At 32.4% G+C, this 57,671-nt stretch carries 51 protein-coding genes and 1 pseudogene (2 of these 52 cut by a window edge); 24 read left to right on the top strand and 28 right to left on the bottom strand.

All coding sequences use genetic code 11. From position 1 onward, the window contains the following. Positions 1 to 767, bottom strand: the 5' portion of a protein-coding gene (locus CLU81_RS15000; RefSeq protein WP_099710545.1) for a hypothetical protein. It extends 196 nt beyond the left edge of the window; 767 of the gene's 963 nt are visible here — the first part of the coding sequence; it begins with the start codon at positions 765 to 767; its stop codon lies off the left edge, out of view. Positions 768 to 871: 104 nt separating this feature from the next. Between CLU81_RS15000 and CLU81_RS15005 the strand changes: the two genes are divergently transcribed. From CLU81_RS15005 to CLU81_RS15015, 3 genes are read left to right on the top strand one after another with little or no spacing between them, the layout of a single operon-like run. After that, positions 872 to 1,615, top strand: coding sequence for an LA_2272 family surface repeat-containing protein (locus CLU81_RS15005; protein ID WP_099710546.1), 744 nt, complete (start codon positions 872 to 874; stop codon positions 1,613 to 1,615). Between the two features lie 3 nt (positions 1,616 to 1,618). After that, on the top strand, positions 1,619 to 2,236 hold the full coding sequence (locus CLU81_RS15010; RefSeq protein ID WP_099710547.1) for a hypothetical protein: 618 nt from the start codon (positions 1,619 to 1,621) through the stop codon (positions 2,234 to 2,236). 15 nt (positions 2,237 to 2,251) lie between these two features. Further along, the gene (locus tag CLU81_RS15015) at positions 2,252 to 2,854 is read left to right on the top strand and encodes a CDP-alcohol phosphatidyltransferase family protein (RefSeq protein WP_199174571.1); all 603 of its coding nucleotides are present in this window, start codon (positions 2,252 to 2,254) and stop codon (positions 2,852 to 2,854) included. A gap of 101 nt (positions 2,855 to 2,955) precedes the next feature. Here CLU81_RS15015 and CLU81_RS15020 read toward each other — a convergent pair whose 3' ends face one another. The 3 genes from CLU81_RS15020 to CLU81_RS15030 form a co-directional block, all read right to left on the bottom strand. Next, complete coding sequence (locus tag CLU81_RS15020; RefSeq protein WP_099710549.1) at positions 2,956 to 5,091, bottom strand: polyribonucleotide nucleotidyltransferase; 2,136 nt, start codon at positions 5,089 to 5,091, stop codon at positions 2,956 to 2,958. A gap of 163 nt (positions 5,092 to 5,254) precedes the next feature. Continuing rightward, on the bottom strand, positions 5,255 to 5,521 hold the full coding sequence (gene rpsO, locus CLU81_RS15025; protein WP_099710550.1) for a 30S ribosomal protein S15: 267 nt from the start codon (positions 5,519 to 5,521) through the stop codon (positions 5,255 to 5,257). Between the two features lie 165 nt (positions 5,522 to 5,686). Next, positions 5,687 to 6,142 carry a GAF domain-containing protein gene (locus CLU81_RS15030; RefSeq protein ID WP_099710551.1) on the bottom strand — a complete coding sequence of 152 codons (456 nt, stop codon included), beginning with the start codon at positions 6,140 to 6,142 and terminating at the stop codon, positions 5,687 to 5,689. A 72-nt stretch (positions 6,143 to 6,214) separates the two neighbouring features. On the opposite strand from CLU81_RS15030, the gene xrtF reads away from it, so the two are divergent. The 6 genes from xrtF to CLU81_RS15060 all read left to right on the top strand — a co-directional run bounded on the left by xrtF (position 6,215) and on the right by CLU81_RS15060 (position 10,938). Beyond that, positions 6,215 to 6,751 (top strand): exosortase family protein XrtF, encoded by a 537-nt coding sequence (xrtF, locus tag CLU81_RS15035; RefSeq protein WP_099710552.1) that lies wholly within the window; start codon positions 6,215 to 6,217, stop codon positions 6,749 to 6,751. After that, positions 6,741 to 7,187, top strand: coding sequence for an exosortase F system-associated protein (locus tag CLU81_RS15040; protein WP_099710553.1), 447 nt, complete (start codon positions 6,741 to 6,743; stop codon positions 7,185 to 7,187). Before xrtF ends, CLU81_RS15040 begins: the two co-directional genes overlap by 11 nt. 46 nt (positions 7,188 to 7,233) lie before the next feature. Further along, positions 7,234 to 7,632, top strand: coding sequence for a hypothetical protein (locus CLU81_RS15045; protein ID WP_099710554.1), 399 nt, complete (start codon positions 7,234 to 7,236; stop codon positions 7,630 to 7,632). A gap of 115 nt (positions 7,633 to 7,747) precedes the next feature. Continuing rightward, positions 7,748 to 9,754 (top strand): TonB-dependent siderophore receptor, encoded by a 2,007-nt coding sequence (locus CLU81_RS15050; protein ID WP_099710555.1) that lies wholly within the window; start codon positions 7,748 to 7,750, stop codon positions 9,752 to 9,754. 29 nt (positions 9,755 to 9,783) lie between these two features. Then, positions 9,784 to 10,128: a heavy-metal-associated domain-containing protein gene (locus tag CLU81_RS15055; RefSeq protein WP_099710556.1), complete on the top strand. Its 345-nt coding sequence runs from the start codon at positions 9,784 to 9,786 to the stop codon at positions 10,126 to 10,128. Positions 10,129 to 10,257: 129 nt separating this feature from the next. After that, complete coding sequence (locus CLU81_RS15060; protein ID WP_099710557.1) at positions 10,258 to 10,938, top strand: DedA family protein; 681 nt, start codon at positions 10,258 to 10,260, stop codon at positions 10,936 to 10,938. Positions 10,939 to 11,233: 295 nt separating this feature from the next. Here the strand turns inward: CLU81_RS15060 and rodA are convergent, their stop codons facing one another. From rodA to purH, 6 genes are all read right to left on the bottom strand, one after another. Continuing rightward, the gene (rodA, locus tag CLU81_RS15065) at positions 11,234 to 12,469 is read right to left on the bottom strand and encodes a rod shape-determining protein RodA (RefSeq protein ID WP_099710558.1); all 1,236 of its coding nucleotides are present in this window, start codon (positions 12,467 to 12,469) and stop codon (positions 11,234 to 11,236) included. Between the two features lie 14 nt (positions 12,470 to 12,483). Continuing rightward, positions 12,484 to 14,433 (bottom strand): penicillin-binding protein 2, encoded by a 1,950-nt coding sequence (mrdA, locus tag CLU81_RS15070; protein WP_099710559.1) that lies wholly within the window; start codon positions 14,431 to 14,433, stop codon positions 12,484 to 12,486. After that, positions 14,430 to 14,936, bottom strand: coding sequence for a rod shape-determining protein MreD (locus CLU81_RS27115; RefSeq protein WP_099710560.1), 507 nt, complete (start codon positions 14,934 to 14,936; stop codon positions 14,430 to 14,432). Before CLU81_RS27115 ends, mrdA begins: the two co-directional genes overlap by 4 nt. Continuing rightward, entirely contained in the window at positions 14,929 to 15,753 is an 825-nt protein-coding gene (gene mreC / locus CLU81_RS15080) for a rod shape-determining protein MreC (RefSeq protein ID WP_099710561.1), read from the bottom strand. The genes CLU81_RS27115 and mreC overlap by 8 nt, the downstream gene beginning before the upstream one ends. A 110-nt stretch (positions 15,754 to 15,863) precedes the next feature. Then, positions 15,864 to 16,892 carry a rod shape-determining protein gene (locus CLU81_RS15085; protein WP_007804822.1) on the bottom strand — a complete coding sequence of 343 codons (1,029 nt, stop codon included), beginning with the start codon at positions 16,890 to 16,892 and terminating at the stop codon, positions 15,864 to 15,866. Positions 16,893 to 16,946: 54 nt separating this feature from the next. Next, on the bottom strand, positions 16,947 to 18,473 hold the full coding sequence (gene purH, locus CLU81_RS15090) for a bifunctional phosphoribosylaminoimidazolecarboxamide formyltransferase/IMP cyclohydrolase (protein ID WP_099710562.1): 1,527 nt from the start codon (positions 18,471 to 18,473) through the stop codon (positions 16,947 to 16,949). A gap of 165 nt (positions 18,474 to 18,638) precedes the next feature. Here purH and CLU81_RS15095 point away from each other — a divergent pair, with 165 nt between their 5' ends. From CLU81_RS15095 to CLU81_RS15110, 4 genes are all read left to right on the top strand, one after another. After that, on the top strand, positions 18,639 to 19,886 hold the full coding sequence (locus CLU81_RS15095; protein ID WP_099710563.1) for an ABC transporter permease: 1,248 nt from the start codon (positions 18,639 to 18,641) through the stop codon (positions 19,884 to 19,886). A 13-nt stretch (positions 19,887 to 19,899) separates the two neighbouring features. Further along, a complete protein-coding gene (locus tag CLU81_RS15100; RefSeq protein WP_099710564.1) occupies positions 19,900 to 20,640 on the top strand; it encodes a hypothetical protein in 741 nt (246 codons plus the stop codon). 129 nt (positions 20,641 to 20,769) lie between these two features. After that, positions 20,770 to 21,816, top strand: coding sequence for an NAD(P)-dependent alcohol dehydrogenase (locus CLU81_RS15105; protein WP_099710565.1), 1,047 nt, complete (start codon positions 20,770 to 20,772; stop codon positions 21,814 to 21,816). A gap of 287 nt (positions 21,817 to 22,103) precedes the next feature. Further along, positions 22,104 to 22,991: a cupin-like domain-containing protein gene (locus CLU81_RS15110; protein ID WP_099710566.1), complete on the top strand. Its 888-nt coding sequence runs from the start codon at positions 22,104 to 22,106 to the stop codon at positions 22,989 to 22,991. 286 nt (positions 22,992 to 23,277) lie between these two features. Here CLU81_RS15110 and CLU81_RS15115 read toward each other — a convergent pair whose 3' ends face one another. From CLU81_RS15115 to CLU81_RS15135, 5 genes are all read right to left on the bottom strand, one after another. Then, positions 23,278 to 23,670 (bottom strand): helix-turn-helix domain-containing protein, encoded by a 393-nt coding sequence (locus CLU81_RS15115; protein WP_099710567.1) that lies wholly within the window; start codon positions 23,668 to 23,670, stop codon positions 23,278 to 23,280. A gap of 369 nt (positions 23,671 to 24,039) precedes the next feature. Beyond that, positions 24,040 to 24,630: a hypothetical protein gene (locus tag CLU81_RS15120; protein WP_144444508.1), complete on the bottom strand. Its 591-nt coding sequence runs from the start codon at positions 24,628 to 24,630 to the stop codon at positions 24,040 to 24,042. A gap of 82 nt (positions 24,631 to 24,712) precedes the next feature. After that, the gene (gene accD, locus CLU81_RS15125) at positions 24,713 to 25,567 is read right to left on the bottom strand and encodes an acetyl-CoA carboxylase, carboxyltransferase subunit beta (protein ID WP_099710569.1); all 855 of its coding nucleotides are present in this window, start codon (positions 25,565 to 25,567) and stop codon (positions 24,713 to 24,715) included. Positions 25,568 to 25,676: 109 nt separating this feature from the next. Next, on the bottom strand, positions 25,677 to 26,744 hold the full coding sequence (fbaA, locus tag CLU81_RS15130) for a class II fructose-bisphosphate aldolase (protein WP_099710570.1): 1,068 nt from the start codon (positions 26,742 to 26,744) through the stop codon (positions 25,677 to 25,679). A 60-nt stretch (positions 26,745 to 26,804) separates the two neighbouring features. Further along, entirely contained in the window at positions 26,805 to 29,378 is a 2,574-nt protein-coding gene (locus CLU81_RS15135) for a BamA/TamA family outer membrane protein (RefSeq protein ID WP_099710571.1), read from the bottom strand. Positions 29,379 to 29,415: 37 nt separating this feature from the next. On the opposite strand from CLU81_RS15135, the gene CLU81_RS15140 reads away from it, so the two are divergent. Further along, on the top strand, positions 29,416 to 30,144 hold the full coding sequence (locus CLU81_RS15140; RefSeq protein ID WP_099710572.1) for an RNA methyltransferase: 729 nt from the start codon (positions 29,416 to 29,418) through the stop codon (positions 30,142 to 30,144). Between the two features lie 9 nt (positions 30,145 to 30,153). Here CLU81_RS15140 and CLU81_RS15145 read toward each other — a convergent pair whose 3' ends face one another. From CLU81_RS15145 to CLU81_RS15160, 4 genes are all read right to left on the bottom strand, one after another. Beyond that, positions 30,154 to 30,876 carry a porin family protein gene (locus tag CLU81_RS15145; protein ID WP_099710573.1) on the bottom strand — a complete coding sequence of 241 codons (723 nt, stop codon included), beginning with the start codon at positions 30,874 to 30,876 and terminating at the stop codon, positions 30,154 to 30,156. A gap of 1 nt (position 30,877) precedes the next feature. Further along, the gene (ubiE, locus tag CLU81_RS15150; protein WP_099710574.1) at positions 30,878 to 31,609 is read right to left on the bottom strand and encodes a bifunctional demethylmenaquinone methyltransferase/2-methoxy-6-polyprenyl-1,4-benzoquinol methylase UbiE; all 732 of its coding nucleotides are present in this window, start codon (positions 31,607 to 31,609) and stop codon (positions 30,878 to 30,880) included. Between the two features lie 577 nt (positions 31,610 to 32,186). After that, positions 32,187 to 32,669, bottom strand: coding sequence for a dihydrofolate reductase (locus CLU81_RS15155; protein WP_099710575.1), 483 nt, complete (start codon positions 32,667 to 32,669; stop codon positions 32,187 to 32,189). 19 nt (positions 32,670 to 32,688) lie between these two features. After that, on the bottom strand, positions 32,689 to 33,027 hold the full coding sequence (locus CLU81_RS15160; RefSeq protein ID WP_099710576.1) for a 2TM domain-containing protein: 339 nt from the start codon (positions 33,025 to 33,027) through the stop codon (positions 32,689 to 32,691). A 236-nt stretch (positions 33,028 to 33,263) separates the two neighbouring features. Here CLU81_RS15160 and CLU81_RS15165 point away from each other — a divergent pair, with 236 nt between their 5' ends. After that, complete coding sequence (locus CLU81_RS15165) at positions 33,264 to 33,560, top strand: isoamylase early set domain-containing protein (RefSeq protein WP_099710577.1); 297 nt, start codon at positions 33,264 to 33,266, stop codon at positions 33,558 to 33,560. Between the two features lie 37 nt (positions 33,561 to 33,597). Here the strand turns inward: CLU81_RS15165 and CLU81_RS15170 are convergent, their stop codons facing one another. The 4 genes from CLU81_RS15170 to CLU81_RS15185 all read right to left on the bottom strand — a co-directional run bounded on the left by CLU81_RS15170 (position 33,598) and on the right by CLU81_RS15185 (position 37,175). Beyond that, complete coding sequence (locus tag CLU81_RS15170; RefSeq protein WP_099710578.1) at positions 33,598 to 34,449, bottom strand: thymidylate synthase; 852 nt, start codon at positions 34,447 to 34,449, stop codon at positions 33,598 to 33,600. A gap of 76 nt (positions 34,450 to 34,525) precedes the next feature. After that, complete coding sequence (locus CLU81_RS15175) at positions 34,526 to 35,149, bottom strand: bifunctional nuclease family protein (RefSeq protein WP_099710579.1); 624 nt, start codon at positions 35,147 to 35,149, stop codon at positions 34,526 to 34,528. A 164-nt stretch (positions 35,150 to 35,313) separates the two neighbouring features. After that, positions 35,314 to 36,282 carry an electron transfer flavoprotein subunit alpha/FixB family protein gene (locus CLU81_RS15180; protein WP_099710580.1) on the bottom strand — a complete coding sequence of 323 codons (969 nt, stop codon included), beginning with the start codon at positions 36,280 to 36,282 and terminating at the stop codon, positions 35,314 to 35,316. Positions 36,283 to 36,428: 146 nt separating this feature from the next. Then, positions 36,429 to 37,175, bottom strand: coding sequence for an electron transfer flavoprotein subunit beta/FixA family protein (locus CLU81_RS15185; RefSeq protein ID WP_041516527.1), 747 nt, complete (start codon positions 37,173 to 37,175; stop codon positions 36,429 to 36,431). A gap of 493 nt (positions 37,176 to 37,668) precedes the next feature. On the opposite strand from CLU81_RS15185, the gene CLU81_RS15190 reads away from it, so the two are divergent. The 5 genes from CLU81_RS15190 to CLU81_RS15210 all read left to right on the top strand — a co-directional run bounded on the left by CLU81_RS15190 (position 37,669) and on the right by CLU81_RS15210 (position 45,486). After that, positions 37,669 to 38,646, top strand: a complete 978-nt coding sequence (locus CLU81_RS15190) for a pyruvate dehydrogenase complex E1 component subunit beta (protein ID WP_099710581.1) — start codon at positions 37,669 to 37,671, stop codon at positions 38,644 to 38,646. Positions 38,647 to 38,713: 67 nt separating this feature from the next. Beyond that, positions 38,714 to 41,215 carry a DUF5686 and carboxypeptidase-like regulatory domain-containing protein gene (locus CLU81_RS15195; protein WP_099712777.1) on the top strand — a complete coding sequence of 834 codons (2,502 nt, stop codon included), beginning with the start codon at positions 38,714 to 38,716 and terminating at the stop codon, positions 41,213 to 41,215. A 338-nt stretch (positions 41,216 to 41,553) separates the two neighbouring features. Continuing rightward, the gene (locus tag CLU81_RS15200; protein ID WP_099710582.1) at positions 41,554 to 42,153 is read left to right on the top strand and encodes a DNA-3-methyladenine glycosylase; all 600 of its coding nucleotides are present in this window, start codon (positions 41,554 to 41,556) and stop codon (positions 42,151 to 42,153) included. A gap of 132 nt (positions 42,154 to 42,285) precedes the next feature. Further along, entirely contained in the window at positions 42,286 to 42,816 is a 531-nt protein-coding gene (locus tag CLU81_RS15205) for an inorganic diphosphatase (protein WP_065449271.1), read from the top strand. Between the two features lie 114 nt (positions 42,817 to 42,930). Next, the gene (locus CLU81_RS15210; RefSeq protein WP_099710583.1) at positions 42,931 to 45,486 is read left to right on the top strand and encodes a sodium-translocating pyrophosphatase; all 2,556 of its coding nucleotides are present in this window, start codon (positions 42,931 to 42,933) and stop codon (positions 45,484 to 45,486) included. Between the two features lie 90 nt (positions 45,487 to 45,576). Here the strand turns inward: CLU81_RS15210 and CLU81_RS15215 are convergent, their stop codons facing one another. From CLU81_RS15215 to CLU81_RS15225, 3 genes are all read right to left on the bottom strand, one after another. Next, complete coding sequence (locus tag CLU81_RS15215) at positions 45,577 to 45,762, bottom strand: type II toxin-antitoxin system HigA family antitoxin (RefSeq protein WP_099710584.1); 186 nt, start codon at positions 45,760 to 45,762, stop codon at positions 45,577 to 45,579. A gap of 156 nt (positions 45,763 to 45,918) precedes the next feature. Continuing rightward, positions 45,919 to 46,533 (bottom strand): deoxynucleoside kinase, encoded by a 615-nt coding sequence (locus CLU81_RS15220; RefSeq protein ID WP_041516522.1) that lies wholly within the window; start codon positions 46,531 to 46,533, stop codon positions 45,919 to 45,921. Beyond that, positions 46,533 to 47,348, bottom strand: a complete 816-nt coding sequence (locus CLU81_RS15225) for a hypothetical protein (protein WP_099710585.1) — start codon at positions 47,346 to 47,348, stop codon at positions 46,533 to 46,535. The genes CLU81_RS15220 and CLU81_RS15225 overlap by 1 nt, the downstream gene beginning before the upstream one ends. Positions 47,349 to 47,573: 225 nt before the next feature. On the opposite strand from CLU81_RS15225, the gene CLU81_RS15230 reads away from it, so the two are divergent. The 3 genes from CLU81_RS15230 (at position 47,574) to CLU81_RS15240 (ending at position 53,514) form a co-directional block, all read left to right on the top strand. Further along, entirely contained in the window at positions 47,574 to 48,482 is a 909-nt protein-coding gene (locus CLU81_RS15230; protein WP_099710586.1) for a GLPGLI family protein, read from the top strand. 36 nt (positions 48,483 to 48,518) lie between these two features. Continuing rightward, positions 48,519 to 51,206, top strand: a complete 2,688-nt coding sequence (locus CLU81_RS15235; protein WP_099710587.1) for a carboxypeptidase-like regulatory domain-containing protein — start codon at positions 48,519 to 48,521, stop codon at positions 51,204 to 51,206. Between the two features lie 88 nt (positions 51,207 to 51,294). Next, positions 51,295 to 53,514, top strand: a complete 2,220-nt coding sequence (locus tag CLU81_RS15240) for a hypothetical protein (RefSeq protein ID WP_099710588.1) — start codon at positions 51,295 to 51,297, stop codon at positions 53,512 to 53,514. Between the two features lie 59 nt (positions 53,515 to 53,573). Here CLU81_RS15240 and CLU81_RS15245 read toward each other — a convergent pair. Then, positions 53,574 to 55,349 (bottom strand): annotated as a pseudogene (locus CLU81_RS15245) (DUF4153 domain-containing protein). 159 nt (positions 55,350 to 55,508) lie between these two features. Further along, positions 55,509 to 56,759, bottom strand: a complete 1,251-nt coding sequence (gene metK / locus CLU81_RS15250) for a methionine adenosyltransferase (protein WP_099710589.1) — start codon at positions 56,757 to 56,759, stop codon at positions 55,509 to 55,511. Positions 56,760 to 57,295: 536 nt separating this feature from the next. Here metK and CLU81_RS15260 point away from each other — a divergent pair. Beyond that, positions 57,296 to 57,671 carry the 5' end (the start) of a TonB-dependent siderophore receptor gene (locus CLU81_RS15260; RefSeq protein ID WP_099710591.1) on the top strand. The gene runs 2,471 nt beyond the window's last position, so the window shows 376 of its 2,847 coding nt (coding positions 1-376); its start codon is at positions 57,296 to 57,298; its stop codon lies beyond the right edge, outside the window.

Here is a 57,671-nt window from a genome sequence, read left to right on the forward strand (position 1 = left end):
GTGTAAGGAACAAACATAGTTAACTTTTCTTCCGTTTCAATAAGCATATTATTGTTGAGTAGGATTAACTCGTTATAATATATATTAAACTTTGTGTTTTTCACATTGCATTTTTCCTGAATCAGATTAATAATTCTTTTCAGGTCTTTGCAGAGAGCATTTGCATTTTTTAAAGAAAGTAAACCGGCTTCATGAAAATATAGAATTTGTTGTAAGCTACTGTTTATTGTAGTGTCATTCCAGACTTCATTTACTACCGTATTTTCATATACATTTTTCAACTTTTGCATATATTCTGCAAAAGATTCTTCGATTATAAAACTTTCAAAATTGACTTTCTTTTGATTTGTGTTTAAAAGATTCAGCCAGACAAAAGCTTTGAATTTTGATAAGATAGTTCCATCCATAAAATAAAACAGTGGAATATCTTTAGCAGAATAAAATAGCGTTGTATTGGGGTTTTTTGTCAATATTTCGATTTGTTCTGCCGATGTTTTGAAATATTGAAGCATATCTTTTAATGTTTCAATCTCGATTGTCTTTTCTACAATTACCTTTTCTTTTTTCGAAAATAGATTGTCCAATGAAATATTAAAATGATTTGCCAATGTGATGGTTTCATCAATCGAAAATTTACTTTTTTCAGATATTCTTCTGTGCGATGCATCGTAGCTTATTTCTAAAATTGTAGCAATCTCATCTATTAAAGAAGCTGATTTTGGGATTTTAGTTCTAAGCGCTTTTAAAAACGATTCTTGATATTTCATAATTTGCGATAATCACAAATATAGGAAATAGTTTTATTGATTTAAGCAAATTCGTGTGTGATAATTGCAATAGGTTTGTCCTGTAATTTTAAAACAATGATTTTATGAAAACATCAATTTTAGTAATTCTAAGTTTTGTTTTTGGATGTTCTTACGGTCAGAATTCAGTTCTAATTGAAAATGATTCTGTTGAATTGCATTCTCAAATTTTCAGCCTTTCGCCAATGTCTAAAAAAGTTGATAAAGTAAACGGACTTGTATTGGGAATCGGGCATGTTGAAAATAAACGTATAGCAAATCAAACTATTAATGGTATAAATGTAGAAGCAAATCCGGCACCAATCGCTGGAGCTTTTATAGGCTTTATGTCATTAATAAACCTCCCGGAAATTATTAAAAACAATAAAAAAATGGATAGTATTAATAATACTGAGGATCATTATAAAATTAAGAACATGAATTATTTTCCTGATTTAAAATTAAATGGTCTAAATATTAGTACAGGATGCTTTTTTACCACAACGAGTATGAACGGATTGAATATTTCTGCCGGAAATAAATTCAAAAATTTTAATGGACTTTCGGTTACTGTTTTAGGAACAATTGTCGATCATCAAAATGGAATTTCGATTGGTATTTATAATGCTAATAATAGTTTGGCGGGCTCAACTGTTGGAATTTACAATCAATCTTATCAATTAACTGGATTGCACTTAGGAATTTTTAATCAAACGAGAATTAATAGAGGTATGCAGATTGGAGTTTTTAATAAATCAAATTCAAAAGGTTTTCAATTGGGTCTTTGGAATATAAATAATAAAAGGTCAATGCCTTTTTTAAACTGGTAAATTATGAGAAGATTTTTATTACTGCTGATTCTTATATTTTCAGAATTTGCGTTTGCCCAAGAAGTATCTCAGGATTCGTCTAAAGAATATGAGAGGGTTTATGTTGAAGCTGGTTTTGTACAGCCAATAGGCAAGCTTTCTAATAAGTTTGATTTATCACCATCATTTGGCTTTTGGTTCAGAAATAAACTGACTAGAGAAGATTTTGTAGATTTTGGTTTTAATTTTTTTATACCTAAAAATCCTGTAGATGTTAATTTTAAATATCGGGATTCTATTGTACAATATAAATCAAGTCATTTTGCGATAAATATCGGAACTCGTTTCGCAAAAGTTATTCCGTTATCTCAGCGAAAAACAGATTTTAATTTAGAATGGAATTCAGGAATTGGCTTGGCTCTAAATTTTTATAATGCTCCAAATGAATTGGAATTTGGTGATGGAGAACATACAAGAGAGGTTTTGACTACATTTTATTTATCACAAGGAATCAAACTTAATTATAGAAATACAGGATTGCAATGTCATTATCAATGGTCGCCTTACGGTTTGTTTAATGATCAGGTTGAAAAGAATTTTGGTTCCCAAAGCTTAATGTTTGGAATCGTTTACAGACAATAAATTTAAAATATAAAAATGAAAAAAGTTCCTTTATTACTTATTAGCATTCGATTATTGTTGGGTTTCGTAATGATTTTAATTGCGAATAGTAATTTTCTCTATGTTAGAATCATTTTAGTTTCATTAATGATATTCGGATTGTTAACCGATATTTTTGATGGTATTATTGCTCGGAAAGTTGGTGTTTCGTCAGAAAAATTACGTAGAATGGATAGTCAGGTAGATTTAATTTTTTGGCTTTGTGTAGGCTGGTGCGCGTGGTTATTAAATCCTGAAATTATTATGGATTATAAATATGCTATTATTTCAATTTTTGTAATGGAAGGTTTGACCTATCTTTTTAGTATTCTGAAATTTGGAAAAGAGACTTGCACTCATGCACTTTTATCTAAATTATGGGGTATAACATTGCTGGTTGCTTTTGTTTCTATGATTGGTTTTGGTCACGCTGGAATTCCTTTTTTTCTTGCAGTATTTTTTGGAATAGTAGGGCATATTGATGTTTACCTGATTATTTATTTTTTACCTGAATGGACACATGATGTTCCTAGTTCTTATCACGCTTATTTAATCCGGGAAGGAAGATCAATCAAGAGACACAAATGGTTTAATGGATAAAATGTCTAATATTTGAAAAAGACATAAATACAAAAAATCCCGTTTCAGTAAAATGAAACGGGATTTCTCTATGAATAAACCTTTAGTAAACTAAGATCTGATTACTCTTTTTTCTCCTCACGTGGAGGTCTTTGTAAAAGTGCTTTTCTTGACACTTTTTCTTTTTTAGTTTTAGGATCAACACCTAAGTATTTTACTTCAAATATATCACCCATGTTTACAACATCAGTAACATTTTCAGTACGTTCCCAAGCTAATTCAGAAACATGTAATAAAACTTCATTTCCTGGCGCAGCAGTATATTCAACTACAGCTCCAAAATCTAACATTTTGATTACTTTTACTTCATAAGCTTCTCCCATTTGTGGTTTGAAAGTGATTGACTTAATTTTAGCCAATACTGCTTCAATTCCAGCAGGATCTGTTCCTAAGATTTCGATAACACCTTGCTCGTCAACTTCGTTGATAACAATAGTTGTTCCTGTAGCTTTTTGTAATTCCTGAATTACTTTTCCACCAGGTCCAATTAATGCTCCAATAAAGTTTCCAGGAATAGTTCTGGTAATGATTTTTGGTGCATGAGCTTTTACATCAGCTCTTGGTGCAGCGATAGTCTCAGTCAATTTTCCTAAAATGTGTAAACGTCCTTCACGTGCTTGCCCTAAAGCTTGCTCCATAATGTCGTAACGTAAACCGTCAATTTTAATGTCCATTTGACAAGCTGTAATACCATCAGCAGTTCCGGTTACTTTAAAGTCCATATCTCCTAAGTGATCTTCATCACCTAAAATATCAGACAATACAGCAAATTTCTCACCATCAGTAATTAATCCCATAGCAATACCAGAAACTGGTTTTACCATTTGAACTCCAGCATCCATCAAAGCCATTGTTCCAGCACAAACTGTTGCCATAGAAGAAGAACCGTTAGATTCTAAAACCTCAGAAACAATACGAATTGTGTAAGGACAATCAGCAGGAATCATATTTTTTAAAGCTCTTTGAGCCAAGTTACCGTGACCAACTTCTCTTCTTGAAGTTCCTCTTAGTGGTTTTGCTTCACCAGTTGAGAAAGGAGGGAAGTTATAGTGTAAGTAGAATTTCTCTTCACCTTGTTCAGATGGAGAATCTATTTGGTTTGCTTCTCTAGATGTTCCTAAAGTTACAGTTGCCAAAGCCTGAGTTTCTCCACGAGTAAATAAAGATGAACCGTGAACTCTTGGTAAATAATCAGTTTCACACCAGATTGGTCTGATGTCAGTAGTTTTTCTACCATCTAAACGAACACCTAATTCTAATACTACATTACGAACAGCTTCTTTGTTTGTTTTGTAGAAATATTTAGAAACTAAATCTCCATCAGCAGCTAATTCTTCTTCAGTAAATAAAGCTTTTACTTCTTCTTTTACTTCAGCAAATGCAGCAGATCTTTCGTGTTTAGCTGAACCAACTTTAGCGATATCATAAATTTTATCATATGCTGCAGCTTTTACTTTTTTGTAAATTTCTTCGTTTTCTTTCTCACCTTCGTAAGTACGAATTTCTTTTTTACCAAAAGCAGCTTGTAAACGCAATTGCGCCTGAATTTGAACTTTTATAGCTTCGTGAGCAAATTTAATTGCTTCAACCATTTCAGCTTCTGAGATTTCTTTCATCTCTCCTTCAACCATCGCAACAGAATCCAAAGAAGCACCAATCATCATGTCGATGTCAGATTTTTCTAAGTCTACTCTGCTTGGATTAATAACAAATTTTCCGTCTATACGTGCAACACGTACTTCAGAAATTAAGTTATAAAAAGGAATGTCTGAAACTGCTAATGCCGCAGATGCAGCTAAACCAGCTAAAGCATCAGGCATAACTTCTTCGTCATGAGACATTAATTGAATCATAACTTGTGTTTCAGCGTGGTAATCATCTGGGAAAAGCGGACGTAAAACACGGTCTACTAATCTCATTGTTAATACTTCGCTATCGCTTGGACGAGCTTCTCTCTTAAAGAAACCTCCTGGGAAACGACCAGCTGCTGCAAATTTTTCGCGATAATCTACTGTCAATGGTAAAAAATCAACGCCTGGGTTTGATGTGCGAGCTGAAACTGCTGTCGCAAGAATCATCGTGTCGCCCATTCTTACTACTACAGAACCATCAGCTTGTTTAGCTAAACGTCCTGTCTCGATTGTGATGCTTCTGCCATCACCTAAATCGATCTTTTCTACAAATAATTGTGGAATCATAATTTTTCCTTATTGGTTATACAATGGGTTTTAGTTGTGTTGTAGTTGTTGTGTGTAGTTGTTGTTAATCTAAAACCCAATGAAAAACCAAACTTTTTTTCTTATAAAATGCTTGTAATGTAAAAACAAAAAGAGGCACTCTCGCACCTCTTTTCTATATTGATTATTTTCTGATATTCAATACTTTGATAATCTCACGATATCTGTTGATCTCTTTCTTTTTCAAGTAATCCAACAAAGCTCTTCTTTTACCTACTAATAGTACAAGTGAACGCTCAGTGTTGTAATCGTGACGATTTTTTTTCAAGTGTTCAGTCAAGTGTGAAATTCTGTACGTGAACAATGCAATCTGACCTTCTGCGCTTCCAGTGTTTGTTGCACCACCGTGTTGTGCGAAAATCTCTTCTTTTTTCTCTTTACTTAAATACATTCCAATATTATTTAATGATTTTTATGTATGTCATACAACTTTTGTAAGACGGTGCAAAAATAATACTTTTTTTTCGAAAAAATAAATTTAAAGATTGAAAAAGTTAAAGATTTAGCAATTAAGGCTAAAAAACTTCCTTATATCAATGTTTAAGGGTGCTATTTTTTAGAATAATTTAGCAACTTCCTGATTTACAAATTCTAAAAATCTTTCGTCAGCTTCTGTAAAAGGATCAATTACGTGACTATCAATGTCGATTTGACCAATATTTACTCCGTTCACAAACAATGGAACCACAATTTCAGATTTCACAGTAAAACTACACGCAATATAATTGTCCTGAGCAGCGACGTCAGGCACCACAAAATTGGCATTGCTTTCGGCTACTTGTCCGCAAATTCCTTTTCCAAACGGAATAACAGTATGATCAGTTTCTGCGCCTACATAAGGTCCTAAATGCAAGGTTTTGTTTTCGTGATTGGCAAAATAAAAACCAACCCAGTTATAATATTCTACATTTGCATTTAATAGTTGGCAAATGGCTAATAATTTTTCGTCTCTAAGAGTATTAGTATCAGCTACAATTGCGCTTATTTTTGGTTGTAATTCTTGAAATGTCATGATATAAAAATTTTATACAAAAGTATTTAAAGCTAAACTCAAAAAATACATAAATTTGAAAAAAAAATCCACTTGAGAAAATATTTAATACAGTTCAAACCCTTTCTGATTTTTATAGGTACTTTTTTTGTTACTTATATTGTACTTACCTTTATTTATAAGTGGTATTTGGATAGTTTTCAGGTAAATGATGTTGACGGAATTACAAAAATTGTAGGTCGCAATGTTGAACAATTAATGCAATTGTTTAATTGTGATATTAAAATAGATAAAAAATTGTCGGATTCCTGGTTAGATGTTTTTTATAATAAAAAATATATGACACGAATCATTGAAGGTTGTAATGCTGTTAGTGTCGTTATTTTGTTTGTTTCGTTTGTCGTAGCCTTCTCAGGAAAATTTAAACCAACGTTTCTTTTTATCTTACTTGGAGTTCTCCTAATTCATATTGTTAACGTTATCCGAATTGCATTATTAGTCATTCTGGCGTATAGTTTTCCGGAATATGCACATTTTTTACATGGCGTCTTTTTTCCTTTAGTTATATATGGGTTAGTATTTGCGTTATGGTTCATTTGGATAAATAAATTTTCAAAATATGCTAGATAATTTAAAGGAACACAAATTAAAAATCCTGGTTTCGATTCTGGTTGTGTTTTGTTTTGGAGTTATCAGAGCTTTTGAAGATCAATTGTTTTATGATCCTTTTTTGAATTACTTTAAAGAAGAATTTAAAAATTTGCCCTTTCCTGAAGTTGATTCTTTTAAGCTTTTTATAGGGCTTTTTCTGCGATATATTCTAAATAGTATTTTGTCTTTAATACTAATCTACACATTGTTTCAGGATGTCGAAATTCTGGAATTCAGTACCTATATGTATGGTTTTTTTCTGGTACTTCTTTTTGTAATGTTCTTTGTGATTGTCGAATATTTTCCAAATGCAAACTGGCTTCTTTTTTATGTAAGACGATTTATAATTCAGCCAATATTTGTATTGTTATTTATTCCAGCATTTTACTATCAGCAGCAAAATCTTAAAAAATAACATTTCATTAAATCTTTTTTCAGTCTTTTTTAGGTAGTTTTGCAGTATGAATGTAAAAAAGTGCACAGGATTATTCTTAGCTTTCCTATTGTTGGTTTCCAACATCGGGTTTGCTTTTGATGTGCATTATTGCGGAGGCGAAATAGCTTCTGTTTCATTAAATACTACAGCTTCTGCTTCTCCTGAGAAGAAATGTTGTGGAGATTATGAAAAGAAATCATCTTGTTGTAAAGACAAAGTAGTCCATTTCGAAAAAAAATCGGATAATGCTACTTTTAAGATTTTCTTTTTTCAATTAGCTTTTCCAGCGGTAATTCAAGAATATAAACCAATTGTTTTTGTATCAATTCCAAATTTCAAAAACAATCAGATTACTTCGTATTATTCTGATGCGAATGCGCCGCCGTTATTTAAATTATACAATCAATACATTTTTTATTCCTGATTTTAATGTTTAGAATCAAGCCGTTTATTGGCTTGTACTATACTGTTTAGTTATTTTTCATTTAAGGAGAATTTCTATAAAACAGTTTTTCTAATTAACATTAAAATCATTTTTTATGCAAAAAAATATCATGCTTTTTTGTATGATTTTATTTTCTATTTCTGCTTTTTCACAAGAAGATTTAGAGGAAGTTAAAATCACAAAGAAGCAAAAAGGAATAAAAAAATCCTATACACTTACCTCAAATACATCCGTAATTACAAGTAAAGAATTGCTTAAAGCGGCATGTTGTAATTTGGCCGAAAGTTTCGAAACAAATCCGTCAATCGATGTCAATTTTTCTGATGCTTTGACAGGAACGAAGCAAATAAAAATGTTGGGACTTACAAGTCCGTATCTAATGATTACTGAAGAGAATATTCCTTCGGTTCGTGGAGCTTCTCAAGCTTATGGATTGTCATTTACTCCCGGAACCTGGATCGAAAGTGTTCAGATTACTAAAGGAGCCGGAAGTGTAATCAATGGCTACGAAAGTATTTCAGGCCAAATAAATACTGAGCTTTTAAAACCATTAAATGACATTCCGTTCTTTTTGAATGTTTATGGTTCTACCGATGCCAGGTTTGAAGTAAATACACATTTCAATAAAAAGTTATCTGATAAATGGGCGACAAGTTTGTTTGTTCATGGAAATGCCCGTGTCGCAAAAAACGATATGAATAATGATGGTTTTCTGGATAATCCTTTAGGAAAACAAATCAACGTTTTAAACCGTTATCAATATTATGATGCCGAAAGTGGTTTGGTGAGTTTTATCAATTTCAGATATATGAATGATAAAAAACAAACCGGAGAAGTTGACTTTGATAAAGACAGAGATCGCGGAACAACTAATCATTGGGGTTCAGAAATCAATACAGAAAGGTTTGATGTTTCGACAAAAATTGGATACGTTTTTAAAGATATGCCGTATCAAAGTATCGGTTTTCAGAACGCTTTTAATAGTCATAATCAAAACTCTTATTTTGGATTGAATTTGTATGACATTAAGCAAAATAGTTTTTATTCGAATTTAATTTTCAATTCGATTATAAATAATACGAAGCATAAGTTCTCGACAGGTTTGAATTTTACGTATGACCAATATCAGGAATTTGTGAACGTAACTGATTATAGTCGAATTGATAATTCAGTTGGAGCGTTCTTTGAATATACATATGATAATACAGATAACTTTAGCTTAATTCTTGGAGGACGAGTTGATAATCATAATCGTTTAGGATTTTTTGTTACACCGCGTTTACATATGAGATACAATCCTTGGAAAGATGGAGTTATCCGATTTTCTGCGGGAAGAGGAAAACGTTCGGCTAATATTTTTGCTGAGAATCAACAGCTTTTTGCAAGTTCCAGAACATTTTCTATTTTAGATAATAGCGGAAAAATTTATGGACTAAATCCTGAGATTGCCTGGAATTACGGCGTTAGTTTTTCTCAGAAATTTAAAATTTTCAATAAAAATGCCGAAGCAGGATTTGATTTCTACAGAACCGATTTCCAAAATCAGGCCGTTGTAGATTTAATGCAAAGTCCACAAGAAGTTTTGTTTTATAATCTAAAAGGAAGTTCATTTGCGAATAGTTTTCAGTTTGAATTCAATTATGAGTTGATTCATAATTTAAATTTGAGAACAGCTTATAAATATTATGATATTCAAACCGATTATTTAAGAGGAACTTTTCAGCGTCCGTTGCAGGCAAAACATCGTTTTTTAGGGAATCTGGAATACGAAACTCAGTTGAACAATGGGAAACAATGGAAGTTTGATTATACCTTTAATTGGTCAGGAAAGCAACAATTACCTTATACGGCATCAAATCCTGTAGAAGATCAGTTTCCGGATTTTTCGCCATCATATGCTGTTATGAATATGCAGGTTACAAGAGTAATTTCGCTTGTTTTTGAAGTATATGTTGGAGGAGAAAATATTGGAAATTACAAACAACAGAAAGCAATTTTGGGTGCCGAAGATCCATTTGGACCTAATTTTGATGCTTCTGTAGCATATGCGCCAATTTTTGGACAAATGTATTACGCAGGATTACGATTTAAAATAAAATAATAAATTTATAAACTCTAATAATAGACAAAATGAAAAATATACTTTTAATCGCATTAATTACTTTTTTAGGATTTTCGGCACAAGCCCAAACTAAGAAAAACAAGAATTTGAAATATACTACAGAAGTAAATGGTAATTGTGAGCAATGTAAAAAACGTATCGAAAAAGCTGCGTTTGGTGTTCCGGGAGTTAAAACGGCAAGTTGGGATATAAGTTCACATCAATTAACGGTAATTCTAAACGAAGAAAAATCGTCGCCAGCAGATTTAAACAAAGCAATTGCCAAGGTAGGGCATGATACTAAAGAAGTTAAAGCAACGGAATCTGATTATGCTAATTTGCATTCATGTTGTAAATATGTAAGAGAAGAATAAACATAGAGAGCCCAAGTATAACTTGGGCTTTTTTAATAGTTAATTTATCTTTAAAATACCGTATTTTATTGTGGTTAAAGTAAATTATTGTTACTTTCACGAACTTATAAATGTAACCAACCTCATTTTATGAATAATTTTGATTGGACTCAATTAGTCAACCCTGAATTTTATATTACCTTAAGTATTGGCGGTTTTCAAATTGGTTTATATATTGTTTTGTTTATCGTTTTTGCCGAAACAGGACTTTTTGCAGGTTTTTTTCTACCGGGAGATAGTTTGCTTTTTTTGGCAGGTATTTATAGTCGTGATTTAATTGAAAATGTAATACACATTCCAGGTGATTTTATTAATGTATTCTTGCTTTCGTTTCTGGTTGCAGTTATGGGAGTTTTAGGAAATATGACAGGTTACTGGTTCGGAGCCAAAAGTGGTTACTATCTATTTAAAAAAGAAGATACTTTCTGGTTTAAAAAGAAATACCTGTTGCAGTCGAAAGATTTCTTTGAAAAATATGGTGGAAAAGCAATTATTTACGCGCGTTTCTTGCCAATCTTCAGAACTTTTGCGCCAATCATCGCAGGAATAGTTTCTATGGATAAAAAGAAGTTTATGTTCTTCAATATATTAAGTTCTTTTTTATGGTCTTTTATATTGATCTTTTCAGGACATTATTTATATGGTGTGTTCTTGAAGCAAGGAATAGATTTAAAAGAACATATAGAATATATTATTGTAATTATTATAATTATATCTACATTTCCGGTTCTTCTTAAGCTTATGAAGAAAAGACCAAGTGAAAATGTATAATTAATAAAATAAAGTATAAAAAAAGTCCGAAGTTTAATCTTCGGACTTTTTTTATATTTGAATTCTGTATGATTTTAAACGCTGCGAAATGATATGCTTTTATTATCATTCGTTACCCAAGGTTGAAACCTTGGGCTATGTTTGTGTAATTTATTATTCTTTAAACGAAGTTGCTGTGCTTTTAAGGGGGTAATAAAAGCAACTTTAAAATACTGAAATTTCTGTTTTTAAAATGTAGCTTTTTTAAGCTTGGAATTTGGAATTTCAGATATTGGAATTTAACTTTTTCAAAAGTTTACCATTCATTTACTTTATTGGCATCCATTTTTAAGAAGATAAACAGTAAAATCGTGAATCCCCAAAGTCCGGAACCTCCATAAGAAAAGAAGGGCAGAGGAACTCCAATTGTTGGGAAAATTCCAATAACCATTGCGATATTTACAAAAAAGTGGGTAAATAGAATTCCAGCTACACAGTAACCGTAAACCCTGCTGAATTTTGTTTTTTGTCTTTCGGCAAGATAAATTACTCTTAAAAATAAACCAACAAAAAGCGCAATTACAACTAATGAACCAACAAAACCCCATTCTTCTCCAACCGTGGTAAAGATGTAATCTGTATGTTGTTCAGGAACGAATCCTCCTTTGGTTTGTGTTCCTTCTAAGAAACCTTTTCCGATCCAGCCTCCTGATCCAATTGCAATTTCCGATTGATTGGTATTATATCCAATACCTTTCATGTCAACACTTTTTCCAAGTAAAATATTGAAACGATCGCGGTGGTGTTGTTTAAAGATATGATCAAAAACATAATCTACAGATAGTACAAAAGCCGAAATAATAGCTAGTAAAATACCGCTTAGAAGAATGTTTCGATCGACAACTCTGCCTTTAAAATGTATGATTGCCAATACTCCAAAAGCGATTAAAATAACGGCATAAGGTTCTAAAACGAGTGTTAATACGAATAAAAGAATAGTAATAAAACCAGTCCAAACGTACCAAGATGGTAGTCCTTCTCTATATAATACAACGATAAATATACTATAGATCAAAGCACTTCCCGGATCGGGCTGAGGTAAAATCAATAATACGGGCAAAAACACAATCGCCAATGCCTGAATTTGCCTGTTTGTTTCTTTTAGATTGATCTGAGTATCACTTAAATATTTGGCTAATGCCAATGATGTAGCGGCTTTTGCAAATTCAGAAGGTTGTAATGTAAAGCTTCCAATAGCATACCAGCATCTTTGACCGGCAATAGTTTTTCCAAACAAGAACAATCCGGCTAGAGATAATAAAGCAACTCCAAAAATTATACTGGCGTATTTTTCATAAAATTTTCCGTCAACAAAAAGCACGACAAAAATCAAAGGAATAGTACAACCAATAAAAATTAATTGTTTTTGATAAGTTCCTTCAGTCGATAATAGTGATGATGAATAAATATTTAGCCACCCTAATGTCACCAAGGCAATGTAGATAAAAACGCTTATCCAGTCCAGGTTATTTTTTACACTTTGATTTTTCATTTGAAATAATCTTGTTAATTTTCTTTAGTGGTGTCTACAGGTATATTTTTCACTTCTACTTTCGGTTTTACGATTTTAGCTCTCATGACAGAGTCTTTTGGAGTAGATTCAATCGCACTAGCTGCAGTCATTCCGCCAAGTTTTGCATATTCGCTTGCTAAGCTTTTGTTTAAAACGCGAATTTCTAAGTCGTTTCTTGTGATTTTATGTCTCAAATATTTCTCGATCATCAAACTCGCAATTGGTCCCGCAACTGTGGCACCAAAACCTCCATTTTCAATCATTACTGCTATTGCAATCTTCGGATTGTCTTTTGGAGCAAAAGCAACAAATATAGAGTGATCTTTAAGCTTCGTTCTTACTCCATCAATTTTTGCGTAGTTTTCGGCAGTACCCGTTTTTCCGCAAATATCAATACCTTCTACTCTAAGTGCATAAGCAGTACCTTTGTTGTATACGTCAAATAAACCGCTTATAACCGGTGGAAAGTACTTCTGGTCAATAGTAGTAACGTGTTTTGTTGTAAACTTAGCATCTATTTTTTTTCCTTCAATCTTTTTGATGATATGAGGTGTGTAATAATAACCTTGATTGGCTACTGTTGCCATCATATTAGCTAATTGAATTGGAGTCATCAAAACTTCTCCTTGGCCAATAGCATTTGATACAATTGTTGTACTTCTCCAGCCTCCGTTAGGATAGATTTTCTTGTATGTTTTAGAAGTTGGAATATTTCCTCTTTTACCGATTGGTAAATCGTATCCCATAAATTGACCTAAACCAAAACTTTTTACGTGATTGCTCCAGATATCCACCGCTTTTGCCGGATCGTTATATTTGTTGATAGTTAACATATACGATTGTGCAAAATAGGTATTACAAGAATTGTAGATTCCGTTATGTAATTGGTGAGGACCAAAACCGTGACATTTCATGAAGCGACCTCGACCATAACTAAATCCATGGTGACACATAAATGTAGTTTGCTCATTAATTACACCTTCTTGTAATGCTACTAAACCAGTTAAAATCTTAAATGGTGAACCTGGAGGATATTCTGCCAAAAGTCCTCTATCATATAAAGGTTTTGCAATCGAATCATGATATAAAAGAGTATAGTTTTTAGATCTTTGTCTTCCAACTAGAATACCCGGATCATAAGATGGTGCGGTAACTAATGCCAGAATTTCTCCTGACTTAGGTTCAATAGCAACAATTCCGCCTCTTTTATTGATCATTAATTCTTCTCCATACTTTTGGAGTTCAGCATCAATTGTTAGGTTAATATCTTCTCCGGCAACAGCAATAGTATCATATTTACCCTCTTTATAAGAGCCAATTTCTCTATTGTATTTGTCTTTCTGAATGTATTTCACACCTTTGATTCCGCGTAAAATTTCTTCGTAGCTTTGTTCTACACCTTGTTGTCCAATTAAATCTCCACTATTATAATAGGGGTTTTTGGCAATTAAACCTTCGGTTACTTGTGTGATAAAACCAAAAATGTTAGCACCGTAATCTACTTCGTAATCACGAAGTGATCTTTTCTGGAAGTAAAAACCTTCAAATTTTCTGATTTTTTCCTGAAAAGCGGCAAATTCATTTTTGTTTAATTGTGCCAGGAATACAGAAGGAAGTCTTGGACTATAGACTTTTGCTTTTGCAATTCTTTTGTCGTATTCTTCTCTTGTTATGTTTAATAAAGCGCAGAATTCGTTAACATTAAGGTCTTCTTTGATTTCTCTTGGAATAACCATTATATCGTATGAAGCTTGATTGGCAACTAATAATTTGCCATGTCTATCATAGATATAACCTCTTTCAGGATAATCATACTTCTTTTTTATCGCATTATTTTCTGATTTCAATTTGAAGGAATCGTCAATAATTTGCAAATAGAATATCCTAATCACTAGCAAAGATGCTGCAATAATAATTAAAGAGGGCAGCAGAACTTTTCTCATCTTTTATTGGGCTTAATAAGATATATTATTATGATTGAAGTGATTATTGTAAATATCGAGCTAAACAAAGTTCTCAGTAAAATATCCCAAATAAACTTAAATTGAAAAGCCTCGAGGATAAACAATACAATGTGATGTAATAGAACAGAAACTAAAATAAATGAAAATCGCTCTGGAGTTAATGATTCGTTTAGTCTGATAGTTTGATATTCGTAGCTCAATCCAAATGAGAATTTGAAAATATACGGTCTGTAATACGCTAATATTAAACACGCTGTCGCATGAATTCCGCCCGAGTTACAAAACATATCCATTGTTAATCCAAGTAAAAAGCTAGAAATGATTAAACCAGTTCTGTTGCTGTTTACCGGGTACAAAATAATGTATAGGATGTATGGGAAGGGACTTATATACCCTAAAAAGTTCATATTATTGAAAATAACAACCTGAATTGTTAGTAACATAATAAATCGAAAAATATTGACTAACAAAGCGCTATTCATCTTTTTCCTTGTTTTCTAAATTAATAAGTTCTTCTCTGTCCTTACTTTTGATAATATAAACATGTCCTAAGTTTGTCATGTCGTTAAATAGTTTAACGTTTATAACATAGTAACTTGTGTTTTTCTTGATGAAAATTTTATCAACCGTACCAATATTGATTCCTTCCGGGAAAATTACAGATTGTCCACCTGTAACAATTGTATCGCCTTTTCTTATAGAAGCTAATCTTGGAACGTCTTCTAATTGAACAAATCCTGTGCTTTTTCCGTCCCAGGTTAAAGAACCAAAGTGATTTGATTTTTTAATTTTGGCGTTAATCTGCGATTTCATATTCAAAATACTCACAACAGTCGAATATCTTGGAGAAGTATCGTCGATAACTCCAACAATTCCTAAACTGTTGATTACACCCATATCCGGTTTAACGCCTTCATTTGCTCCTGAATTCAAAGTAATGAAGTTTTCGTGCGTGTTATACGAGTTATGGATAACTTTTGAAACAATAATATCCGCAGGTTTTACTCCTTTTATACTATCGGCCAAAGGTATTTTTGTAGTGTCTTCTTTATTGAATAATAAACTTTTTAACCTTGCATTTTCCAATACAAGTTCGTCATTTTCAGTTTTTAGATTCAAATATTCATTAACACGATTGATTCTTTCGTAAACACCACCGCTCAAAAAGTTGGCAGAACTGATTACTTTGCTTCTATGGTAGGAATGCGATTGAATTGTGAGAGTCAACGAAATACCTAAAAGCAGCAAAAACAGCAATCGATTACTGTTTCTTATAATGAAATTAAAAATTTGCTGCATTTCTTGTTTGGTTATTTTGTTTCAGGATATGCTTTTGGTTTCAAATTTTATAAGAGTTGAATTCAATTAATTCAACTCTTATAAAAAAATATTGATTACTATTTTGAATCTTATTTGATTAAGATACTTTTAAATTTTGCAATGTTTTTAAGTGCCATTCCAGTTCCACGAACTACAGCTCTTAATGGATCTTCGGCAATGTAAACAGGTAAATCTGTTTTTTGCGAAATACGTTTGTCAAGACCTCTAAGCATAGATCCTCCACCGGCTAAGTAAATACCAGTATTGTAAATATCTGCTGCTAATTCAGGCGGAGTTTGAGATAACGTCTCCATTACAGCATCTTCAATACGTTGAATAGATTTGTCTAATGCTTTTGCAATTTCACGGTAAGAAACATCAACTTGTTTAGGTTTACCAGTAAGTAAATCTCTACCTTGAACTGACATATCTTCTGGTGGTCCATCTAAATCTTCGATAGCAGCACCAATTTGAATTTTTATTTTTTCAGCAGTACTTTCTCCCACAAAAAGATTGTGTTGTGTACGCATGTAATAAACGATATCATTTGTAAAAACGTCACCTGCAATTTTCACAGATTTGTCACATACAATTCCTCCTAAAGCAATTACAGCAATCTCAGTTGTGCCACCTCCAATATCAACAATCATGTTTCCTTTTGGTTGCATGATATCGATTCCAATACCAATTGCAGCTGCCATAGGCTCATGAATTAAGTAAACTTCTTTTCCGTTTACTCTTTCACAAGATTCTTTTACAGCTCTCATCTCAACCTCAGTAATACCAGACGGAATACAAACTACCATACGTAAAGCTGGAGTAAACATTCTTTTCTTTAATGCTGGTATACTTTTAATGAACATATTGATCATTTTTTCTGAAGCATCAAAATCTGCAATTACACCATCTTTCAAAGGCCTTATGGTCTTTATGTTTTCATGTGTCTTACCTTGCATCATATTGGCTTCCTTACCAACAGCAATGATTTTGCCTGATATTCTATCACGTGCAACGATTGATGGACTATCAATAACAACTTTATCATTATGAATGATTAAAGTGTTTGCGGTACCAAGGTCTATCGCAATATCCTCGGTCATGAAATCAAAAAATCCCATAAGTTTTTTAGGGGTTTAAAATGTTATAAATTATTTTGAACAAAGTTAAACAAATTAATGTTTAAAATGACGTGTTCCTGTAAATACCATTGCAACATTATTTTCATTGCAATAATTTATGCTTAATTCGTCTTTTATTGAGCCTCCTGGCTGAATTACAGCTGTAATTCCTGCTTTTTTAGCTAATTCTACACAATCCGGAAATGGGAAAAATGCATCACTTGCCATCGAAGCGCCTGTTAAATCAAATCCAAAAGCTTTAGCTTTATCTACAGCTTGTACCAAAGCATCAACTCTTGATGTCTGGCCAGTACCTGAAGAAATTAATGTTCCGTTTTTTGCAAAAACAATTGTGTTTGATTTTGTGTTTTTACAAATTTTTGAAGCAAATATCAAATCTTCTATTTCTTGAGCGGTTGGCTCTGTAATTGTAACGGTTTTTAAATGCTCTTTATTATCCGTAATATTGTTTCTGTCCTGAATTAACAAACCATTAAGACATGTTCTTACTTGTCTTGAAGGTAATTCAACTTCATTTTGAACTAATATAATTCTGTTTTTCTTTTCTTGTAAAACTGCAATTGCATCATCATCATAACTTGGAGCAATTACTACTTCACAGAATAATTTGTTGATTTCCTGAGCTGTAGCCAAATCGATTTTAGTGTTTGCAATCAAAACTCCACCAAAAGCAGATGTTGGATCGCAAGCTAAAGCTGCTAAATAAGCTTCGCTAATTGTTTTTCTTGAAGCTAAACCACAAGCATTATTATGTTTTAAAATTGCAAAAGTTGGTCCGTCAGTTTTAAACTCATTAATTAAGTTTACTGCAGCATCAACATCAAGTAAGTTGTTGTAAGATAACTCTTTTCCGTGAACTTTTTTGAACATTGCATCAAAATCTCCAAAAAAGAATCCTTTTTGATGTGGATTTTCTCCGTATCTTAAAACCTGACCGTCTGCAATACTTTCTTTATAAATAGTTTCATCTGTATTGAAATAATTAAAAATCGCACCATCATAGTGAGAAGAAACGTGAAATGCTTTTGTAGCAAGCAATCTTCTGTTTTCAAGAGTTGTAGCTCCATTTTGTTCTGTGATTAAATCAAGAAGCAAGCTATATTCGTTAACAGAAGCCACAATTACAGTGTCTTTGAAGTTTTTTGCACCAGCACGAATTAAAGAAATTCCGCCAATATCAATCTTTTCGATAATATCTTGTTCGCTTGCACCAGAAGCAACAGTTTTTTCAAACGGATACAAATCAACAATTACCAAATCAATTTGAGGAATATCAAATTCCTTCATTTGTTGAACATCACTTTCGTTATCCTGACGGTTCAAAATTCCACCAAAAATTTTCGGGTGTAACGTTTTTACTCTTCCTCCAAGAATTTCAGGAAATGAAGTTATATCTTCAACAGGAACTACAGGAATTCCAAGATTTTTAATAAAATCTTCTGTTCCTCCAGTCGAGTAAAGTGTTACATTTTGTTCATGTAATTTTCTAACGATTGGCTCCAGTCCGTCTTTCGAAAAAACTGAAATTAATGCTGATTGTATTGTTTTAGTTGTGCTCATTGTGTAGTTATGATTTTCAGACTGCAAAAGTAGTTTTTTTAAATATTATTTTAAAGAAAATTAATGTAACATTATGCTAAAAAAAACTACTGATGAGTAAGTTAACTTTTATTAGGTTTTTGAATTTAAATTATTGAATTTTACTTTATTGAAAAATACGAAAATATGCTTGTTTATCTAAGATTATTAAAAGAAAGTTTAAGTTTTGCTATAAACGCTTTGCGAAATAATAAATTACGTACTTTATTGTCTTTGTTAGGCGTTACGATTGGTATCTTTTCAATTATTGCTGTTTTGGCGGCAGTTGATTCTTTAGATAGAAAAATTTCTAAAGATTTGAGCAGCTTAGATAAAAATACGATTTATTTAATGAAATTTTGCTTTGGACCATCCGAAATTCCACAATGGAAAAGAGAACAGTTTCCAAATGTAAAATATGACGAATACATTGGTCTTAAAAATTCACTTAATAATACAGATCAGGTCGCATATCAGCTTTTTGTAAATCATGAAAGCTTAAAGTACGATTCAAAAACAGTAAGTGATGTAAATATTATTCCGTCGTCAAACGAAATGGTCGATATTGACGGATTAAGTTTTGATAAAGGAAGGTTTTATAATGAGTCGGAATCAAATTCAGGAACTGCTGTAATTGTTTTGGGATATGATATTGCCGAAGGTCTTTTTGGGACAAGTGATCCTATCGGAAAAAATATTCGTTTGTACGGACAGCGTTTCACAGTAATTGGCGTAATCGCAAAACAAGGAGCCGGTTTTTTTGGAGATAGTAATGATACTTCAGTTTATTTACCGGCTAATTTTTTACGTCGAATGTATGGAGATAGTGATTCAATGACTCCTGTAATTGTCTTAAAACCTGTAAAAGGTGTTGACATGGAAGCTTATAAAGCAGAAGTTGCGCAAAAATTAAGAGCAATTCGCGGAATGAAAGCCGGAGAAATGGACAACTTTTTTGTAAATGTGCTTTCTGGATTTACTGATTTTATCGATGGAATTTTAGGACAAATGAATGTTGTAGGATGGATCATCAGCGGATTTTCTCTTTTAGTTGGAGGATTCGGAATCGCTAATATTATGTTTGTTTCGGTAAAAGAAAGAACCAATTTAATTGGAATTCAAAAATCATTAGGAGCTAAAAATCGATTTATTTTATTTCAGTTTTTATTCGAAGCCGTTATTCTTTCTGTTATTGGCGGAATAATTGGTTTGTTAATGGTTTGGGGAATTTCGGTCATTCTAACAAAAGCGCTCGATTTTGAATTTGTTCTTAGTTTAGGAAATATACTTTTAGGAACCGGATTGGCCGCACTTATCGGATTAATTTCGGGAATATTGCCAGCAATTTCGGCTGCAAATTTAGATCCGGTAGAAGCCATCAGAACCGGAATGTAATTTTTTTTAAGAAATGAGTGGTAGAATAGAATTTTATAAAATAGATAAATTAAAAATTGAGACAAATTTATTTCCATTAATAAAGGATAGCTCTTTTTTAGAAAGTTTTAAAGAATTGGTTTTTTCATATAATTTAGATACAGAATATTTCAAAGTTTCATATGACGACATTATAGAAAAGATAAGGTCTAATTTCTTTAGAATAAACCATACTGAGTTTGAAGTGATTTTTAGATGGATATTTAAGTGTCATGGTGAGGAATTAGAGAGAGATGTGAATTTTTTGGATAATCTGGGTCTAATAGAAATTGGAGATTTGCATAGCAGGGAAGAGAAAATAATATTTTATTGTTTTGGAGAATATGGAATAAATGACTTTGATGATAAGTTAGAAAAAATAAATACTTCTTGGAATGACTTAAATACTCCTTCATATTCTAACGACTTTAAATTAGTTATAGATTTTCTTTCTCTTGTACTTTTAAAGAATATATTGAGAAACGAAGAGTTGGAAGCTGATTATGAAAATGAATTAAAAGAAATGTTGGTGGATTTGTCCAAAAATGAAAATATGTATTTTAGTAGTATCAAATTTTTGGAAAATATTTTAAATAAAAATGATTTTACGAATTTGTATAATGAGGATATAACATACATGCTTGAATGTTCAGAATCATATTTGTGGAAAATCAGATCCATGAAAGAAAACATCAAGAGTTATAATGACCTTATTTATCGACTTGACTTGTTTTAAAACAAAATCTATTGGCTCAAAGAACAATAAGAAATAATTTACCCTTAATTGTTCTTTTTACAACTTCGATTTTCATTTTGATGTCGAATTTTGTCGTAATTTTAATACCCTAATTAAAAATATGATAATATGATACCAGTAAAAGCTTATGCAGCCTATGATGCTGTAAATCCGTTAAAACCCTACACGTTTGAAAGAAAAGAAGTTGGTGCTCATCAAGTTCAGATAGAAATTTTATATAGCGGCGTTTGCCATTCAGATATTCATACTGCAAAAGGGGAGTGGGGACCTGTAAATTATCCTCTAGTTCCCGGACACGAAATTGTTGGACGAATCGTTGCTGTTGGCAGCGAAGTATCCAAATTTAAAGTGGGAGAATTAGCAGGCGTTGGTTGCTTTGTTGATTCTTGCAGAGTATGCCCAAGTTGTCAGGCAGGCGAGGAGCAGTTTTGTGACGAAGGAATGACAGGAACTTACAATAGTGTAGAAAGAGGAACAGATATACCGACTCGTGGAGGATATTCAACCAGTATTATTGTTGATGAAAGTTATACTCTTCATGTTTCAGAAAAACTTGATTTGCGTGGAGTAGCGCCATTATTGTGCGCTGGAATTACAACTTATTCTCCATTGCGTTATTTAAAAGTTGGAAAAGGACATAAAGTTGGAGTTTTAGGACTTGGAGGTTTGGGACACATGGCAGTGAAATTTGCCGTTTCTTTTGGTGCCGAAGTTACGATGTTAAGCCATTCACCATCTAAAGAAGCCGATGCAAAAAAACTTGGAGCACATCATTTTGCTTTGACTTCAAATCCTGGAACTATGGAATCTCTTGCTAATAGTTTTGATTTTATCTTAAATACAGTTTCGGCAAAACACGATCATAATGCTTATTTGAATTTGCTAAAAACTAACGGAACTATGATTGTTGTTGGTGCTCCGCCAGCTCCGGCAGAAATTCCTGTTTTTAGTTTAATCATGAAAAGAAGAAGCATTATAGGAAGTTTGATTGGCGGAATCAAAGAAACACAGGAAATGCTAGATTACTGTGCCGAACATAATATTACGTCAGATGTTGAAATAATCGATATGTCTTATATCAATGAAGCTTACGATCGTATGAATAAAAGCGATGTTAAATATCGTTTTGTAATTGATATGGCTTCTTTGAAATAGGTCCAAAGTTGCAGAGTTGCAAAGGTTCAGAGGTTTTCTTGTATTAGGTAATTGCTTTGAATCTTTTGGGAATAAATATAAAACCGAAGAATCTTTCTTCGGTTTTTTTGTGTTTGATTGTTTAGTCTTGAAAATAAAACAGTTCGGAATTTGACAATTATAAAAGTAAATTGAGGTTTTTTGAAGAAGAACAAAACATATTTTTCTTGTAATATTTTACTGTAAATGCTCTGAGCTCAAAATAATTAAATAAATTTGGTAGATAGACAATTTAAATTACTGAATAAATGAGCTTTATATTAAAACCTGTTGATGTTGTTGAGTCTATTTCCAGAGAAGATTTTAAAAAGAAATATTTAGATAAAAAGAAACCTTTAATCATAAAAGGATTGACAAAAGATTGGCCTGCAAGAGAAAAATGGACAACCGATTATTTTAAGGAAATTGCGGGAGATATTGAGGTAAAACTTGTCGATAACTCAAAAGCCGATCCCAAGAAATTAATCAACGCTTCGATTGCAAGTATGAAATTTGGAGAATATCTTGATTTAATAAAAAGAGAGCCAACACAATTGCGTATTTTTTTCTTCAATCTGTTCAAGCATAAGCCTGAATTGGTTAATGATGTAAAAGTGCCAAAAGAATTAATGGGAGGCTTTATAGAAAGTATGCCAGCGATGTTTTTTGGAGGTTCGCGTGCTTTTACCTTTTTGCATTATGATATCGATTTGCCGCATCTTTTTCATACTCATTTTGGAGGCAGAAAACATATTATCCTTTTTGATTACAAATGGAAAAAAAGACTTTACTGCGTTCCAAATACAACTTATGCTTTAGAAGATTACGATGTTTCTAATCCGGATTTTGAAAAGTTTCCTGCTTTAAAAGGTGTCGAAGGATATGAAGTTTTTCTGGAACATGGAGATACGTTATTTATGCCAACCGGAATGTGGCATTGGATGCGATATATTGACGGTTCTTTTTCGCTCAGTCTTCGTGCGTGGGATAAATCTATAACGCGAAAAATGGCGAGCGTTTGGAGTTTGTTTATGCATGGCGCAGTCGATAGCGCTGTAAAAATCGTTTTTAGAGAACGTTATGCAATATGGCGCGAGAAACTAGCTTTTAAAATTGCCGAAAGAGAATTAAAAAAAGATTTGAAAAAGGCAGGATGATTTATAATTAAGGTTGAAATTGTAAAATCAAGAAATATTCCGCAGGAATTAAATATTGTTAACAACAAAATTTATTCCGTTCAGAATTAAGGTTAAACTCCCAAAGTAAAAAAAATATTCCGTAGGAATTAGTGATTGGTAGCAACGGAATTTATTCCGTTGGGAGATGAAACCCCATTTTTAAAAGTTCCGTAGGAACGACACATATTCGTTATTTAGGATAAAAAAATCCGAAGAGATATTCTTCGGATTTTTTTTATGGAACTCAATATGTTTTTGAAAAAGCTTATTTATTTTTTAATAATTTTTCCAGATATTCATTCTTTTCTTTTTCTACCTGAACCAAACGCTCATAAAGTTCAACTACTTTGTCTAATGGATTGAAAGTGCAATTATATGGACTAGTCATTCCATGTGCAAAACTATTGTCGTAAAAGTTGTTGAAATAAGTAATCATATTTTCATCGGTAAAATTCTTGATAGCTTCAACGCTTACTCCAAGAGCTTTTGCAATATCGGCAAGTTTTGAATCTTCTATAGTTTCGCTATTTTCTAATGCCGAAATCGCTTGCTGATTTGTTCCTAAGGCTTGCGCCAAAGCTTCTTGTTTCATGTCTTTAAGTTCACGAATACGGCTAATTTTTCGTCCTATATGATTTGGTTTTAATGCTGTGCTCATAATTCAAAGATATTTATAATGCTTTAAAGAAAATAGATTTTGGTAAAAAACAGATGAATTTATGTTTGATACATTTTCTAGTAGTTTGCTTGGGTACAAAACTATTATTTATTGTATTAGAAACAAAAATACAATTTTTCAGACAAGTATTAATCAGTTAAGATTGAAATTACAATTCAGGAAATATTCCATAAGAATTAAACATTGATAACAACGGAATTTATTAAGATGCGAATTAAGATTGAAATTAAAAGTCACAAAATATTCCGTAGGAATTAGTGATTGGTAGCAACGGAATTTATTCCGTTGTGAGATAAAACGACAAGTTCAAAAGTTCCGTAGGAACGATATATATTTAACGATTCAATATTAGTTTTTGTTTGGAAGTTTAATTTTAGTTCGATCCCATTTAATATCATCAGAATAATAGTAATCACTATTGTTTTTGTATTTCAAAACAGTATCTTCTTCTTGTGTTGTTCTTCTTATGTAGTACGTTTGTATGATATTGCTCTTTAGAAAATCCAAAAAGTAGGGATTTTTAATTGTATCGCTTTGTGAGCCTATTATTAAAATATGTCTCTTTTTCTCTTTGGTTAAAATATTTTCTGAGAGAAAATCGTTTAGACATTTTTTCGGAATTTTGACAATGTCTTTTGGTTGTAAATTAAGAAAATGTGGAAGTGTATCTTTTTCTCTACCGTAGCTGCATAAAATTTGAATATATTCTTTTTGATAAAAATATAAATTTCCTTTTTTGTCAATTATTAATTGGCTTTCTCCATAGAAAAATCCTTTTGTTGATGGAGGAGTTACTTTTAATGAATCGTAATGTTTTTTAAGTTCTTTGTCTTCATAGGAGATGATGTAAGGTTTGTTTTTATTTACAGCTTTTTCCTCTTTTTTAGCACAATTCAAAAGAAGCAAGCAAATCATAAATGCAATAAAAATTTTCGCCATAGAAATAAGATTTGAATTAAAGATATAAAAAAATCCCATTAGCCGAAGCGAATGGGATTTTATATGTTAAGAAGTTCGGAAACTATCTAATTGTATTATTTTGAATCAAATCGATGTACAAATTAATTTTGTCTTTCAATTCTTTTCTAGGCGTGATAAAGTCTAGGAAACCGTGCTCTAAAAGAAACTCAGCAGTTTGAAAACCTTCTGGTAAATCTTTTCCTGTAGTATCGCGAACAACACGAGGACCAGCAAAACCAATCAAAGCTCCTGGCTCAGAAATATTAATATCTCCTAACATAGCATATGATGCAGTTGTTCCTCCGGTAGTTGGATCAGTACAAAGAGAAATATAAGGTAATTTTGCTTCGGCCAATTGAGCCAATTTCACAGAAGTTTTTGCTAATTGCATTAAAGAATAAGCAGCTTCCATCATACGAGCTCCACCAGATTTAGAAATCATTACAAAAGGTAATTTGTTTTTGATCGCGTGATCAATACCTCTGGCAATTTTTTCTCCAACAACAGCTCCCATAGATCCACCAATAAAGGCAAAATCCATACAGCAAATTACAAGTTCTTTTCCTTTAGATTTTCCCACTCCTGTACGCACAGCGTCTTTCAGGTGAGTTTTCTCCATTACATCTTTCAATCTGTCAGCATATTTTTTTGTATCAACAAAATGCAGCGGATCTTTTGATGTCATGTTTTTATCTAATTCAACAAAGTCATTATTGTCGAATAAAATTTCAAAATAGGTTGCGCTTCCAATTCTAACGTGGAAATCATCTTCCGGACTAACAAATAAGTTTCTGGCTAATTCGTCAGCGTCAATAATTTTTCCAGTAGGAGATTTGTACCACAATCCTTTCGGAACGTCCATCTTATCTTCAGTAGCAGTCGTAATCCCTTTTTCCTGTCTTTTAAACCAAGCCATTTTTTTAAATTTAGAATGTAGATTTTAAAGTTTAGATTTTTAATCTGATTTAAAATTTAAATTCCAGGCTTTTTTAGAAGTCCGGAATCTAAATTCAGAAATCTAAAATTTAAAGTGTATTTACGTTATTCAAGTCTGCAAAAGCTTGCTCAAGTCTTGTATTGAATGTCACTTCGCTTTCACGTACCCATCTTCTTGGGTCATAATATTTTTTGTTAGGAACATCAGCACCTTCTGGGTTACCAATTTGAGATTTTAAATAGTCAATGTTTTTAACCATGTAATCACGAATTCCTTCAGTATATGCAAATTGTAAATCTGTATCAATGTTCATTTTGATAACTCCGTAGCTAATACCTTCTCTGATTTCTTCAAGTGTAGAACCTGAACCTCCGTGGAAAACGAAATCTACTGGGTTATGTCCAGTGTTGAATTTGTTTTGTACGTAATCTTGAGAATTTTTTAAGATTTTTGGAGTTAATTTTACGTTTCCTGGTTTGTAAACACCGTGAACGTTTCCAAAAGCAGCTGCAATTGTAAATTTAGGGCTTATTTTAGATAATTCTTCGTAAGCATAAGCTACTTCTTCTGGCTGAGTGTATAATTTTGAGCTATCAACATCAGAGTTGTCAACACCATCTTCTTCGCCACCTGTAATACCAAGTTCGATTTCTAATGTCATTCCCATTTTGCTCATTCTAGCCAAGTATTCTTTACAGATCTCGATGTTTTCTTCTATTGGCTCCTCAGATAAATCGATCATATGAGAACTGAATAATGGTTTTCCTGTTTCTGCAAAATGTTTTTCAGAAGCATCTAATAAACCATCAATCCAAGGTAATAATTTTTTTGCACAGTGGTCAGTGTGAAGAATTACAGTTGCACCGTAAGCTTCTGCCAAAGTATGAATGTGTTTTGCTCCAGCGATTCCACCAGCGATAGCTGATTTTTCACCTGCATTTGATAATCCTTTTCCAGCGTTAAATTGTGCTCCTCCGTTTGAAAATTGAATAATAACTGGCGCGTTTAGTTTTGCTGCAGTTTCAAGAACTCCATTGATTGTGCTTGACCCAGTAACGTTTACTGCTGGTAAAGCAAAACCTTTTTCTTTTGCATAATTAAAAATCTCCTGAACCTGATCTCCTGTAGCTACTCCTGGTTTAATATTGTGTGCCATTGTAATTTTTTTTATAGTTGTTTTTAGTTTTTAGGTTGCAAAAATAAGAATTAATTAGCATTAGAATGGATAATTTATCCCAAAATTTAAAACCGAGTGACCAAAATTGTATTCTTTAAACCAACGATCTCCTTTGTCATGTGCTGGATTATAGGTCTTAAAGCCTAAATCTAGACGAATAACAAAAAAGCTTAAATCGTATCGTAAACCGAATCCTGTTCCCAATGCAATTTCAGCTAAATCGTTTACGCTGTCAAATTTTGCCTTCTCATCGATCACATTATCGAGCACATTCCAGATATTTCCGGCATCTGCAAAGACAGCTCCTTTAACATCACCAAAAATTTTAAAACGAAGTTCAGCACTCATCGCAATTTTCATATTTGCCTCGTTAAAATCATTAACGGCATTCGTGCTTCCCGGACCTAATGCATAAGGTTGCCATGCACGATTGTCATTTGAACCTCCGGAATAATAACTTCGTGAAAACGGAATATAATTTGAATTTCCAAAAGGAATAGCAATTCCAAAAAAGCTTCGTACTGCTAATACTTTTTCTTTTCCAAAATCCCAGTGTTTGATATAATCAAATTCGGTTTTTATATATTCTGAATAAGCTAAATTGAATATTTCGTAATTGCCATTTGCATTTTTAGGTAAGTTTGCAATACTTGAAATAGCAGATAATAAAGTTCCTGCAGATTCTATCTTTGTTTTAAATTGGTAGAAAGTATTATCAGCAAGATCTTTTTTGGTTGTTTTGGTAAACGTATAACTTGTTGCCAGAATAAAGTCATTTTCGGTCAGACGAATTCTTCTTTCTTCAATACTTTCAACGTCTTTATATTGAGGATCTCCCGGTACTAAAGCTGTTTGGTTTGTTAGTACATCCTTAGTGAAACCAGCAGTTCCTTTTGGGATAGTCAAATCTTTATTCGCTTGCTCTGCCGGATCTTGCCCCCAGTTTAAAGGATCAATATTGTAATCTTTACCAATACTATTTAATTCATTATAAGAAGAAGTATAGACATTAAAATAATTACCCGGATTTAAGTTGCGTACAAATTGGGCATTTAGTAATTCCAGTTTTGCAGTATTATTTCTTTTTGGAGACCAATTATAAGCAATTCCGCCCGTGAAATTTTCTTTATCCAAACCAATGTTTCTTTGTTTGGAAAAACCTGCCGAAACACTTGTGGAAGGAATCATCCTTTTCGGAATAATTTTCTCAGTTCCAAAAGGCATAAGTATTCTTGGGAAATTCAGTTTTAAATCGACACCGTATTCAGAAACATTAAAAAAGTTATTATTCGGATTCGCCATATCCTTAGAAGAACCTATGTTTAAACGTGTCGAAATTTCGAGTGTTTCAGCTCTGTTAAATACATTTCGAATAGTTTCAGAAATACTCGCTCCAATACCAAAATCCTGAATGTTAGAGTGCGTTACGTCAAAAGTAGCACCAAAACTATATTTTTTTCTTGGAGTCAAATAAACATTCGCAATTAAGGATTGTGCCGTTGAGTCGCGTTTGTCAACTTCATATTGAATAGAAGGATAATTAAAGATCTTTAAGTTGTTTAAATATCTTGACGAAAGAGTTGTTCTCGTGTCAGAGAAAATACCTCCTTTATTGATAAAAACAGCATCTGTAATAGCACGTGGTTTGTACTTTAATTTTTTATAACTGTATAAGTTGAAATTATTATAAGTTGTGCTATCAGTGATTTTAGTTTTTGCATTTGCTGCCGAGTAATCAGTGTAAATATTGACATCACTAATTTTATACAATTTAAACGGTTCTGTTCTGCTTGAATCCCTTTCCTGAATATTGTTGTTGTTGATAATTAAGGTTACATCTGCTTTGTTCTTTTTTCCAATGGTGTCAATATCAAAAGTAACATAAGTAGGCTGGAAATAATAAGCGCCGTGATTTCTAAAATAAGTAGTTATACGATTTTTTTCTTCTTCAAAATCAGAAGTTTTATATTGATTACCGGATTTTAAAAGAGACGCTTCAGGATTTGTTTTATATAATGAGTCTAATGCAGGAGTCATTATATTGGTTCTGATAGTATCAAGAATGTACGCTGGACCAGTAGTGATATTATAATTTATTTTGGCTTTTTTTCGTGCAACACTATCAATGGTGTAATCTGTGGCAACATTAAAAAAACCATTGTTGAAATAGTAAAATTTCAAACGCAATAATGATTTTTTTGTCTTTGCAGTATCAATAATAACTGGAGCTTCACCGGTATTTTTCAAGAATTCATGAATACCTTTGTAGAAAAAGGATTGTCCAAGACGATCTACTTGTTTTGCAGATAAGATTTTGGCTTGGCGCTCGTAAAGTCCCGGGTTATTTTTGAATTTTGCTTTATAAGTAGAATCTGGATTTAAGTTAGCTAAATTGTATAAGTTAAGTCGTAATTTAAAACCCAGCAAAGTACCATTTGGTTTTTGATACATTTGATTTGCGGCAGTTTCATCATTTGTAGCCTTACCATTTACAAGAATATTATTTTTTACAAGAAGGTTTTTTCCATCGGGAACTCTTTTTACGGCATTACAAGCGCAAATAAATATTGCTATTAGGATAAATGCTATTATTTTTGTGGAATTCTTTTTCAAGTGTTCTTAAATATTTAATTCAAAAGTACATTATTTTATGGTTAGTAAAAACCAAATAAAACTTATCTCAAGTTTACATCAAAAAAAGCAACGTTTTGCAAATCAATTATTTTTCGCCGAAGGAGTAAAAGTAATTCAAGAATTGTTGCAATCCAATTTTGAATTAGAGCATTTATACACCACTCTAAATGATTTTGAAGAAGTTCAGTCTTCAAAACGAACCCTTATAAACGAGCAGGAACTTAAAAAAATAAGCGCTCTGACAACTCCAAATTCTTGTTTGGCAGTTTTTAAAATTCCTGCCGAAAATAAAATAATTGATTCAGGTTTGATTATAGCTTTAGATGACATTCGTGATCCCGGAAATTTAGGAACGATTTTACGTCTTTGCGATTGGTTTGGAATTAAGCAGATTGTTTGTTCGAAAGAAACAGTCGATATCTATAATCCAAAAGTTGTCCAAGCTACAATGGGTTCTATTGCCAGAGTAAACGTAAATTATGTTAATCTAGAAACTTTTATCAATCAGACAAATTTGCCGGTTTTTGGTACATTTATGGACGGAGATAATATTTATCAATCAAATTTACCTCAAAACGGAATTATTGTCATGGGTAATGAAGCCAATGGTATTTCGGCAGAGATTGAAAAAATAGTTACAAGCCGTCTCACAATTCCCAGATTTGGCGAGCTGCAAAAAACAGAAAGTTTAAATGTAGCGACCGCAACGGCAATTATCCTTAGTGAGTTTAAACGAAACAGTTAGGTTTTTGTTTTAGTGAAAAGTAAAATTAATTAAAATTGCTCGAGACTTCATAGAATCAATGTTACCTGTCCAGGGACTTGCTCCATTTGCAGGATTATCACGAATTAGTTCGTCGTTTATACCAAACATTCCTCTAATAGAAGGAGAGAAAATGAAATATTCAGAGAATAAGTCAATTCCAAAACCAACTTCATAAGCCGCAGTCCATTGTTTAACTCTGAATTTCCCTTCAAAGTTGTCGTCTTTTGATTTTGCGTTGCTCGATAAGTTTAATGTAGTAGACAATCCTCCAACTAAATAAGGACGAATGTTTCCTGTTCTTAAAGAAGAGAATTTTAATAATAAAGGAAAGTGTATATAAGTACTGTTTACTTCTCTTAAATAAAAAGATGTAGACTCCCCAGGTAGATGCGGATAATATAAATCGCGTTTTGTGTAATACAAACCTGGTTCAAATCGCAAATTAATATATTCCTGCAATCTTAAATCAGCAACAACTCCAACATTAAATCCCGTTGTTTTTTTTACCTGAATATCATCCGGAACCGGGGTTTTGTAGTCAAATTTAAAATCGAAACTGTTGAATCCTAAATAATATCCAAAATACAGGCGTTGCTTTTGCCAGTTTTCAAGATTAATGATAGGATCTTTGCTAAACATACTTTTAGCAAATTGCGAATATCCTTTTGAGGATAATAAGACTAATAAAATTAAGATTACAGTTTTTTTCATACTATTTTTTAGACGCAGAATAAATGGTTGCAACACCAAAAGTTTGAGGCAAAGCTACAACATCTATAAACCCAATTTTTCTCAAAATATTGTTTAACTTTTCTCCATACGGAAAAGCCGCAGCAGATTCAGATAAATAACCATAAGCAGAATTGTCTTTAGAAAACAATTTCCCTATAATTGGCAGTATGTTTTTAGTGTAAAAACTATATCCTTGTTTGTATGGTGTTTTGTCCGGTACAGATGTTTCTAAGATTACAAAAACACCATTTGGCTTTAAAACTCTTAATATTTCAGAAAAACCTTTTTCCAGATTTTCAAAATTTCGAACTCCAAAACCAACAGTTATAGCGTCAAAATAATTGTCTTCGAAAGGTATGTTTTCAGAATCTCCTAAAACTAAATCAATAACATTAGATAGTTTTTTTTCTTCTACTTTCTTTTTTCCAACTTCAAGCATTCCGGCAGAAATGTCCAGTCCAATTATCTTTTCGGCATTAGTTTGTGCCATTAAAATAGCCAGGTCGCCAGTTCCTGTTGCAATATCAAGAATGATTTTTGGTTTTGTATCCGAAACAATTTTCAATACTTTTTTTCGCCATTTAACATCAATTCCAAAAGATATTACACGGTTTAAATTGTCGTAGTTCCCAGAAATGTTATCAAACATTTGGGCAACTTGCTCTTTCTTGCCTAAAGAAGAGTCTTTATATGGGGTTATTTTTTCAGACATTTTTTTTATTTAGGCAAATATAAACAATCTAGGTTAACTGTAATTGAGTTTTTTTATTTGTAAATCAAATGTTTTCAGAATGATTATTTGCGCTTAATTATAAGTGTGTTTTGGCATCACCAAAAGTGGGTATTTTGAAAAAATCACCAAAAGTGGGTATTGTGAAGCATCTATTTAATGCCCACATTTGCTAAAGTAAAAATGATAAAGATTTAATGATTGGTAGTTATAAATGACTCAAATCAAACGGATGCTTTTTTTGCACTGGTAATTCGTTTGTTCTTGAAAGTGGTTTTGAAAGTATTGTTCTTGGGGTCAATACTCTTTAAAAGTGCGAAATACGTTCTTAGGATTAAATTTGTTTTTGGAAATTTTAATTTCTTGCCTTTAATATCTTAGTGGTATTTGTTATTAAAGGCTCTTTTGAGACTTGTTCTCAATTTAACATTTATGTTATTCAGTTGTTTCAGATGTCTCTATGACATTTGTGATTTTTTTTCCAAAACTATTTCTCGAAAGAGGCAGATCTAAAAATCAATCGTTTTAAAAAACATCCTCCAAAAGAGGGTGTTTTTTTTTATTTCTTAATGTAAGTTTCATAAGTATAATCATAAAGATGTTTTTCATCTTTAAAATTTTCTTCTGTTTCTACAAGTTGCCATTCACTTTCGCTAATTTTAGGAAAGAAAGTATCAGCTTCAAAAGTATGATGCACCTTTGTTATTTCAATAATATCCGCATAAGGTAATCCCAGATTGTAAATTTCGCCTCCGCCAATAATGTATGAATCTTCGTTTTCAGGACATGCAGCAATTGCTTTTTCAATACTATCAACAACAATACAACCTTCCGGATTATAATCTGTTTGGCGTGTAATTATTACGTGAACTCGGTTAGGTAATGGTTTAGGGAAACTCTCAAAAGTTTTTCTTCCCATAATAATATGATGATTGGTTGTAAGCGATTTGAATCTTTTAAAATCATTCGGCAAGTGCCAAACCAATTCATTATTTTTTCCAAGGGCATTATTTTCGGCAACAGCCGCTATCATTATAATCATGGTATTCTAAAACTAAATTTTATTTTTCTGTATCCTCATTTATTCTGGATTCTAATTGAGTAATTCTTTTTTGCTGTAAAGCAACAAGTCTGTCAATTTGTTCTCTTTCCCATTTTTTATTCATAAAACGGTCTGTAATGTAAACCTTTATAAAGTGTAAAATAAAGAGAAAGAACCATATTGTTATAGCCCAAATGCACCAATTTTGGTTGGTGGAATCACCAAAACCAAAAAATCTGTTAGCCACAAATAAAAATAATCCTCCTAGTAGAAAAAGCACAAAATGAAAATAAAGCACTTTTTTTTGCTTGAGTCTTCTCCTGGCATATTCGTATTGTTCGTGTACTTCTTTTTCCATGTGATGTAAATGAGATTATAAAGTTAAAATTTATTTTGAAAACACAATATTTTGAAGTCATAATATTTGTTTTAAAATGAGTTACGAATTCAGAATGCAAAATTTATGACGCCATAAATTATTGATATGATTTAAATAATAGGACGTTTTTGATATTATCGTAAATCGATTGTGCTGATATTAAAAGTTCATTTGATTTGTGTAATTTAGTGTATGAATCTAAAAACTAAATAGTTATGTCTTTGAAAAAACAATTTATCAAAACGAAGCCGGTAGTTAAAGTAACATTTTCTATTGATGCTAAAGATGCAAATTCGGCTGCAGTTGTAGGAGATTTCAACAACTGGAATATTGAAGAAGGAACTTTAAGTAAGTTAAAAAACGGAACTTTTAAAGCTACTTATGACTTAGTAAAAGATGCAATTTACGAGTTTAAGTATATAATTGACGGAAGTTATGTTAATGATCCTGAGGCAGATTCTTATAAATGGAATGATTTTGCGGGAAGCGAAAACAGCGTTTTAGTTGTATAAAAAAATCCGCTTAATATTTAAGCGGATTTTTTTATATTTATACAGCAACACTTCCTTTAATGCCGGCGTGTGGTTCGTAATCTACAAGAGTGAAGTCATTATAATCAAAATCAAAAATGTTTTTAATCTCAGGATTCAAAATCATTTTTGGTAATGGTTTTGGCTCACGAGTCAATTGCAATTCTAATTGTTCAAAATGATTGTTATAAATGTGTGCGTCTCCAAAAGTGTGGATAAATTCTCCATATTCTAAATCGCAAACCTGAGCAATCATCATAGTCAATAAAGCGTAAGAAGCTATATTAAAAGGAACTCCTAAAAAAATATCAGCACTTCGTTGATACAATTGACAAGATAATTTTCCTTTAGTTTCTCCTTTTTCAGTATCTGGACTTGTTACATAAAACTGAAAAAACGCATGACAAGGAGGTAAAGCAGCTTTGTTATTGGCTACGTTTTCTTCAAATGATTTTTTGGTATCCGGTAAAACAGAAGGATTCCATGCTGAAACCAACATTCTGCGGCTGTTTGGATTTGTTTTAAGCTCTGTAATTAATTCAGAGATCTGATCAATTTCTTCGCTATTCCAATTACGCCATTGATGTCCATAAACAGGTCCTAAATCTCCATTAGAATCTGCCCATGCATCCCAGATTTTTACTCCGTTTTCCTGAAGATATTTAATATTTGTATCGCCTTTTAGGAACCAAAGTAATTCGTAAATGATCGATTTTAAGTGTAATTTTTTGGTTGTAACCATTGGGAAACCTTCACTTAAATCAAAACGCATTTGGTAACCAAAAACACTTTTTGTTCCGGTTCCGGTTCGGTCTCCTTTTTGATTGCCGTTTTCTAAAACGTGTTTTACTAAATCTAAGTATTGTTTCATTTTTTGTTTATTCGGTTATTCGTTTAATTGTTTAATCGATTTAACGAATAAACAAATCAACGATTAAACAATAATTTTATCTTTTCGAGATTTCGTCTCTGATTTTTGCAGCTTTTTCATAATCTTCCTGAGAAACGGCCTGATCTAAAAGCTCATTTAGTTCCTGTAGACTATGTTTTGCATAAAGATCTCCGGATTGATTTGTTTCTTCTTCATGTCCAAAAGTTTCCGGATTTGAAAGTACATCATCAATTTCCTGAGAACCCTGATCTGTTTCGGCAGTATTTGATTTTAGATAAATCCCTGCTTTGTCCAAAATGTTTTTATAAGTGAAAATTGGAGCATTAAAACGTAATGCCAATGCAATTGCATCAGAAGTTCTCGCATCGATAATTTCTTCAATTTTATCTCTTTCGCAGATTAAACTGGAATAAAAAACGCCATCAACAAGTTTGTGAATGATCACTTGTTTTACGACAATATCAAATCTTTCGGCGAAGTTTTTGAACAAATCGTGTGTTAACGGACGAGGAGGTTTTATTTCTTTTTCTAAAGCAATAGCGATTGACTGTGCTTCAAAAGCACCAATAACTATAGGTAATTTTCTTTCGCCATCGACTTCATTCAAAATTAAGGCATAAGCGCCATTTTGAGTTTGACTGTATGAAATTCCTTTTATGGATAATTTTACTAGACTCATATATGTGGGTAAAAAAGGGCAATTAATGCCTCATTTTAGTACTTTTTTTGATTGAAAAATAAAGGTGCAATTTTAATCAAAAAATATGGAACAAAAAAGCCACCTAAAACAAAGATACGATTATCTTGTTTTTAGGCAGCTATATTTTTATAGAGATTTTTAAATTAAGAATGTTGAGCTTTAAAAGCTTTTAATTTCTCAATTAACTTAGGTACAATTTCGAATGCATCTCCAACAACGCCATAATCAGCTACTTTAAAGAAAGGAGCTTCTGGGTCATTATTGATAACCACTTTTACTTTTGATGAGTTAATACCAGCAATATGCTGAATCGCTCCAGAAATTCCGATTGCAATATATAAGTTAGTTGCAACTGGTTTTCCTGTTTGTCCAACGTGTTCGCTGTGAGGTCTCCATCCTAAATCAGAAACTGGTTTAGAACATGCAGTTGCAGCACCAAGTACAGCAGCTAAATCTTCTACTAATCCCCAGTTTTCAGGACCTTTCAATCCACGTCCGCCAGAAACTACAACGTCAGCATCAGCGATAGAAACTTTTCCTGTTACTTTTTCTACAGATTCTACTTTTACTCCAAAATCATTGTCTCCAATTGTTGGGTTAAAATCTTCTTCAGTTGCAGATCCTGCACTTTCGAAAATTCCGTAAGAGTTTTTAGCTAATCCAAGAACTTTTACATCTGTACTGATTTCAGTAATGTTGAAAGCTTTGTTTGAGAAAGCATTTCTTTTTACCTGAAAAGGAGAAGTGCTAATTGGTAATCCAACAACGTTAGAAGCGAAACCAGCATTTAAAGCCACTGCAACTAATGATGAAAGATAAATACTATCTGTAGTCGAAGAAAGCAAAACTACTTTTGTTCCTTCTTTTTCAGCAGTTTGTTTGATAACATCGGCGTAAGCCTTTGCTGTAAAGCCTGCTAATTTATCGTTGTTTACTTTTAATACTTTATCAACTCCGTATTTAGATAACTCGCTTACGTCGCTAATGTTAACTGTTAAAGCGGTTACAGTTGTTCCTAAAGTTTCTGCTACTTTTTTAGCATAAGAAGCTAATTCAAAAGCAACTTTTTTAAATTTTCCTTCTGCAGATTCTGCATATATTAATATTGACATAATAATTTTAGATTTTAGATTTTAGATTTCAGATTTTAAAAATTGAAATCTAAAATGATTATTGATTTTAGATTTTGAAGTGAATCAAATGTTGAGTTTTAGATTTTGCGTTGCGATCAGCAATCTAAAATCTAAATTCTACAATCTTAAATCACCTTAGCCTCGTTGTGTAATAAATTGATTAACTCATCTAAATTATCAGGAGAAACTAATTTTACTGCTGATTTTGGAGCTGGTTTTTCAAATTTTACCGCTTTTGTATTTACAGGAGCGTCAACCGGCTCAAGAATAGTAAGAGCTTTTGTTCTTGCAGTCATAATTCCTCTCATGTTTGGAATACGAAGATCTTTTTCTTCAACAAGACCTTTTTGTCCACCAATAATTAATGGTAAAGTTGTACTTACAGTTTCTTTTCCACCATCGATTTCACGAACTGCTTTTACATTATTTCCGTCAACAGTTAATGCTGTACAAGAATTTAAAAAATTAGAACCTAAAATTCCTGCGATCATTCCAGGAACCATTCCACCATTATAGTCAAGAGATTCTTTTCCTGCAATTACAAGATCGTAACCACCATTTTTAATTACTTCTGCAAGTTGTTTTGCAACAAAAAAACCATCAGTTGGATTTGCGTTTACACGAATAGCTTCGTTTGCACCAATTGCCAATGCTTTACGTAAAGTTGGCTCAGTATCAGGACCTCCAACATTAACAACAGTTACAGTTGCACCTTGTTGCTCTTGAAACCAAATTGCACGTGTCAGACCAAACTCGTCATTAGGATTAATTACATATTGTACACCATTGGTATCGAATTCTGAATCACCATTGGAGAAGTTGATTTTTGAAGTAGTATCAGGCACGTGGCTGATGCAAACTAATATTTTCATAAGTATATATTTTATATTTATAATATTCTTTTACAAATTTAGAAATTAAAATCGGAATAATATACTATGCACGCATAATATTTTTTGAAAACTATTACGATTTCGCAGATTCTGAAATTTTGAAGCTATTTCATAGTAATCCAAAAGAGATAATGCAGTCATTTCTATTGATTCTTAGGAATTTTGTAATGCTGTAAGTATGAACAACTGTTAAACTTTGGTTAGAAATATACTACAATTTCAATTGTTACGTTTTAAAGGAAGAATTTTGTAAAAATAAGAATCCAACAAAAAAAGTAGAGTTTGTCTGAAAACTGTTTTAGGAATGAAAGAGATGCTTTTACATCGATTTCGTAACTATCACAATAAATTTTAAAAAGTTAAAAAGCGGAAGGCGAGAGGAAGTTCGTGTGATTTTAAATCTAATTTATGCTTTTAAGTTATTTAAAATATTTATTTTTGCTCTTCAGAAAATTCAACATACAATATAAATATGAGAACAATACAATTTAGAGAGGCCATTTGTGAAGCGATGAGCGAAGAAATGCGTCACGATGAATCCATATATTTAATGGGCGAAGAAGTTGCAGAATATAATGGAGCTTACAAAGCTTCAAAAGGAATGCTTGCTGAGTTTGGCGAAAAAAGAGTAATCGATACTCCAATTGCTGAGCTTGGTTTTACAGGAATTGCAGTAGGATCAGCTATGAACGGCTGTCGTCCTATTGTTGAGTATATGACATTCAACTTCTGTTTAGTAGGTATTGATCAAATTATAAATAACGCTGCTAAAATGCGTCAAATGACAGGAGGACAATTTAATGTGCCTATCGTTTTTCGTGGACCAACTGCTTCTGCAGGACAATTAGGAGCTACTCACTCACAAGCTTTAGAGAACTGGTTTGCTAATACTCCGGGACTTAAAGTTGTTGTGCCTTCAACTCCTTATGATGCAAAAGGACTTTTAAAATCTGCAATTCGTGATAATGATCCTGTGATTTTCATGGAATCTGAGCAAATGTATGGTGATAAAGGTGAAGTGCCAGACGGAGAATATACAATTCCATTAGGGGTTGCTGATATTAAACGTGAAGGAAAAGACGTTACAATTGTTTCTTTCGGAAAAATCATTAAAGAAGCTTTTATTGCTGCTGATGAATTAGCAAAAGAAGGAATTTCATGTGAAATTATCGATTTAAGAACAGTTCGTCCAATGGATAAAGATACTATTCTTACATCTGTTAAAAAGACAAACCGTTTAGTGATATTAGAAGAGGCTTGGCCATTTGCAAGTGTTTCATCTGAAATTACATATATCGTTCAGGAACAAGCTTTTGATTTCCTTGACGCGCCAATTCAACGTATTACTACTGCTGATACGCCAGCACCTTACTCTCCTGTTTTACTAAAAGATTGGTTGCCAAACGCAGCTGATGTAGTAAAAGCAGTAAAGAAAGTAATGTACAAATAGTAAATTAAACAATACTCTTAAAACTTCATCAGTCATATTAATTGATGAAGTTTTTTTTTGCCAGATGATAAAGAAAATAATTTTACTCAGCCTATTTTTTGTATTCGCTATTGTGAATATTGCTACTGCACAAACTAAAGTGAGTGGAATTGTTTTGGATAAAACTAATCAGCCTGTTCCATTTGCTAATGTTGTTTTTAAAGGTTCAAATATCGGAATAGTTTCTAATGAAGATGGTCGTTTTTATTTGGAATCACCAAATACATATACCGCTTTATTAATTACATCAGCAGGATTTTCAGATCGCGAAGTTCCTTTGGAAAAAGCTGTAAATTATGATTTTAAAATTGTTTTGAGCGAAGCCGAAGCATTGAATGAAGTTGTAATTTTTACAGGAAAAACATCCAAAAAGAATAATCCGGCGCTAGATATATTGAGAAAAATTTGGGAACGAAAACGTAAAAACGGTTTGTACCAATTCAATCAATATCAAATGCAAAAGTACGAGAAAGTTGAGTTCGACATGAACACAATTGACAGTGCTTTTATGAAGAACAAACTCTTCAAAGGAATGGAGTTTGTCTTTAATCACGTTGATACATCTGAAGTTACCGGAAAAACATACTTGCCTATTTTTATCAACGAATCAGTATATGATGTTTACGGAGATAATAAATTAAAGAAAACAAAAGAAAATATTACAGGAAGTAAAACCTCTGGATTTAACGGAAATCAACAAATTCTGGCATTTGTAAAAGACCTTTATTCAGATTACAATATCTACGACAATCACCTTAAATTTTTTGATAAAAGTTTTACAAGTCCGCTTTCAAGAACGGGAATTGATGTGTATAACTATGTCTTAAAAGACAGTGCTTATATTGACAAAAAATGGTGTTATAATATCGTTTTTTATCCGAGACGAAAAAATGAATTGACTTTTAAAGGAGATTTCTGGGTAAATGATACGACTTTTGCGATTAAAAAAATTAATATGGGCGTTACCAAAAGCGCCAATATTAACTGGGTAAAAGATATTTATATCGAACAAGAGTTTGAAGTAGAAAACGATTCTGTTTTTCTATTAACTCGTGATTATATGATGTCGGATTTTGCTTTGAATAAAAAAGAAAAATCAAAAGGCGTTTACGGAAAGCGAACGACTTTATTTAGAAATCATAAATTCAATATTCCTAAACCAGAGAAGTTTTATAAAGAAGAAGTCAATTATATAGACAATGCTGTTTATGATCGACCGCCCGAATTTTGGGATGAGAATCGTTTCGAAAAATTAAATAAAGACGAAGCAGGAATCTACAAAATGTTAGATACTTTGCAAACCGTCAAGCGATTCAAGCAACTTTATAGTTTAGTTTCTATTTTAGGAAGTGGTTATGTCGAGTTTAAAAACTTCGATTACGGACCCATTTTCTCTACATTTGGTTACAACGAAGTGGAAGGTTTACGATTAAGAGTAGGAGGAAGAACGTACTTTGGACCAAACGATCCTTGGCGTTTGCAAGCTTACACCGCTTACGGTTTTGACGACAATAAATTCAAATACGGAGTTTCTGGTAAATGGATGGTTGATAAACAAAAACGTGTTATAATTTCTGGGGGAAACAGGCGTGATATTGAACAAATTGGAGCCAGTTTAACTACTACAAATGATATTTTAGGACGAAGTTTTGCTTCATCTGCCTTGTTTACAACAGGAAGTAACGGGAAATTAACCAATATTAATTTGAGCAATGTTTCTGTAGAAATGGAGCCAATTAAAAACTTTGTTGTTTCGGCTGGTGTATCTTATAGAACATTAGAATCAGCATCACCAACCTTTAGTTTAGATTATTACACCACTTTACCAACGCCCGTAAATCCTGCAGGAGTTGTACAAAGTGCAGTAAAACAGTTTGAAGCGAATGTTCAGTTCGAATTGATGCCAAAACGTAAAACGATTGGTTTTGGAGTAGAACGTGATCTTGTTGATAGTCCGTTCACCCATTTCTTTGTGAATTTTAGTTATGGACTAAAAGGAGTGATGCAAAGTGATTTCGCTTACGAAAAGATACAATTATATTACAAACAGCCTATTATTATAGGACCATTAGGAAGATCAAATATTATCCTTGAAACCGGAAAAACATTTGGTACAATTCCGTTAGGATTAATGAGTGTAATTCCCGGAAACCAGACTTATTTTACTATAGAAAATACGTTTAGTAATTTAAATTTCTACGAATTCATAACAGATCAGTACACAACTTTGCAATGGAATCATGATTTTGGAGGAAGATTATTCGCAAGAATTCCATTTATGAGAAAATTAAACTGGAGAGAATTTGTTGGAGTAAAAGGAGTTTACGGAACAATTTCAAACGCTAATAGAGCTATAAATGCTTCAGACCAACCTTATAATGCACCAGAAAATGTGTATTGGGAATATAACGCAGGAATCGGAAATATCTTTAAAGTTTTCCGAATTGATTTCTCTTGGAGAGGAAGTTATTTAAATACACCTGATGCTAATAAATTTGCAGTAAAAGGATCTTTCGGATTCTATTTCTAATTAGAAAGGTGCAAAGGATCAAAGTTACAAAGTCGCAAAGGTTTAGGTCTTTGCGACTTTTTTTATGCTTATTTTTTTTCATACAAACTCTAATAATTTATTTTAAAGATGAAAATTTTAGAATTTGTATCTGTAGAATCTGTGTGTAAACAAAACTTCGCGACTCTGTGACTTTGAGAGATTTTTTTTAATTAATTTTAGAAGCTATTCCCGCTATCCGCTTGTATCTTTTCCTGGCTAAAGAAGCCAGAAAAAGGATACCGCTTCAAACGAAGTTCACTGAACTCCGATTAAAATGAAAGTTAAGTGAAGTAATCGGGGCTAAAAAAAAATCAAGTATGCAAGAAGCCATAGATTTTCTATCAACCAAAAATCGAATATTTCAGGAAATTATCGACAAATATGGATTGCCTCCAATTCCAAAGCGTCCGCAAGGTTTTGAAACATTGGTTTTGTTAATTCTCGAACAACAGGTTTCTGTAGATTCGGCGAAAGCCACATTTTTAAAAATCAAAGCTTACACAACTTGCAATCCGGAAACGATGTCGGTTTTGTCAGACGAAGAATTTAGAAACCTTGGCGTAAGTCGGCAAAAAACAAAGTATATCAAAATTTTGGCAGAAGCTGTTTTAAACAAAGAATTAGATATAGAAAGTCTCGCCACAAAATCTGCAGAACAAGTACGGGAAGAACTCATTAAACTAAAAGGAATCGGAAATTGGACTATTGATATTTACCTGATGTTTTGTTTACAGGAACCCGATTTAATTCCGTTGGGAGATATTGCAGTCATAAATACCATCAAGGAATTGCTTGATATTCAAGACAAACAAGAAATGGAAATTCATGCAAAACAATGGAGTCCGTATCGTTCTTATGCGACATATTTGCTGTGGCATTATTACTTAAATAAGCGAAACAGGAAAATTACTTATTAACTGTCTGTTATATAAATGGAAAAGTACATTAATTAATGAATAAATACATAGATTAATGTACTTTTTTCATTGTAAAAAAGGATTCTTTAGTTACTTTTGCAATCGAAATTATAGAAAAAATAAAAAACGAAAATGACCGCAGACAAACTAACGACTTTCGATGTATTAATCGAAATACCACGTGGAAGCAGAAATAAATACGAGTATGATTTTGAAATCAAAAGAATGCGTTTCGACAGAATGTTATTCTCTTCAATGATGTACCCGGCTGATTACGGATTTATTCCAGAAACTTTAGCACTTGACGGAGACCCTCTTGATGTATTAGTTTTAATAAACGAGCCAACTTTCCCTGGTTGTGTTATTGAAGTAAAACCAATTGGTGTTTTCCATATGGCAGATGATAAAGGACCAGACGAAAAAATCATTTGTGTACCAGTTTCAGATCCAATCTGGAATTCATTAAATGACCTTTCAGATATTAATGGACACTTGTTGAAAGAAATCGAGCATTTCTTCCAGGTTTACAAAGATCTTGAAAACAAACAAGTAGATGTAGAAGGTTGGGGAGACGTAAACGAAGCATTTGCAATCATTGCTGAGTGTACTAAGCGTTTTGATGACATTGAAAATAAACCAGAGGGATTATTTAGTATTAAATAATTTTTACCTTATTCTATTATAAAAAAAGCAATACTACCGTTAGGAGTATTGCTTTTTTGTTTAAATTCGTTTTAGTTAGTTTATTGACTATTAACCAAAAACCATTACTATATTATGAATGCATTTATGATTTACTTGCCAATTGTCATGGCGATTTTAGGATTACTTTTCATGGGAATAAAAAGGACTTGGGTTTTAAAACAAGATGCTGGAGATGGTAAAATGAAAGAAATTTCAGATTACATCTACGAAGGAGCACTGGCCTTCCTAAAAGCAGAATATAAACTATTAACCATCTTTGTAATTATTGCAAGTATAGCTTTAGCAGGAATTACTTTTATTCCGGGTGTAAAAACGCATTTATTAATTGTAGTAGCATTCATCTTTGGAGCGCTTTTTTCGGCTTATGCAGGTAATATAGGTATGAAAATAGCAACTAAAACAAACGTAAGAACAACTCAGGCCGCACGTACAAGTTTGCCACAAGCACTAAAAGTTTCTTTTGGCGGAGGAACCGTAATGGGTTTAGGCGTTGCAGGATTAGCCGTTTTAGGCTTAACAGCTTTCTTTATAATTTTCTTTAATTTATTTTCTGGCGGAGTTTGGAAAGATACAGAAACAATGACCGTTGTTTTGGAGACATTAGCTGGTTTTTCACTTGGTGCAGAATCAATTGCTTTGTTTGCCAGAGTTGGTGGTGGAATCTATACTAAAGCTGCCGATGTTGGTGCAGATTTAGTTGGTAAAGTTGAAGCTGGAATTCCAGAAGATGATCCGCGTAATCCTGCTACAATTGCAGATAACGTTGGAGATAATGTTGGAGACGTTGCCGGAATGGGAGCAGATTTATTTGGTTCATATGTAGCAACTGTTTTAGCAGCAATGGTACTTGGAAACTATGTTATAAAAGATATGGGCGGAAGTATTCAGGATGCTTTTGGCGGAATTGGACCAATCTTATTGCCAATGTCAATTGCCGGTTTCGGAATTATATTTTCTATTATAGGAACATTATTAGTAAAAATTACTGACGATAATGCTAAAGAAGCACAAGTACAAAAAGCATTAAATATAGGAAACTGGGTTTCAATTGCTTTAACTGCAGTTGCCTGTTTCTTTTTAGTACAGCACATGTTACCGGAAACAATGCAAATGACATTTTTTGGCGAAGGATCAAAAGCAATTTCATCAATGCGTGTTTTCTATGCGACTTTAGTTGGATTAGTAGTTGGTGGAGCTATTTCATCGGTGACAGAATATTATACAGGATTAGGTACAAAACCCGTTATGGCAATTGTACAAAAATCATCAACAGGAGCAGGAACAAACGTAATTGCAGGTTTGGCAACAGGAATGATTTCTACGTTTCCAACGGTATTATTGTTTGCAGCAGCAATCTGGATTTCATATGCATTAGCAGGTTTTTACGGAGTAGCTTTAGCGGCATCTGCAATGATGGCAACAACAGCTATGCAGCTTGCAATTGATGCTTTTGGACCAATATCTGACAACGCTGGAGGAATTGCCGAAATGAGCGAATTACCAAAAGAAGTTCGTACAAGAACAGATATTTTAGATTCAGTTGGAAATACAACTGCAGCAACAGGAAAAGGTTTTGCGATTGCATCTGCAGCGTTAACGTCATTAGCATTATTTGCTGCCTATGTAACTTTTACAGGAATTGATGGAATCAATATTTTTAAAGCACCAGTTTTAGCCATGTTATTCGTTGGTGGAATGATTCCGGTAGTTTTCTCGGCTTTAGCCATGAATTCTGTTGGAAAAGCTGCAATGGATATGGTTTACGAAGTGCGTCGTCAGTTTAAAGAAATTCCTGGAATTATGGAAGGAACCGGAAAACCTGAATACGGAAAATGTGTTGAAATTTCGACAAAAGCTGCTTTGCGCGAAATGATGTTGCCAGGAATCCTAACAATTGGTTTTCCAATTGCAATAGTATTATTAGGTAAATTAGTTTACGCAGATAACAACCAGTTAATAGCTGAAATGTTAGGAGGATATATGGCTGGAGTTACCGTATCTGGAGTTCTTTGGGCAGTTTTCCAAAACAATGCCGGAGGAGCTTGGGATAATGCTAAAAAATCTTTTGAAGCAGGAGTTATGATCAATGGCGAAATGACGTATAAAGGTTCTGATGCGCACAAAGCTGCAGTAACTGGAGATACAGTTGGAGATCCATTTAAAGATACATCTGGACCATCAATGAACATTCTTATTAAATTAACTTGTTTGATTGGTTTAGTAGTTGCGCCTATTTTAGGTGATGGACATTCTGCTTCAGCTATGGTAGAAAAAGGTTCATGTTGTGCAAAAACTGAAATGCATGCAGGCGGAGTTTCTAAATGCGGAGACTTGTCAGGTATGACTAAAGAAGAATGTATCAAAGCTTGTAAAGAAAAAGGTTGCACTGCCGAAGAAACAGCAAAATGCTTGGCGCATTATGATGCAAACGGAAAATATGTAAACAACCAGAGAACAGATTGTTTTGATACTACTAAATATAGTAAAAACAGACTTGAGGTTAATTTATCTACGGTTAATGGAGTAACAGTTGGAACCGTTACTAAAACAGTAAATGACAAGACAACTACAGAAGTTTATGAAGGCACAGAAGCTGAAGTAAAAGCAAAAATCGAAGCAGCTAAATAAAGAATAACTTGATAGCTTTGTCAAAGTTTTAAACTTTGACAAAGCTTTAAAAATAAAAAATGCCTCTAAAACTTAGAGGCATTTTTTTATTTAGAGAGTTTCGATTGGATCAGGTTCTGGAATAGGATAATGTATTTGCTCATATTTTTCAATAAGTGTTACTAAAATATCTAATTCGTAAGCTTCAACTGTATTAGGCTCGGCGTCAAAAAGAACATTTACTCTTTCTAAAGCCAAGTCATAATCTTTTTCTGTTTTTATAGGCTTTATTTCCATATTGTAACCTTTTACTAAATCTATATATGAATAGATTTAGTAAATATAGGAAATAATCTACAAGAATAAGATTTAGCAAAGCTTTAGAAATAAAAAAATGCCTCTAAATTTTTAGAGGCATTTTTTTATTTATGTAAATCAGTGCAATTCGTGTTTCTAAAATAACCCGTTCAATTCAGCATCAATTCTATTAATGATGTTTCCTAAATCTTCAGGATTATCAACGAAATTTATATTATCAACATCGATAATCAATAATTTTCCTTTAGTATAAGTTTGTACCCAAGCTTCATATCTTTCGTTCAAACGGCTTAAATAATCAATCGAAATAGAGTTTTCGTAATCACGTCCGCGTTTGTGAATTTGACCTACTAAGTTAGGAATAGAGCTTCTTAAGTAAATTAATAAATCAGGCGCTTTTACCAACGATTCCATTAATTCAAACAAAGAAGTGTAATTTTCAAAATCACGACTTGTCATTAAGCCCATCGAATATAAGTTGGGAGCAAAAATATAAGCATCTTCATAAATCGTTCTGTCCTGAATGATTTTCTTTCCGCTTTCGCGAATTTGCAACACCTGACGGAATCGACTATTCAAGAAGTAAATCTGCAAATTAAACGACCAACGCTCCATTTGGTGGTAGAAATCGTCTAAGTAAGGATTATCAACTACATCTTCATAATGAGGTTCCCATTTGAAGTGTTTCGCCAATAATTTGGTTAAAGTTGTTTTTCCTGCGCCTATATTTCCTGCTATTGCTATGTGCATTACGGTGTTACGATTTTATAATTTGTGATTTCTTTAGATGTAAAAATAGATAAAATTTGGTCTTTGTAACAGAATTTATCAAACGATTTTTCTAAAATTTCAATTTCATAAATCGTATTTAAATTTGACTTGCTAATATCTTTAAAATACAACAAATTAGCTTTGCTGAAAATATATTGTTTAGAAGAAATGACTTCAAGTTTATCAAAATCAGGGACTTTTCCTAATGCACTAACTTTCCCGAAAATATCGCAGGAAAAAAAGTTGTTTTTTTTATCAATCCAGTAAAAAGTATTAAAATCGGTTTGGTAATATTTTATAGTCTCGGTAAATGGAGTAGAAACTGTTTTGTAATCATTATTTAGATAATCAAAAAGTCCAATTTGTTGGTTTAAGACATTGTAAATCCACAACTGATTTTGAGTAGACATTCCAATCGCGTTTACAACAATTGGAGTATTGTTTAATGTGAAATTAATTTCAGTCATTTTATTCAGTTGATTGTCTAATAAAACGACAGTATTGAAATCTTCGTAAAACAGCACTATTTTTAAGGGATTTTGCAAATCAACTTTTGTGATTTCTCCCAAGGAAACATTCTTGTATTCAAAAATCTCTTTTCCTTTGATTTTACTAAACACATTGTTTTTTATCTGATAATAATATCCAAAAGAATCATAACCTAAAAAGGCATCAGAATTATTGCTGAAATTTGAAATTAATGTCGCTTTTATAGTTTGATTTTGTGCAGAAACAGCAGAATAAAAACAGGCAGCAAAAAGAAGAAATAAAAATTTGAGTGCCGTTTTATTCATGAGAATTTGATTTATGAAGAGCCAAATTACAAAAAACTAAAGTAGGAATTGCTTAAATGAAGTAGATTTATATGTGAAACCTCTTTTAATTGTAATGGTCTAAAGAATAAGCAGTTTTGTCTATATACTAAAAGGATTGATATATTTAATTTTCAGTATTTTAAAATTAATAATACATTTGAAATGTAAGCTTTATCTGGTTTGCAAAATTTAAAATCAAATACAATGAAAAACATAATTTTATATATGTCTTTGATACTTGTTTTCACACAAGTTCAGGCGCAGAAAGATTTTCAGGGAATGGCCGTTTATGAGTCAAAAACGCAAGCTCCTAAGTTTGAAGGCATGCGCGGAAATCGCGACATTACGCCCGAAATGCAAAAGAATATTGAGGAGCGAATGAAGAAAATGCTTGAAAAGACTTTTATTTTAAACTTTGATAAGTCGACTTCTATTTATAAAGAAGAAGAAAAACTGGAATCTCCGGGACAACAAGGAGGTTTTCGTGTTATGGCAGGACTTATGGGCGGCGGCGGAACTTTTTATAAAGATGTAAAAAGTAAATCATATACAGTTGATAAAGAATTTATGGGTAAAGAATTTTTAGTGGTAGATTCTTTGCCAAAATTAAACTGGAAATTAGAACAGGAAACTAAGCAAATTGGTGGATATACCTGTTATAAAGCGACAGCAGTAAAAGAAGCGAGTAAAAGTGATTTTAGAAATTTCAGACCAAAAAATAACGACGATAAAAAGCCTGAAGAAAAGAAAGACGCTGTAAAGAAAACTTCAGGAGAAACCAAAACCAATTTTGAAGATAATTTTGAAATGCCAAAAGAAATTACCGTAACTGCTTGGTATTCGCCAGAAATTCCGATAAATCAAGGACCTGAAAATTATTGGGGTTTGCCAGGTTTGATTTTAGAAATCAATGATGGAAAAACTACTATTTTGTGTTCGAAAATTGTTTTGAATGCCAAAGAAAAAGTTACAATAAAACCACCTACAAAAGGCAAAGTAATCTCTCAAAAAGATTATGATGATACCGTAATTAAAAAAATGGAAGAATTTAGAGAAATGAATCGTGGACGCGATGGTGGTCCCGGAGCTGGTCCTACCATGATTAGAAGATAAACTTTAAGTTACCTATCATCTTTAGATTTTTTTCCAATGAAAAATATACTCCTTTTTGTCATTTTTTTAATGACCACTATTTCTTTTGCGCAAAGTGTTCGCTTTGATGGCTTTATTCAGGATGAGCAAAAGAATCCGTTAGAAATGGCCAATATCATGGCTGTAAATACTGCTACAAAAGCAATGGATTCTTATGGAATTACAAATGATAAAGGAAAGTTTCAATTGACTTTGAAGCCAAATACCTCTTATACAGTTAAGGTGAGTTACCTTGGAATGAAATCAAAAGAAATTGCTATTTCGACCAAGACTGAAAATATCATTCAAAACATTGTTATGGATGATACTGGAATTGAGCTTGAAGGCGTTGAAATCGTTCGCGAAATGCCTGTTTCGATAAGCGGCGATACAATTGTTTACAACGCAGATTCGTTTAAATCCGGAACGGAGAAAAAACTGGAAGACGTCTTGAAAAAACTTCCCGGTGTTGAAGTAAATGCTGACGGAGAAATCGAAGTCGAAGGAAAAAAAGTCAGCAAATTAATGGTTGAAGGCAAAGATTTTTTTGATGGAGATACCAAGTTGGGCGTTAAAAATATTCCGGCAGATGCGATTGATAAAATTCAGGTTTTAAGAAATTATAATGAAATTGGCGCTTTAAAAGGTTTAGAAAATGATCAGGATAATGTCGCAATGAATATTAAACTGAAAGAAGGAAAAAAGAATTTTTGGTTTGGAGATGTAACCGCAGGAATTGGCGTTGCAGAATTGGATAGTCGTTATATTATTAATCCGAAGTTGTTTTATTACAGTCCAAAATACAGCATTAATTTAATTACTAATTTTAATAATATTGGTGAATTGCCCTTAACGGCACAGGATTATTTTAAGTTTACGGGCGGATTTAAAAATATGATGAAAAAGGGCGGAAGCAATTTTAATGTTTCTTCTAATGATTTAGGAATTTCGGTATTGAGAAATAATCGCGCAAAAGAAATCGAGACTAAATTTGGTGCTACAAACTTCTCCTATTCGCCGACGAAAGCTTGGAATATTAGCGGTTTTGGAATTCTGTCAACTTCAAAAACAGATCTTGAAACCAAATCACAAACTACAATTTTAGATTCTGGAGATCAGCAAAAACGAGATGAATTAACGCATCAAAAAAATAATCTGGGACTTTTTAAATTAAGTTCAACTTATAAACCCAACGATAAATTTCAGTTTGATTATGATATCTTAACAAAATTATCGAAACAAGATGAAGACACAGATTTGTTGCGTGAATCTATTGTAAATAGCGCTTCGACTTTGGAAACTATTTTGACGAATAAAAAACAAGATCCAACTTCTATAAATCAAAATCTGAGTTTGTATTATACACAAAGTGACAAGAATATTTTTGCTTTTGAAATGCAGCATTTATATCAGGATGAAAATCCGTTTTATAATGCCAATTTAAGAACTCAGCCTTTTAATTTATCCGGATATGTGCCAGGACAAAATAGAAATGATCTGAATCAGGATCGATTTGTCAAAACCAATAAATTGGATGCTAAACTGGATTACTATTATATGGTAACACCAAAAAGTAACATCAATATCACTTTAGGAAATACATATTCTTATCAGGGTTTTAATTCCCATATTTTCCAAATGTTGGATAATGGAGATAAAAATGATCTGAATGATCCGCAAAATAACAATCAGGTTAAATATGATTTTGATGATGTTTTTCTGGGATTTCATTATAAGATACTGACCGGAAAATTTACGTTGACGCCTGGAGTAAGTGTACATTCATACGGAATGAAAAACACACAATTAGGGACTGATTATTCTCAGAATTTTGTAAAAGTCCTGCCTGATCTCTTCGCTTTATATCAAATTAAAAAATCAGAAACTTTGACGTATAATTTTTCCTTAACGAATGATTTTACAGATATTAATCAATTGGCTTCCGGTTATGTTTTGTCTGATTATAGTAGTTTGTTCCGTGGGAATCGTACTTTAGAAAATGCAACGTCACAGGTACATTCGCTGCGTTATTTTAAATACAATATGTTCAATTTTGAAAACATTTTTGCGAACGCAACTTACACTAAAAAAGTAGACGCTATAAAAACTGCAGCAGATTTTACAGGAATAAACCAGTCATCAGTGCCTTATAATTCTAATTTGGCTGATGAAACCTTTTCAGGAATGGGAAATTATGGACGTTCTTTCCTTAAGAATTACAAAGCTTCTGTTAATGCAACTTTAAACTGGTCGAAATTTAATAATATTCAGAATAATGTTTTGGCAACGACAGAGAGTTTTAGTCAAAGTTATACCGTAAAAGCTTCAACAAACTATAAAAACCTTCCTAATATTGAGTTTGGATACAACGCTTTGATCAATAAATACAGCGGTTCGACGTATTATACAGACAAACCTTTTGCAAGATTAGATTACTATTTTCTGGATAGTTTTTCGTTTGTTTCTGAATACGAGTTTTACCATTATTACAATGGAAATAAAACGGTTGATAATGAATATGACTTCTTAAATGCAAGTTTGGTATATCAAAAAAAGGACAGTAAATGGGAGTATAAAGTTGCAGCAACTAATTTGCTAAATACAAAATATCTCAATGATGACAGCTTCTCGCAGTTTTCAACCAGAGTTTCGCAATATACAGTTCAGCCGCGCTACATCATTTTTTCGATGAAATATAATTTATAGTATTTTCGTACAAAGTTTACGCTTTAATGATTGTTTTAGTAAAGAAAGAAATATCTTTGTTTTACTATTAACAAACAAAATCCTAAGCATGCGTAATTTTTTATGGAGTTTCCTGATGTTCTTTTGTTTAATATCTGTTTCTTTTTCTCAAACAAAAGGCATTGAAAAAGGATCTTATCTATCTACAAACAAAGGTCAAAAAATCAGATTAAATCTATTAGACGATAATAAATATGAATTAGTTTTTTATTCAGGCGATTATAAAATCAAAGGAGATTCATTGGTATTTACTCAAACTGCAAAATCCGGAGCTGCATTTGATGTTGCTTTTAAGAATGATAAAAATGCAAAAAAGGTTAAAATCACATTTTTAGAACCTTCTTATTATACCTTTTATATTGGTACACAAAACGGAACTGAACCAGTTCAATATCAAAAAATAACAGACATTAGAAGTAAAGTAGATCCTGATTGGGTAAAAACTGATTTAGAGTTTGAAATCGATCATGTTGATTATTTGTATTTGGTTTATGAAGATTATCAAGGCGAAAGTAAAATCTCAAAATATGCTTTGCCAAAAGATGCTTCAGAAGCTACAATTAAGTACGAATTGGATGCTTTGGGAGATTTAAATATTTCGGGTTATTTTGATAAAAAGACAAATGAATTGATGATTTCTGAACAAAGCGGAAAAAATCCAATCGCGTTTGTAAATGCTAAAGATGCTCAACCTGATAACGTTTCAAAAGTAATTCCTCTCGAAAATAAAACGGTTTCTAGTTTTACATATCCGGGAAAAGATGCGCTTGCAGATAATGGTTTTAGTACAGAAGTTTCGGTTGATAGCGCTTATGTTGATGAAGCTGCAACTCCTAAAATTGATTTTAAATTTAAAGTAGAAAATGATTTAAAGAAAGCTATTGCGGCAACTTTGGCATCTAAAAGTAAATTTCTGGTAGTTGCTGTTGATGGTAAAAATCTTTCGGCGAAAGCTGACTTTGATACTTTTATAAAAGATCAGGAAACACAAGTTGGATACAATATGTATGAAGTTTATGATCCGCAATATGATTTGTTCAATTATTATTTGGCTACAGCCAATGATAAAAAATGGCTTAAGACGAACAAAATTCAGGATAATCCAAGTCTTGCTGTATTAAATGGTGATGGAGTAATTTTGGCAACTTCAAAATCTAAATTGACAGACAAACAATATCAGTTTAATTACTACGACGGTTTCAGTAAAAAACTAAAAAGAGTAAATGCATTTTATGATTTCAATAAAGTACTTAATAATAAAAAAGCAACAGATGCTAATTTGATTTTGGCACTTAATAAGATTGCAAGTCTGGAAATCCCTTATGAGTACGAAACAACTGAAAATGATACTCTCGATTTTAAGTTAACAAAAGTTGTTATAGATCAAAAAACAGTTGATCAAACCTGGAAAAAGTTAATTGAAGGACATCAAAAAGATACAAAACCAAATATGTATTTGGTAGAAACAATTTTGAAAGAAATTAAAAATCAAGGGTTTTCAAAACAGTTTCTTAGCGAGGACAGAGTTTTGAATGATACAGATTTTCTGGCTATAGATTATTTGATAAAACAATATGATGCTATTGAAGCAGAGCGATTAACATTTAATAGTATAGAAGGAGAAGTTCATGCGATTGGTAGTTTGAACACCGAAATAACAACTGCTTTACAACAAAATAAATACGTTGCTGAAGAGAAAGGTTCAGCCGATGGAAATCAAAGTAAGATAATTTCAGTTTATAAAAAGCTAATTGCTGCGAATAAAGCAAATTATGATTGTTACCAAAATTACTTTACGTATTTAAGTGAAGCAGAGGATAAAGACGGTTCGAATACTACTTATTTAAAAGAGTTTAGTTCTTATTTTAATACTCATTTGACATCAGGAAAAGGAAGTGCAATCGAGCAATTAGATGCTATGTATTCTGCTTTAGATAATAGTTCAGATTATCAATATGATGGTTGGAGAACTTTTAAAGAATACCATTCAAATTTGGCTAATTCTACGGCTTGGACAGTAGTTTTGAAACCACAGAATTCGAATTTTTTAAAATCTGCAATTAGCTGGTCAGAGTATAGTTTGATTGTTTCTAAAAATAATCCTTACTATTTAGATACTTTGGCGCAGTTATATTACAAAGATGATCAGAAGCAAAAAGCGATTGAAACGCAAGCTTTGGCTGTAAAATATCTAAACGATACTGTAGAAGAAGAAACAGCAACAGAGATTAAAGAAACGTTGACTAAAATGCAAAACGGAACGTATTAAATATTATAATTTATCAAAAAAATAACCCGATAAGATTCAAATTCTTATCGGGTTATTTTTTATTTTTTTATTCCTACCATCACTTTTATTCGATAATTGGTTGGAGTTTTTTTATTGTTTTCAATTGAACCATTGGCGCTTAAATAGGTCAGTAAGATGCTGTATTTTGAATTCTCAATTTTTTGCTCGATTTCTTTATCTGAATTGTAATTGTCATTAAAATCAGAATTTGAATTGATGAAATCGTCTATTTTAAGAGGAATAATGTCTTTGTTAATTTGTAAATCCTGACCATAATCTGTTGATTTTGTGTTTATAGAATATGCTTTGTTTTCTATAGTGATACAGTTGTTACATTCAAAAGAATCGGATTGGCCTATAGTGAATATAAAATCATAGTCGTGAATGTTTTTCACTTCATTATCGTTATTTTCAGAGAAATAATAATAAAAAGAATCATTTGCATCGTCTTTTCGGTCATATTCAGAGCGATATTTAAAGCCTAAACTTTCTACAATTTCACGTGCGATTGGATCTTTATCTTTTTTGTATAATGCATCTAATTTTTTATCAGCATACGGAAGCATAACTTCGAGCCCATAATTTTTCTCTAAAAAAGTAACAATACTACTGAAATCCTGTTCTTGTTCGAAAGTTAGTTTCTTATTATCTGTTTTTTGCATATAAGATTCAAATCGCGATAATTGACTGCTTTTTGAAACGAAATTTGCGCTTTGAGGACCAACGAGAGAAAATAATCCGGCGAGACACATACTTATAGGAATGAATTTTATTTTGGGATTCTTTTGAATTAAAAAATACGCCACAACGATAGAAAGCCAAACCGATAATAGTAAAACATAATAACGTTCATGCGTAAATCCGTAAAGATTGATTCGGTATAAAATCGCCCAAAAAAGCAATCCAAGTAACGGAATTAGCAGGAAATAAAACCAACGATTGAAAGTTCACATCCATAGATTTCCAGTTTCTGTCGCGATTGGATGTACCAGTAAAAAAGACAGAATTCCGAAGATAGCAAATACTAAAACAAGATAAGAAACCCAGCCTACAGGCAAAGAAAGTGTGACTAATATTTTGGCTTCATAACATATTAAAATCACCAAATAAAGACTTATTAAAGGTAATAATACAAATTGAGTGAAGTTTTTAAGTCCTTTTGGATAATTTAAAACCAGAGGAACTTTGTCATTATTGGTTTCCGGAACTCCGTTTAGAAAGAATAATGTATTGAAGATTCCTCCAATAATATAAAAGATATGCTGGTAAATATTATTGTAAAAATCTACGTTGAACAATTTGTCAACTGCAAGTATTGCCAATGCCAAACCACTATATAATACAATACTGTACAAAATGGCTGTTAAAATTCGGAGGAAAAGTCGTTTATTGAATTCCCAAAATTCATTCTGATTGTAAGCTTTTGGTAAAAAACCGGCGAATGAAACCAGTAAATGTAAAGCAATATTAAGTACTAAAAATTGTTGTACTTCTACCTGAGTAATATTTTTATGAAAGTTAAAAACGAAGAGTGCAATTAAACTACCAAGTACTAAACTCGCTATAAAGCGAATAAGATTATTCCTTTTTGAAGCTATGAAAAATAAGCTAACAGATAGAAATAAAACCAAACATAAAGAACAACTCATAAAGGCTTTTTGATAGAGTTCTTTATTAGGATTATTGTGTTTTATTTCACTTAGAATAATGGCTAAAATAGTTCCGGAAATAGCGGTTATAATTTCTAACGGAAATCTAAGAATTGTTTTTAGTGTTGCATTTAGAACGTTTTGAAACGAAGGAAGTCTACTCATTTTGGTCAGTTATTTTGTATAAAGTAAAGTGAATTGTAAGAGATATCCAAATAAAAATAATAGTGATAAAATTCTGCTAAACTGTAGTGGTATAAAATAAAAGAGGCTGTCTAATTTATTTAGACAGCCTCTTTATGTATGTAAATGTTTCAGATTGAATTACAATCCAAATTCAGCTTTTACTTTGTCTACGAAATCAAGTTTTTCCCAAGTAAATAACTCAACAGTAACAGTTTTTACATGTCCTCCCGGAGCAGAAAAAGTTTTAGTTACAACTTCTGGTTTACGTCCCATGTGTCCGTAAGCAGCAGTTTCGCTGTAGATTGGGTTTCTTAATTTCAAACGTTGCTCGATAAAGTAAGGACGCATATCAAAGATAGCTTCTACTTTTTTAGCGATTTCACCGTTAGTTAAGTTTACTTTAGAAGTTCCGTAAGTTTCAATGAAGATTCCCATTGGCTCAGCAACTCCAATTGCGTAAGAAACCTGTACTAAGATTTCGTCAGCAACACCTGCAGCAACTAAGTTTTTAGCGATATGACGTGTAGCATAAGCAGCACTTCTATCTACTTTACTTGGATCTTTTCCAGAGAATGCACCACCACCGTGAGCACCTTTTCCACCGTAAGTATCAACAATGATTTTTCTTCCTGTTAAACCAGTATCTCCGTGAGGTCCTCCAATAACGAATTTTCCTGTTGGATTAATGTGATAGTTGATTTTATCATTGAATAAATGCGCGTGCTCTGGGTTTTTAGCAATGATTCTTGGAATCAAGATTTCGATAATATCTTTTTTGATTTTAGCCAACATTGTAGCTTCTTCATCAAAATCATCGTGTTGAGTCGAGATTACAATCGCATCAATACGAGTTGGTTTGTTATCATCGCTATATTCTAAAGTTACCTGCGATTTTGCATCAGGACGTAAATAAGTGATTTCACTATTCTCACGTCTTAAAATTGCAAGTTCTTGTAATAATTTATGAGATAAATCAAGTGCCAATGGCATGTAGTTTTCAGTTTCGTTAGTTGCGTAACCAAACATCATTCCTTGGTCTCCAGCACCTTGCTCTTCTGGCTTAGCTCTGTCAACACCTTGATTAATATCAGCAGATTGTTCGTGAATTGCCGAAAGAATTCCACAAGAATTTGCCTCAAACATATATTCGCTTTTAGTATATCCAATTTTACGGATTACTTCGCGAGCAATTTGCTGCACATCAAGATAGGTATTCGATTTTACTTCACCTGCTAAAATTACCTGACCTGTAGTAACCAGAGTCTCACAAGCTACTTTTGAATCAGCGTCAAATGCCAAAAAGTTATCAATTAATGCATCCGAAATTTGATCTGCAACTTTGTCTGGATGCCCTTCACTAACAGATTCTGACGTAAATAAATAAGCCATAATAATTTATTAAATTAAAATTAAGTGTGAGGAAAAAAAATTGCTTAAAAAGGGCTAAAGGAGAATTTCTGCTTTAGCATTTTTTACTACTGAAATCAATCTTTCAGTATTCATAACGAACCGTTTCATTATGAAGAGGTTGCAATCAGTTCAAATTTTTCCTCTGTATTCGGGTGCAAAGGTATAAAACCATTTTGATTTGCAAATTAAACTTCTGTTTTTTTTGTTTTTATAAGCAGAAATTTAACATAACATACTATTTTGATAGGGTAATAGAAATTATTTCTGTTTTTGTTTGGTCGATTAAAAAATAGTTTGCAAATTTGCCCCATCAAATTAATCCAACAAATGAAATTAACAATGTGCAATTTGTCTTGTAAGATGCCGGAGCCTTCCGCAGAGACACTGTTGTAGTTTTTTTTCAAAAAAATATACATAAGACCTCTGCTAAACAGCAGGGGTTTTTTTATTTCAAAAAAGAACCAAATTGTAAATCATTTTTAACCCAAAGTAATAATAAATACCAAAAAGAAGTAATGAAAAAAAATCTAGTAATAGCTTTAGGTCTTTTGACATTTTCAGGCATTTATGCACAGGAAAATAAAAAAGAACAAGACAGCTTAAAGAATAATGAATTGTCTGAAGTGACAATAGTTGGGTCAAGAAGTAAAAATAGAGTAAAAACAGATGTGCCGGTTCCGGTTGATGTTTTTAATATTTCTGAAATCACCAAAGGCTCGCCACAAACCAGTGTGACTCAGATTTTAAATTATGTTGCGCCATCGTTTACCAGTAATGCAACTTCTACCGCAGACGCAACAGATCACGTAGATCCGGCGCAATTAAGAGGTTTGGGGCCAGATCAGGTTTTGATTTTGGTAAATGGTAAACGCAGACATACAAGTGCGTTAG

It is taken from the genome of Flavobacterium sp. 9 (assembly GCF_002754195.1).
Lineage (GTDB): Bacteria > Bacteroidota > Bacteroidia > Flavobacteriales > Flavobacteriaceae > Flavobacterium.

Bases quoted from the DNA above. Each gene is read 5' to 3' on its own strand.
- CLU81_RS15005 (WP_099710546.1), top strand. From the start codon at position 872: ATGAAAACATCAATTTTAGTAATTCTAAGTTTTGTTTTTGGATGTTCT.
- CLU81_RS15010 (WP_099710547.1), top strand. From the start codon at position 1,619: ATGAGAAGATTTTTATTACTGCTGATTCTTATATTTTCAGAATTTGCG.
- CLU81_RS15015 (WP_199174571.1), top strand. From the start codon at position 2,252: ATGAAAAAAGTTCCTTTATTACTTATTAGCATTCGATTATTGTTGGGT.
- CLU81_RS15020 (WP_099710549.1), bottom strand. From the start codon at position 5,091: ATGATTCCACAATTATTTGTAGAAAAGATCGATTTAGGTGATGGCAGA.
- rpsO (WP_099710550.1), bottom strand. From the start codon at position 5,521: ATGTATTTAAGTAAAGAGAAAAAAGAAGAGATTTTCGCACAACACGGT.
- CLU81_RS15030 (WP_099710551.1), bottom strand. From the start codon at position 6,142: ATGACATTTCAAGAATTACAACCAAAAATAAGCGCAATTGTAGCTGAT.
- CLU81_RS15040 (WP_099710553.1), top strand. From the start codon at position 6,741: ATGCTAGATAATTTAAAGGAACACAAATTAAAAATCCTGGTTTCGATT.
- CLU81_RS15045 (WP_099710554.1), top strand. From the start codon at position 7,234: ATGAATGTAAAAAAGTGCACAGGATTATTCTTAGCTTTCCTATTGTTG.
- CLU81_RS15050 (WP_099710555.1), top strand. From the start codon at position 7,748: ATGCAAAAAAATATCATGCTTTTTTGTATGATTTTATTTTCTATTTCT.
- CLU81_RS15055 (WP_099710556.1), top strand. From the start codon at position 9,784: ATGAAAAATATACTTTTAATCGCATTAATTACTTTTTTAGGATTTTCG.
- CLU81_RS15060 (WP_099710557.1), top strand. From the start codon at position 10,258: ATGAATAATTTTGATTGGACTCAATTAGTCAACCCTGAATTTTATATT.
- rodA (WP_099710558.1), bottom strand. From the start codon at position 12,469: ATGAAAAATCAAAGTGTAAAAAATAACCTGGACTGGATAAGCGTTTTT.
- mrdA (WP_099710559.1), bottom strand. From the start codon at position 14,433: ATGAGAAAAGTTCTGCTGCCCTCTTTAATTATTATTGCAGCATCTTTG.
- CLU81_RS27115 (WP_099710560.1), bottom strand. From the start codon at position 14,936: ATGAATAGCGCTTTGTTAGTCAATATTTTTCGATTTATTATGTTACTA.
- mreC (WP_099710561.1), bottom strand. From the start codon at position 15,753: ATGCAGCAAATTTTTAATTTCATTATAAGAAACAGTAATCGATTGCTG.
- CLU81_RS15085 (WP_007804822.1), bottom strand. From the start codon at position 16,892: ATGGGATTTTTTGATTTCATGACCGAGGATATTGCGATAGACCTTGGT.
- purH (WP_099710562.1), bottom strand. From the start codon at position 18,473: ATGAGCACAACTAAAACAATACAATCAGCATTAATTTCAGTTTTTTCG.
- CLU81_RS15095 (WP_099710563.1), top strand. From the start codon at position 18,639: ATGCTTGTTTATCTAAGATTATTAAAAGAAAGTTTAAGTTTTGCTATA.
- CLU81_RS15100 (WP_099710564.1), top strand. From the start codon at position 19,900: ATGAGTGGTAGAATAGAATTTTATAAAATAGATAAATTAAAAATTGAG.
- CLU81_RS15105 (WP_099710565.1), top strand. From the start codon at position 20,770: ATGATACCAGTAAAAGCTTATGCAGCCTATGATGCTGTAAATCCGTTA.
- CLU81_RS15110 (WP_099710566.1), top strand. From the start codon at position 22,104: ATGAGCTTTATATTAAAACCTGTTGATGTTGTTGAGTCTATTTCCAGA.
- CLU81_RS15115 (WP_099710567.1), bottom strand. From the start codon at position 23,670: ATGAGCACAGCATTAAAACCAAATCATATAGGACGAAAAATTAGCCGT.
- CLU81_RS15120 (WP_144444508.1), bottom strand. From the start codon at position 24,630: ATGGCGAAAATTTTTATTGCATTTATGATTTGCTTGCTTCTTTTGAAT.
- accD (WP_099710569.1), bottom strand. From the start codon at position 25,567: ATGGCTTGGTTTAAAAGACAGGAAAAAGGGATTACGACTGCTACTGAA.
- fbaA (WP_099710570.1), bottom strand. From the start codon at position 26,744: ATGGCACACAATATTAAACCAGGAGTAGCTACAGGAGATCAGGTTCAG.
- CLU81_RS15140 (WP_099710572.1), top strand. From the start codon at position 29,416: ATGGTTAGTAAAAACCAAATAAAACTTATCTCAAGTTTACATCAAAAA.
- CLU81_RS15145 (WP_099710573.1), bottom strand. From the start codon at position 30,876: ATGAAAAAAACTGTAATCTTAATTTTATTAGTCTTATTATCCTCAAAA.
- ubiE (WP_099710574.1), bottom strand. From the start codon at position 31,609: ATGTCTGAAAAAATAACCCCATATAAAGACTCTTCTTTAGGCAAGAAA.
- CLU81_RS15155 (WP_099710575.1), bottom strand. From the start codon at position 32,669: ATGATTATAATGATAGCGGCTGTTGCCGAAAATAATGCCCTTGGAAAA.
- CLU81_RS15160 (WP_099710576.1), bottom strand. From the start codon at position 33,027: ATGGAAAAAGAAGTACACGAACAATACGAATATGCCAGGAGAAGACTC.
- CLU81_RS15165 (WP_099710577.1), top strand. From the start codon at position 33,264: ATGTCTTTGAAAAAACAATTTATCAAAACGAAGCCGGTAGTTAAAGTA.
- CLU81_RS15170 (WP_099710578.1), bottom strand. From the start codon at position 34,449: ATGAAACAATACTTAGATTTAGTAAAACACGTTTTAGAAAACGGCAAT.
- CLU81_RS15175 (WP_099710579.1), bottom strand. From the start codon at position 35,149: ATGAGTCTAGTAAAATTATCCATAAAAGGAATTTCATACAGTCAAACT.
- CLU81_RS15180 (WP_099710580.1), bottom strand. From the start codon at position 36,282: ATGTCAATATTAATATATGCAGAATCTGCAGAAGGAAAATTTAAAAAA.
- CLU81_RS15185 (WP_041516527.1), bottom strand. From the start codon at position 37,175: ATGAAAATATTAGTTTGCATCAGCCACGTGCCTGATACTACTTCAAAA.
- CLU81_RS15190 (WP_099710581.1), top strand. From the start codon at position 37,669: ATGAGAACAATACAATTTAGAGAGGCCATTTGTGAAGCGATGAGCGAA.
- CLU81_RS15200 (WP_099710582.1), top strand. From the start codon at position 41,554: ATGCAAGAAGCCATAGATTTTCTATCAACCAAAAATCGAATATTTCAG.
- CLU81_RS15205 (WP_065449271.1), top strand. From the start codon at position 42,286: ATGACCGCAGACAAACTAACGACTTTCGATGTATTAATCGAAATACCA.
- CLU81_RS15210 (WP_099710583.1), top strand. From the start codon at position 42,931: ATGAATGCATTTATGATTTACTTGCCAATTGTCATGGCGATTTTAGGA.
- CLU81_RS15215 (WP_099710584.1), bottom strand. From the start codon at position 45,762: ATGGAAATAAAGCCTATAAAAACAGAAAAAGATTATGACTTGGCTTTA.
- CLU81_RS15220 (WP_041516522.1), bottom strand. From the start codon at position 46,533: ATGCACATAGCAATAGCAGGAAATATAGGCGCAGGAAAAACAACTTTA.
- CLU81_RS15225 (WP_099710585.1), bottom strand. From the start codon at position 47,348: ATGAATAAAACGGCACTCAAATTTTTATTTCTTCTTTTTGCTGCCTGT.
- CLU81_RS15230 (WP_099710586.1), top strand. From the start codon at position 47,574: ATGAAAAACATAATTTTATATATGTCTTTGATACTTGTTTTCACACAA.
- CLU81_RS15235 (WP_099710587.1), top strand. From the start codon at position 48,519: ATGAAAAATATACTCCTTTTTGTCATTTTTTTAATGACCACTATTTCT.
- CLU81_RS15240 (WP_099710588.1), top strand. From the start codon at position 51,295: ATGCGTAATTTTTTATGGAGTTTCCTGATGTTCTTTTGTTTAATATCT.
- metK (WP_099710589.1), bottom strand. From the start codon at position 56,759: ATGGCTTATTTATTTACGTCAGAATCTGTTAGTGAAGGGCATCCAGAC.